General features: G+C 42.5%; 52 protein-coding genes, 1 tRNA gene and 1 riboswitch (1 of these 54 running past the window's edge). Of the genes, 7 read left to right on the forward strand and 46 right to left on the reverse strand.

Annotation, left to right across the window (positions count from 1 at the left end; translation table 11 throughout):
- Nucleotides 1-231: 231 nt before the first annotated feature.
- The 15 genes from WAA86_RS07185 to mraZ all read right to left on the reverse strand — a co-directional run bounded on the left by WAA86_RS07185 (nucleotide 232) and on the right by mraZ (nucleotide 16,356).
- A tRNA-Arg gene (locus WAA86_RS07185) sits at nucleotides 232-305 on the reverse strand.
- Between the two features lie 17 nt (nucleotides 306-322).
- Nucleotides 323-772, reverse strand: a complete 450-nt coding sequence (locus WAA86_RS07190) for a GatB/YqeY domain-containing protein (protein WP_337300321.1) — start codon at nucleotides 770-772, stop codon at nucleotides 323-325.
- A gap of 100 nt (nucleotides 773-872) precedes the next feature.
- Entirely contained in the window at nucleotides 873-2,849 is a 1,977-nt protein-coding gene (ftsZ, locus tag WAA86_RS07195; RefSeq protein ID WP_337300322.1) for a cell division protein FtsZ, read from the reverse strand.
- Between the two features lie 47 nt (nucleotides 2,850-2,896).
- Nucleotides 2,897-4,228: a cell division protein FtsA gene (ftsA, locus tag WAA86_RS07200; protein ID WP_337300323.1), complete on the reverse strand. Its 1,332-nt coding sequence runs from the start codon at nucleotides 4,226-4,228 to the stop codon at nucleotides 2,897-2,899.
- A gap of 3 nt (nucleotides 4,229-4,231) precedes the next feature.
- Complete coding sequence (locus WAA86_RS07205; RefSeq protein ID WP_337300324.1) at nucleotides 4,232-4,951, reverse strand: cell division protein FtsQ/DivIB; 720 nt, start codon at nucleotides 4,949-4,951, stop codon at nucleotides 4,232-4,234.
- On the reverse strand, nucleotides 4,941-6,293 hold the full coding sequence (murC, locus tag WAA86_RS07210) for a UDP-N-acetylmuramate--L-alanine ligase (protein ID WP_337300325.1): 1,353 nt from the start codon (nucleotides 6,291-6,293) through the stop codon (nucleotides 4,941-4,943). The genes WAA86_RS07205 and murC overlap by 11 nt, the downstream gene beginning before the upstream one ends.
- A gap of 19 nt (nucleotides 6,294-6,312) precedes the next feature.
- A complete protein-coding gene (murG, locus tag WAA86_RS07215) occupies nucleotides 6,313-7,404 on the reverse strand; it encodes an undecaprenyldiphospho-muramoylpentapeptide beta-N-acetylglucosaminyltransferase (protein ID WP_337300326.1) in 1,092 nt (363 codons plus the stop codon).
- Nucleotides 7,391-8,590, reverse strand: a complete 1,200-nt coding sequence (locus WAA86_RS07220; RefSeq protein WP_337300327.1) for an FtsW/RodA/SpoVE family cell cycle protein — start codon at nucleotides 8,588-8,590, stop codon at nucleotides 7,391-7,393. The genes murG and WAA86_RS07220 overlap by 14 nt, the downstream gene beginning before the upstream one ends.
- A 1-nt stretch (nucleotide 8,591) precedes the next feature.
- Nucleotides 8,592-9,926, reverse strand: a complete 1,335-nt coding sequence (gene murD, locus WAA86_RS07225) for a UDP-N-acetylmuramoyl-L-alanine--D-glutamate ligase (RefSeq protein WP_337300328.1) — start codon at nucleotides 9,924-9,926, stop codon at nucleotides 8,592-8,594.
- The gene (gene mraY / locus WAA86_RS07230) at nucleotides 9,926-11,146 is read right to left on the reverse strand and encodes a phospho-N-acetylmuramoyl-pentapeptide-transferase (protein ID WP_337300329.1); all 1,221 of its coding nucleotides are present in this window, start codon (nucleotides 11,144-11,146) and stop codon (nucleotides 9,926-9,928) included. The genes murD and mraY overlap by 1 nt, the downstream gene beginning before the upstream one ends.
- Before the next feature lie 43 nt (nucleotides 11,147-11,189).
- Nucleotides 11,190-12,653 (reverse strand): UDP-N-acetylmuramoyl-L-alanyl-D-glutamate--2,6-diaminopimelate ligase, encoded by a 1,464-nt coding sequence (locus WAA86_RS07235; RefSeq protein ID WP_337300330.1) that lies wholly within the window; start codon nucleotides 12,651-12,653, stop codon nucleotides 11,190-11,192.
- On the reverse strand, nucleotides 12,650-14,656 hold the full coding sequence (locus tag WAA86_RS07240) for a penicillin-binding protein (protein WP_337300331.1): 2,007 nt from the start codon (nucleotides 14,654-14,656) through the stop codon (nucleotides 12,650-12,652). The genes WAA86_RS07235 and WAA86_RS07240 overlap by 4 nt, the downstream gene beginning before the upstream one ends.
- Nucleotides 14,656-14,973, reverse strand: coding sequence for an FtsL-like putative cell division protein (locus WAA86_RS07245; protein ID WP_337300332.1), 318 nt, complete (start codon nucleotides 14,971-14,973; stop codon nucleotides 14,656-14,658). The genes WAA86_RS07240 and WAA86_RS07245 overlap by 1 nt, the downstream gene beginning before the upstream one ends.
- A 35-nt stretch (nucleotides 14,974-15,008) precedes the next feature.
- The gene (rsmH, locus tag WAA86_RS07250) at nucleotides 15,009-15,905 is read right to left on the reverse strand and encodes a 16S rRNA (cytosine(1402)-N(4))-methyltransferase RsmH (RefSeq protein WP_337300574.1); all 897 of its coding nucleotides are present in this window, start codon (nucleotides 15,903-15,905) and stop codon (nucleotides 15,009-15,011) included.
- Nucleotides 15,892-16,356, reverse strand: coding sequence for a division/cell wall cluster transcriptional repressor MraZ (mraZ, locus tag WAA86_RS07255; RefSeq protein WP_337300333.1), 465 nt, complete (start codon nucleotides 16,354-16,356; stop codon nucleotides 15,892-15,894). The genes rsmH and mraZ overlap by 14 nt, the downstream gene beginning before the upstream one ends.
- Nucleotides 16,357-16,623: 267 nt before the next feature.
- Between mraZ and WAA86_RS07260 the strand changes: the two genes are divergently transcribed.
- Nucleotides 16,624-17,388 carry an alpha/beta fold hydrolase gene (locus tag WAA86_RS07260; protein WP_337300334.1) on the forward strand — a complete coding sequence of 255 codons (765 nt, stop codon included), beginning with the start codon at nucleotides 16,624-16,626 and terminating at the stop codon, nucleotides 17,386-17,388.
- 12 nt (nucleotides 17,389-17,400) lie between these two features.
- The gene (gene yihA / locus WAA86_RS07265; protein WP_337300335.1) at nucleotides 17,401-18,027 is read left to right on the forward strand and encodes a ribosome biogenesis GTP-binding protein YihA/YsxC; all 627 of its coding nucleotides are present in this window, start codon (nucleotides 17,401-17,403) and stop codon (nucleotides 18,025-18,027) included.
- A 14-nt stretch (nucleotides 18,028-18,041) separates the two neighbouring features.
- On the opposite strand, the gene WAA86_RS07270 is transcribed toward yihA, so the two are convergent.
- From WAA86_RS07270 to gldB, 3 genes are all read right to left on the reverse strand, one after another.
- Nucleotides 18,042-18,428, reverse strand: a complete 387-nt coding sequence (locus WAA86_RS07270; protein ID WP_337300336.1) for a GTPase — start codon at nucleotides 18,426-18,428, stop codon at nucleotides 18,042-18,044.
- A gap of 45 nt (nucleotides 18,429-18,473) precedes the next feature.
- On the reverse strand, nucleotides 18,474-18,809 hold the full coding sequence (gene gldC, locus WAA86_RS07275) for a gliding motility protein GldC (RefSeq protein ID WP_337300337.1): 336 nt from the start codon (nucleotides 18,807-18,809) through the stop codon (nucleotides 18,474-18,476).
- Nucleotides 18,810-18,874: 65 nt separating this feature from the next.
- Nucleotides 18,875-19,837 (reverse strand): gliding motility lipoprotein GldB, encoded by a 963-nt coding sequence (gldB, locus tag WAA86_RS07280; RefSeq protein ID WP_337300338.1) that lies wholly within the window; start codon nucleotides 19,835-19,837, stop codon nucleotides 18,875-18,877.
- Nucleotides 19,838-19,929: 92 nt separating this feature from the next.
- Here gldB and nadE point away from each other — a divergent pair, with 92 nt between their 5' ends.
- Both nadE and WAA86_RS07290 read left to right on the forward strand, forming a co-directional pair.
- Nucleotides 19,930-20,718, forward strand: coding sequence for an NAD(+) synthase (nadE, locus tag WAA86_RS07285; RefSeq protein WP_337300339.1), 789 nt, complete (start codon nucleotides 19,930-19,932; stop codon nucleotides 20,716-20,718).
- A gap of 170 nt (nucleotides 20,719-20,888) precedes the next feature.
- A complete protein-coding gene (locus WAA86_RS07290) occupies nucleotides 20,889-21,518 on the forward strand; it encodes a response regulator transcription factor (RefSeq protein WP_337300340.1) in 630 nt (209 codons plus the stop codon).
- A 61-nt stretch (nucleotides 21,519-21,579) separates the two neighbouring features.
- Here WAA86_RS07290 and dnaG read toward each other — a convergent pair whose 3' ends face one another.
- Nucleotides 21,580-23,559 (reverse strand): DNA primase, encoded by a 1,980-nt coding sequence (gene dnaG, locus WAA86_RS07295; RefSeq protein ID WP_337300341.1) that lies wholly within the window; start codon nucleotides 23,557-23,559, stop codon nucleotides 21,580-21,582.
- A gap of 109 nt (nucleotides 23,560-23,668) precedes the next feature.
- Here dnaG and WAA86_RS07300 point away from each other — a divergent pair, with 109 nt between their 5' ends.
- A complete protein-coding gene (locus tag WAA86_RS07300) occupies nucleotides 23,669-23,914 on the forward strand; it encodes a zinc-ribbon domain-containing protein (protein ID WP_337300342.1) in 246 nt (81 codons plus the stop codon).
- Nucleotides 23,915-23,948: 34 nt separating this feature from the next.
- Here WAA86_RS07300 and WAA86_RS07305 read toward each other — a convergent pair whose 3' ends face one another.
- The 12 genes from WAA86_RS07305 to rsgA all read right to left on the reverse strand — a co-directional run bounded on the left by WAA86_RS07305 (nucleotide 23,949) and on the right by rsgA (nucleotide 37,268).
- Nucleotides 23,949-25,016, reverse strand: coding sequence for a hypothetical protein (locus WAA86_RS07305; protein WP_337300343.1), 1,068 nt, complete (start codon nucleotides 25,014-25,016; stop codon nucleotides 23,949-23,951).
- Between the two features lie 103 nt (nucleotides 25,017-25,119).
- Nucleotides 25,120-25,878 carry a hypothetical protein gene (locus tag WAA86_RS07310; protein ID WP_337300344.1) on the reverse strand — a complete coding sequence of 253 codons (759 nt, stop codon included), beginning with the start codon at nucleotides 25,876-25,878 and terminating at the stop codon, nucleotides 25,120-25,122.
- A gap of 93 nt (nucleotides 25,879-25,971) precedes the next feature.
- A complete protein-coding gene (locus WAA86_RS07315) occupies nucleotides 25,972-26,538 on the reverse strand; it encodes an RNA polymerase sigma factor (RefSeq protein ID WP_337300345.1) in 567 nt (188 codons plus the stop codon).
- Between the two features lie 209 nt (nucleotides 26,539-26,747).
- Entirely contained in the window at nucleotides 26,748-27,725 is a 978-nt protein-coding gene (locus WAA86_RS07320) for a polyprenyl synthetase family protein (RefSeq protein WP_337300346.1), read from the reverse strand.
- Between the two features lie 182 nt (nucleotides 27,726-27,907).
- Entirely contained in the window at nucleotides 27,908-28,951 is a 1,044-nt protein-coding gene (gene rlmN, locus WAA86_RS07325) for a 23S rRNA (adenine(2503)-C(2))-methyltransferase RlmN (protein ID WP_337300347.1), read from the reverse strand.
- An 89-nt stretch (nucleotides 28,952-29,040) separates the two neighbouring features.
- Complete coding sequence (gene queA, locus WAA86_RS07330; protein WP_337300348.1) at nucleotides 29,041-30,090, reverse strand: tRNA preQ1(34) S-adenosylmethionine ribosyltransferase-isomerase QueA; 1,050 nt, start codon at nucleotides 30,088-30,090, stop codon at nucleotides 29,041-29,043.
- An 87-nt stretch (nucleotides 30,091-30,177) separates the two neighbouring features.
- Entirely contained in the window at nucleotides 30,178-31,410 is a 1,233-nt protein-coding gene (locus WAA86_RS07335) for a 3-phosphoshikimate 1-carboxyvinyltransferase (RefSeq protein WP_337300349.1), read from the reverse strand.
- A gap of 100 nt (nucleotides 31,411-31,510) precedes the next feature.
- On the reverse strand, nucleotides 31,511-31,837 hold the full coding sequence (locus WAA86_RS07340) for a nucleotide pyrophosphohydrolase (RefSeq protein ID WP_337300350.1): 327 nt from the start codon (nucleotides 31,835-31,837) through the stop codon (nucleotides 31,511-31,513).
- A 4-nt stretch (nucleotides 31,838-31,841) separates the two neighbouring features.
- Entirely contained in the window at nucleotides 31,842-33,854 is a 2,013-nt protein-coding gene (locus WAA86_RS07345) for a transglutaminase domain-containing protein (RefSeq protein WP_337300351.1), read from the reverse strand.
- A 23-nt stretch (nucleotides 33,855-33,877) separates the two neighbouring features.
- Nucleotides 33,878-35,785 (reverse strand): DUF3857 domain-containing protein, encoded by a 1,908-nt coding sequence (locus tag WAA86_RS07350; RefSeq protein WP_337300352.1) that lies wholly within the window; start codon nucleotides 35,783-35,785, stop codon nucleotides 33,878-33,880.
- A gap of 79 nt (nucleotides 35,786-35,864) precedes the next feature.
- Entirely contained in the window at nucleotides 35,865-36,317 is a 453-nt protein-coding gene (gene dtd / locus WAA86_RS07355; RefSeq protein WP_337300353.1) for a D-aminoacyl-tRNA deacylase, read from the reverse strand.
- The gene (gene rsgA, locus WAA86_RS07360) at nucleotides 36,318-37,268 is read right to left on the reverse strand and encodes a ribosome small subunit-dependent GTPase A (RefSeq protein WP_337300354.1); all 951 of its coding nucleotides are present in this window, start codon (nucleotides 37,266-37,268) and stop codon (nucleotides 36,318-36,320) included. It abuts the gene before it with no gap.
- A 104-nt stretch (nucleotides 37,269-37,372) separates the two neighbouring features.
- On the opposite strand from rsgA, the gene WAA86_RS07365 reads away from it, so the two are divergent.
- A complete protein-coding gene (locus WAA86_RS07365) occupies nucleotides 37,373-37,816 on the forward strand; it encodes a hypothetical protein (RefSeq protein ID WP_337300355.1) in 444 nt (147 codons plus the stop codon).
- 60 nt (nucleotides 37,817-37,876) lie between these two features.
- Here the strand turns inward: WAA86_RS07365 and WAA86_RS07370 are convergent, their stop codons facing one another.
- Genes WAA86_RS07370 through WAA86_RS07385 form a run of 4 tightly spaced genes read right to left on the reverse strand, consistent with a single transcriptional unit; the run spans nucleotide 37,877 to nucleotide 41,808 of the window.
- Complete coding sequence (locus WAA86_RS07370; RefSeq protein WP_337300356.1) at nucleotides 37,877-38,959, reverse strand: bifunctional 3-deoxy-7-phosphoheptulonate synthase/chorismate mutase type II; 1,083 nt, start codon at nucleotides 38,957-38,959, stop codon at nucleotides 37,877-37,879.
- A gap of 11 nt (nucleotides 38,960-38,970) precedes the next feature.
- Entirely contained in the window at nucleotides 38,971-39,831 is an 861-nt protein-coding gene (locus WAA86_RS07375) for a prephenate dehydrogenase (RefSeq protein ID WP_337300357.1), read from the reverse strand.
- 4 nt (nucleotides 39,832-39,835) lie between these two features.
- Entirely contained in the window at nucleotides 39,836-40,981 is a 1,146-nt protein-coding gene (locus WAA86_RS07380; RefSeq protein WP_337300358.1) for a pyridoxal phosphate-dependent aminotransferase, read from the reverse strand.
- Nucleotides 40,978-41,808, reverse strand: a complete 831-nt coding sequence (locus WAA86_RS07385) for a prephenate dehydratase (protein WP_337300359.1) — start codon at nucleotides 41,806-41,808, stop codon at nucleotides 40,978-40,980. The genes WAA86_RS07380 and WAA86_RS07385 overlap by 4 nt, the downstream gene beginning before the upstream one ends.
- A 489-nt stretch (nucleotides 41,809-42,297) precedes the next feature.
- Here WAA86_RS07385 and gldA point away from each other — a divergent pair, with 489 nt between their 5' ends.
- On the forward strand, nucleotides 42,298-43,194 hold the full coding sequence (gldA, locus tag WAA86_RS07390) for a gliding motility-associated ABC transporter ATP-binding subunit GldA (protein WP_337300360.1): 897 nt from the start codon (nucleotides 42,298-42,300) through the stop codon (nucleotides 43,192-43,194).
- An 80-nt stretch (nucleotides 43,195-43,274) separates the two neighbouring features.
- Here the strand turns inward: gldA and WAA86_RS07395 are convergent, their stop codons facing one another.
- The 11 genes from WAA86_RS07395 to WAA86_RS07445 all read right to left on the reverse strand — a co-directional run.
- Nucleotides 43,275-46,430, reverse strand: coding sequence for a VPS10 domain-containing protein (locus WAA86_RS07395; protein ID WP_443217576.1), 3,156 nt, complete (start codon nucleotides 46,428-46,430; stop codon nucleotides 43,275-43,277).
- 156 nt (nucleotides 46,431-46,586) lie between these two features.
- Complete coding sequence (locus tag WAA86_RS07400; RefSeq protein WP_337300362.1) at nucleotides 46,587-47,666, reverse strand: serine hydrolase domain-containing protein; 1,080 nt, start codon at nucleotides 47,664-47,666, stop codon at nucleotides 46,587-46,589.
- A gap of 94 nt (nucleotides 47,667-47,760) precedes the next feature.
- Nucleotides 47,761-48,486 carry a head GIN domain-containing protein gene (locus WAA86_RS07405; protein ID WP_337300363.1) on the reverse strand — a complete coding sequence of 242 codons (726 nt, stop codon included), beginning with the start codon at nucleotides 48,484-48,486 and terminating at the stop codon, nucleotides 47,761-47,763.
- Between the two features lie 96 nt (nucleotides 48,487-48,582).
- Nucleotides 48,583-49,683: an acyloxyacyl hydrolase gene (locus WAA86_RS07410; protein ID WP_337300364.1), complete on the reverse strand. Its 1,101-nt coding sequence runs from the start codon at nucleotides 49,681-49,683 to the stop codon at nucleotides 48,583-48,585.
- A 116-nt stretch (nucleotides 49,684-49,799) separates the two neighbouring features.
- On the reverse strand, nucleotides 49,800-50,753 hold the full coding sequence (metF, locus tag WAA86_RS07415) for a methylenetetrahydrofolate reductase [NAD(P)H] (protein ID WP_337300365.1): 954 nt from the start codon (nucleotides 50,751-50,753) through the stop codon (nucleotides 49,800-49,802).
- Nucleotides 50,754-50,958: 205 nt separating this feature from the next.
- Entirely contained in the window at nucleotides 50,959-53,718 is a 2,760-nt protein-coding gene (metH, locus tag WAA86_RS07420; RefSeq protein ID WP_337300366.1) for a methionine synthase, read from the reverse strand.
- The gene (locus WAA86_RS07425; protein ID WP_337300367.1) at nucleotides 53,719-54,072 is read right to left on the reverse strand and encodes a four helix bundle protein; all 354 of its coding nucleotides are present in this window, start codon (nucleotides 54,070-54,072) and stop codon (nucleotides 53,719-53,721) included.
- Between the two features lie 41 nt (nucleotides 54,073-54,113).
- Nucleotides 54,114-55,121, reverse strand: coding sequence for a homocysteine S-methyltransferase family protein (locus tag WAA86_RS07430; RefSeq protein ID WP_337300368.1), 1,008 nt, complete (start codon nucleotides 55,119-55,121; stop codon nucleotides 54,114-54,116).
- A gap of 182 nt (nucleotides 55,122-55,303) precedes the next feature.
- A riboswitch (SAM riboswitch) is annotated at nucleotides 55,304-55,454 on the reverse strand.
- 130 nt (nucleotides 55,455-55,584) lie between these two features.
- Nucleotides 55,585-56,649: an NAD(P)/FAD-dependent oxidoreductase gene (locus WAA86_RS07435; RefSeq protein ID WP_337300369.1), complete on the reverse strand. Its 1,065-nt coding sequence runs from the start codon at nucleotides 56,647-56,649 to the stop codon at nucleotides 55,585-55,587.
- Nucleotides 56,646-57,416, reverse strand: coding sequence for a uroporphyrinogen-III C-methyltransferase (gene cobA, locus WAA86_RS07440; protein WP_337300370.1), 771 nt, complete (start codon nucleotides 57,414-57,416; stop codon nucleotides 56,646-56,648). Before cobA ends, WAA86_RS07435 begins: the two co-directional genes overlap by 4 nt.
- Nucleotides 57,409-57,671, reverse strand: the final stretch of a protein-coding gene (locus WAA86_RS07445; RefSeq protein WP_337300371.1) for a HEPN domain-containing protein. 1,828 nt of this gene lie beyond the right edge of the window; the window shows 263 of its 2,091 coding nt (coding positions 1,829-2,091); its start codon lies beyond the right edge, outside the window — the gene reads right to left on this strand; the stop codon is at nucleotides 57,409-57,411. The genes cobA and WAA86_RS07445 overlap by 8 nt, the downstream gene beginning before the upstream one ends.

The following is a 57,671-nucleotide window of genomic DNA, read 5'->3' on the forward strand; positions in this document are numbered from 1 at the left end:
CTGCGCCTTTCCTGCAAAGCTCCGCTTTGAAAACCACAAAAAGATATACTTCGCTATACTTCAAAAAAGAAGCGAGCATCCAATAAAACTAATAAATCAGGATTGGCTGCGCCTTTCCTGCAAAGCTCCGCTTTGAAAACCACAAAAAGATATACTTCGCTATACTTCAAAAAAGAAGCGAGCTTCATTTTTGAAGCTCGCTTGCATATCCACTTTTTTGTGGTTTATTCGTGACCTCGACAGGATTCAAACCTGTAACCCTCAGAGCCGAAATCTGATGCGCTATTCAGTTGCGCCACGAGGCCATTAATACATTACAAATTTACGAAAGTTTTCTTTTAACGATATTGGAAATAGTTTTACCATCTGCCTGACCGGCCAATTCCTGGGAAACGATCCCCATAACCTTCCCCATATCCTTCATTCCTGAAGCCCCAACAGCATCAATGGTCTGTACCACTACTTTCTCGATTTCCTCTTCGGTAAGCTGTTCTGGTAAAAATTTCTCAATAACAGCTGCTTGAGCCAATTCAGGATCTGCCAAATCTGCCCTACCCTGCTGCGTATAAATGGCCGCACTGTCCTTGCGCTGTTTAACCAGCTTCTGTACCAATTTCACTTCATCCTCCTCGGTAAGTCCGGCACCGGAACCTGTTTCGGTCTGTGCCAATAACAAAGCGGATTTAATGGCCCTAAGCGATTCCAAAGCAACGGAATCTTTGGCTTTCATAGCCGTTTTCATTTCTTCCATTACGCGTTGTTGCAAGCTCATATCCATATATTTTAGCGGTGCGAAGATAAAAAATAAACCCGAAAACAACTTGTATTTTCGGGTTTAAACTTATCTAAAAAGTGAAAAGAAACTGTTTTCCTTAATCTACATTATCGTGCAAAAACGAATTGTTGGATCGCATTTGAATCTCGTCATTACTGTCCTCACTTAAAGAGGTCCTGGAAACCTTGTTTTCCCTGGAAGCCTCGTTCAAGTTTACACCCTGCCTTTTATAGGCTGGCTGCTTCTCTATTTCGTCTATCCTGTTCATGCTGTTCTGGAACTTGTAGTTGAAATCTTTTAACTTCCTTCTACGCTCATCGGCCCTAGCCTTCAACAATTCTTCCAAAGGAGTATCCATAGGATCAATCTCCTTGGTTTCCTCTACGTGGGATGATTCTTCCTTTTGAACAGTTTTCTTTTCAAAAACTAACTCGTCCTCCAATATCTTGGGTTCAAACTTTTCCGCTTTGGATTTGGCACCGGTCAATTTTTGCTCAAGTTCCATATAATCATCCAAGCTGTATCTTTTCTCACCATTCTTATTGTATTCCAATACGGGTACTACTTCTATATGCTCCCTAACATCCATTTCCCTCACCTCGTCCAAATTAAAGGTAATGGTATGCTCCTTCTCTTCTTCCTCTTCCTCATTTCTTTTGGAATGGCTCAAAGGCATATCAAAACTCAAGGTGAACTGATCCTCATCTTGTTTTTTGGAAGAAACATATACAGGCTCTACAACCTCAATATCACTTAGACTGTCCTTGGATTCAATAACGATAAAATCCTCTTGCACGTTTTCTGCAATGACCTCTTCATAAAAGACATTGAAGTTCTTGATATAACTTGTCGTTGGTATCAAATCCATTTCCTTTACAGCGGCCTTGGCCACTATTTCCTCTTCCTCTTCTTCTACCAATTCATGTTTAACGACCAGCTCGGGTGTTGGAGTTACCTCTTCCTCTTCTTCCAATTCCAATTGATGCACAACATTACGGGAAGAAAGCATCAAATCCTGCTCGGCTTTTTGCTCGTCTTCCAAAGTGTGAATAATCTTTTTGGATTCCGTGTTCACAATATTATCCTGCTGGTCTAAATTAAAACCCGTGGCTATGACCGTTACAGCAATGGCCTCTCCCAAACTTTCATCCTCACCAACACCCATGATGATATTGGCTCCGTGTCCGGCTTCTATTTGGATATGGTCGTTGATTTCCCCAATCTCGTCAATAGTGATCTCTTGTGATCCAGAAACGATGAGCAACAACACATTTTTAGCACCAGTAATCTTGTTGTCGTTCAATAATGGAGAATCCAAGGCCTTCATGATGGCCTCATGGGCCCTTGATGAACCGGATGCCGCAGCAGATCCCATAATGGCGGTACCACTATTGGACAAGACCGTTTTGGCATCGCGTAAATCTATATTCTGAGTGTAGTGATGGGTAATTACTTCCGCTATTCCTCTAGCAGCAGTTGCCAACACTTCATCTGCCTTGGAGAAGCCGGCCTTAAAGCCCAAATTACCGTAAACCTCCCTTAGCTTGTTGTTGTTTATAACGATTAATGAATCTACATTTCTACGCAGTTTCTCCATTCCCACATGGGCCTGCTCACAACGCATTTTTCCTTCAAATTGGAAAGGAATGGTCACAATACCTACCGTTAAAATATCCAATTCCTTGGCTTGCTTGGCAATAACAGGGGCAGCTCCAGTACCTGTTCCCCCACCCATACCTGCAGTGATGAATACCATTTTTGTATTGGTTCCCAACATGGACTTTATATCCTCCATGCTCTCAATAGCGGCCTGCTCTCCAACTTCAGGATTTGCACCAGCGCCCAATCCTTCGGTCAGGGAAACCCCTAATTGTATTTTATTGGGAACTGGACTGTTTTCCAATGCCTGTGAATCTGTATTGCATATCACAAAATCCACTCCGTTGATCCCGGCCTGGAACATGTGATTGATGGCATTGCTACCACCCCCTCCTACACCAATGACTTTTATGACATTGCTTTGATTCTTGGGCAAATCAAAAGCTATACTTTCAAATTCAGTGTTCTTACTCATTCTTTTTGTATTACTGGTTATACGATATGTGTTCTCAATTCTATGCCCTATTCCGCATTATCCAAAAAGTCTTTCAACTTTTCGGACCATTTGTCAAATATGGATTTTCTTTCTCTTAATGTTTTTGGTTGCTCCGTGGTGGCCTGTCCATTACCTTCATCATAGATAACTTCCGTTTCCACCTCGTCATGGGACTCTTCAATGGCTTTCACCTTGGCCTTTGTATTGATGGCATTCATCAACAGTCCAACGGCCGTAGCATACAAGGGACTGGCAATTTCCTCATCAGAATCGCCTGCCAAATGCTCATTGGGATATCCAATTCTGGTATCCATCCCCGTAATATATTCTACCAATTGCTTTAAATGCTTCAACTGACTTCCTCCACCGGTCAGCACTATCCCCGCAATCAGTTTTTTCTTTTGGTCCTCATGACCGTAGTTCTGGATTTCCACATAGACCTGTTCTATGATCTCCACCACCCGGGCATGGATGATCTTGGAGAGGTTTTTAAGGGTAATTTCCTTGGGCTCCCTTCCCCTTAATCCGGGAATGGAAACGATCTCATTATCCTTGTTCTCCCCTGGCCAAGCCGATCCAAATTTTATTTTTAGAAGTTCCGCCTGTTTCTCTATGATGGAACATCCTTCCTTGATATCTTCCGTAATGACATTGCCCCCAAATGGAATTACCGCTGTATGCCTGATGATGCCATCTTTGAAAATGGCAAGATCCGTGGTTCCTCCTCCTATGTCTATAAGGGCAACTCCGGCCTCCTTTTCCTCCTGGCTCAAAACCGCGTTGGCAGATGCAAGTGGCTCCAAAGTAATACTACCCAGTTCCAAACCTGCACTTTTGATACATCTTCCAACATTCTTGATGGAAGATACTTGCCCTACCACGACATGAAAATTAGCCTCCAGTCGTCCTCCGTACATCCCTATTGGCTGTTTGATTTCCGCCTGACCATCTACCTTGTACTCCTGTGGCAGCACATGGATTATTTCTTCTCCAGGCAACATGACCAATTTGTATACTTGGTTGCACAGCTTGTCCAGATCATCATCATTGATGACCTCCTCAGAATCAACCCTGGTGATATAATCACTATGCTGCAAACTTCTAATATGCTGACCTGCTATACCTACTACAACGGACCCTATTTTCAAACCTGAATTAGCCTCAGCTTGCTCAATGGCCTGTTGAATGGACTTGATGGTTTGTGTAATGTTATTCACCACACCGCGATGTACGCCAAGACTCTTGGATCTTCCGATACCTAGAATCTCAATTTTACCGTACTCGTTCTCCTTCCCAATAATGGCCACTATCTTGGTGGTTCCAATATCCAATCCAACCGAATAACTACCTTGTTCCATACCCTAAATTTTGGTGCACACTACTTGATTATTATACTCTAAACTCACCAAATCATAATGATTCAATGTCCTGTCCTTGGTGGCCTTGTTATAAAAGGCCATGAAATTGTTGAACTTTTCCCTTAAATTTTCAACACTCCCCAAATTCACCACAAAGTTCTCCATACGGAACTTTAGCTGGTAATCGCCATCGTCACCCACGTGAATGCCGATAATATTTTTTCTTAGAAAAGTATCCGTATTGATATATTCGAGGATAACGTATATATCTTCCAAACTTTTTCCAGTGATGTTGCCCGTAATTATGGGCACCCTTGCAGAATGATTTTTGGAGAACGGCATGCGTTTTCCCTCATCATCCACATAATACTTATTAACCCCCTCAACTCTTCCGATTGGCTTACGCTGCAAGATCTTCGACGTAAGTTTCCCATCTACAGTAAGATACACTTGGGCATTTTTTACCATATCATCGGTCTCAATAACCTTCTCTATGGTATTCAAAACTAATTTTTCTTTGGGCACGTTTTTAAGGCTACCGTATTTTTGTATTAACAATTTATTAACCATCTCATGGGTGGTATAGAGGTTTTGATCCCCCAAAAACTGTATTTCGATATCATTTACGATTTTCTCCTTGCTCCTATGGTTGGAAAACGCATAAAGACCCATAACCAACAGTAGCAACAACCCTAATTTCAGATAGTTCCAATTAATTTTCATGAGTGAATTCTTTTTCAATTTTTATAACTTCCAAACCTATATCACCGGCTCCCATGGTCACTAGAACATCTGGAGCTTGTTTTTTGATCTCTGCTATCAAATCCGATTTTGCAATAAGTTTCTTGTTGGGGTTGTTTATTTTTTGCAATAACCATTCCGAGGTAACCCCTTCTATTGGTTTTTCTCTTGCCGGATAAATATCCAACAGCAGTAGGCTGCCAAATTTTTCCAGACTTTGGGCAAAATCATCTATAAAATCCCGCGTTCTCGAAAAAAGGTGGGGCTGAAATATGGCCAACACTTTTTTGTTCGGATGCATTTCTGAAACCGCTTGATATACGGCATTTATTTCCGTAGGATGATGGGCATAATCATCGATGAAAACAAAATCTTCCCTTTTTAAACGGTATGAAAAACGCCTTTGCACCCCTTTAAATGTTGCCAGAGCGGCAACCAAACGCTCTTTGGGAGCATCCGTTTGCAGTGCCATAGCAAAAGCCACCAAACCGTTGAGCAAATTATGTTTCCCTGGCTTACTGAACGTAACCCCTTTGAAGGTCTCCCCCGGCGTGACGAGGTCAAACAAATAAGCACCACGCTCTATTTTGAGGTCTTTGATACAAAAATCCGAACCATCTTCGATACCATAGGTAATTCCTTCCATTGGCAGCCCCTTGCGGACAAAGAGTTTTCCATTGGACTTTAACCGTCCCGCAAAATCATGGAACGACTGAACCAATGCCTCACTGGTACCATAAATATCCAAATGATCCGCATCCATGGAAGTTATGCAGGCAACATCCGGTGTAAGCTGCAGGAAGGACCTATCAAATTCATCGGCCTCCACAACGGACACCTCTGTGCCCTCCAGCAAAAAATTACTGTTGAAATCCTCAGAAATACCTCCCAAGAAAGCGGTAATGGGCATCCCAGCCTCATGCAGTAGATGGGCCAAAATACTTGAAGTGGTGGTTTTGCCATGGGTACCGGCAACTGCCAAACTGAAGCTGTTATTGGTGATCATCCCCAATACGGCAGATCTTTTCCTCACTTCAAACCCTTCTCTTACAAAATATTGGTATTCTTCATGATCTACTGGCACTGCCGGAGTATATACCACTAAGGTTCCCACGGGTTTCTTATAGTGTTCGGGCACAAGTTCCAGATTGTCCTCGTAATGGATTTCCATGCCAGCCTCCACCAATTCCTTGGTCAAGGGACTTTCCGTTTTATCGTATCCCCCAACATTTTTTCCAATAAATTTGAAATATCGGGCCAGAGCAGACATTCCTATGCCTCCAATTCCTATAAAATAAACGCTATGTAGATCCTTAATATTCATTAATGTCCCCTATAGGCCTTTAGTTCTTTAATAATTTTTCAATCTCGTCCACGATATGCTTGGTGGCATTCGGCATTGCCAATTTCTTAATATTGGTGCTCAACTTTGCCTGGCGTTCCTCAGAATTGAAAATCTCCTTGAAAACCACTTCAAAATGTGTATTTAAGTCTTTTTCTTTTACCATTTCGGCAGCATTCTCCGAAATCAGTGCTTGGGCATTTTTTGTTTGATGGTCTTCTGCAACATTGGGGGATGGAATAAATACCACTGGTTTTCCCACAATGCACAGTTCAGATACAGAACCTGCACCCGCCCTTGAGATTATCATATCCGCCGCCCCATAGGCAAAATTCATTTCATTCAGAAAATCGAACACTTTTACCGTATTCGAATTGTATTTTTTGTACTCGCCGTGATAGAGTTTCCCACACTGCCATATCAACTGTAAACCCAGCGACTCAAAAAAGGACAATTTCTCTTCTATCAATTGATTGATCCTACGGGCACCCAAACTACCGCCCAATATCAACAAAACAGGCTTTTCCGCATCCAATCCGAAAAAATCTACCGCCGCCTTGCCATCAACGGACACCTGCATCAAATCACTCCGAACCGGATTTCCCGTTTTTACAATTTTACCCGCAGGAAAAAATTGATCCATTCCGTCGTAGGCGACACATATCTTCGCTACTTTCTGAGCCAATAGCTTGTTGGTGACCCCAGCATAGGAATTCTGCTCCTGCAAGACACAAGGAATCCCTTTGTTGGAGGCAATCTTCAAAAGCGGACCACTGGCAAATCCCCCGGTACCAATGACCACTTGGGGTTTAAACTTCGCCACGATGCTCCTTGCCTTTACCAAACTACTGATCAATTTTATGGGAAACATTAAATTTTTAAGGGTCAGTTTCCGTTGCAACCCGCTAATCCATAATCCTTCTATCTTGTACCCCGCTTGAGGCACTTTTTCCATTTCCATCCTATCCTTGGCACCTACGAACAAAATATCGGCATCGGGATACCTTAATTTCAATTCATTGGCAATAGCTATTGCCGGATATATATGTCCGCCTGTACCACCCCCTGAAAGAATAAATCTATAACTGTCCACTTAATATTTCTAAAGGGTTAGTATCATCCAATTCCGAGGATTTCTCCTCTTCCTCCATATTCTTGTTACTTGCACTCAATACAATACCTATTGCAAGACAGGTCATCCAAATTGAGGTACCTCCACTACTGATCAATGGAAGGGTCTGTCCGGTCACAGGAAACAGTTCCACTGCAACAGCCATATTGATCAGGGCTTGGAACACGATAGGCAAACCTACCCCAACAACCAATAACTTGCCAAAAACGGTGGAACTTCCATTGGCCACCACTACGATTCTGAACAATAGCAACAGGTAAAAGAACATAATGGCAAAACCTCCAACCAGTCCGTATTCCTCTACGATAATGGCATAGATAAAATCCGAGGAACTTTGGGGCAAAAAGTTTTTCATGACACTCTTCCCGGCACCGCTCCCTACAATCCCGCCGGTAGCTATGGCAATTTTTGCTTTTTCGATCTGATAATCTGCTTCGGTATCCTCGGGATTCCAGAAACTCTCTACCCTACTGATCCATGTATCCACCCTATTGGGGAACAAATCCGGTACCGCCTTGGCCAAGAGCACAAAAAGAGTGAGGAACGCAAGTCCGCTACCAACAATGCCCATTAGGTATTTTATGGGATACCCTCCCATAAAGCAAAGCAGCAATACCATAAAAAATATTATGGCCGCCGTAGAAAAGTTGGCCGGTAAAATTAGGATCAACACCAAAAAAACTGGCAGCCACAAGGGCAGGATACTCTCCTTAAAACGAATTTCCTTGTCCTTGATCTTGGTCAGGTATCTGGCCACATAGATCATTAGCACTACAGATGCCAATGTAGAGGTTTGAAAAGTAAATCCTACCAAAGGAAGCCGTATCCACCTACTGGCATTGGCACCTTCAATGGTGGTCCCTTGAGCCAACGTATAGATCAACAACAACAAGACAATGGGCATGGCTATGAGCGACAGGCCTTTAAAAAAGTGGGTCGGTATCTTATGCACACCATAAATGACACCAAATCCCAGGATCAACAGCATGGCATGTTTCAACAAATGCCCTACCGTAGTCCCATTACCTACCACATACACCAAATTGCTACTGGCACTGTAAACAGGCAAAAAAGAAAACAAGGCCAAGAGGGCTACTACCCCCCAAATGGCCTTATCTCCTTTGATATTTTTAAAAAAGTCTATCACCCTATAAATTTTTTACGGCTTCTTTAAACTGATCCCCCCTATCCTCATAATTCTTGAACAGGTCAAAACTGGCACATGCCGGGGACAACAAAACGGTATCACCGCGTTCCGCGATCTTATATGCAACCTTAATGGCTTCTTCCATGGAAAAAGTCTCCACCATGAGGTCTACCACATTGCCAAATGCATCCAATATCTTGGAATTATCCAAGCCCAAGCAAACAATGGCCTTTACTTTTTCCCTTACCAAGGGCATCAGTGACTTATAATCATTGCCCTTATCCAAGCCACCAACAATCCAAACGGTAGGGGTCTTCATACTGTCCAAGGCGTAGTATGTGGCATTTACATTGGTAGCCTTGGAATCATTGATGTACTGTACATGATGGATCTTCAGAACTTTTTCCAAACGATGGGCAGCCCCCTGAAAATTCTGGACACTTTCCCTGATTGTTTGTTTTCTAATCTGCACTAATTTGGCCGCAGTAGATGCCGCCATCGTATTTTTAAGGTTGTGCTTGCCTTCTAAAGCCAAAGTGTCTTGCTCCATCTCCATTGTGTTATTTTGTGTTGTAATCTGTATTTTGTTGTTTTTTATATATGCGCCTTCTGCAAATTCCTTCTCTAAGGAAAAGGGGATCAACTTGGGCCGTATTTTATTTTTTTCCAAATAATCCATCAATACCTCATCATCAGCATCATAGATCAGATAGTCCTCAGCGGTCTGGTTCTGTACTATCTTAAATTTGGATTCGATATAATTTTCGAACTTGTAATCATATCGGTCCAGATGATCCGGCGAGATATTGGTTATGATGGAGATATGGGGTTTAAAGTCCACCGTACCATCCAATTGAAAACTACTTATTTCCAACACGTAGTAATCATACTGCTGTTCTGCCACCATTTTCGCAAAACTGTCACCAATATTACCGGCCATACCCACATTTAGACCACCACTTTTCAACAAATGATAGGTCAACATCGTGGTTGTGGTCTTACCATTGCTACCGGTTATTCCAATCAAGGTCGCATCGGTGTATTGGGCCGCAAACTCGATCTCGGAGATAACTGGGATACCCATCTCCTTAAGCTTTACCACCAAGGAAACTGAATCGGGGATACCGGGGCTTTTCATGACCACGTCGGCGATCAATATTTTGGTTTCGGTATGGCGCTCCTCTTCCCAATCCACCCCCAGATTTTCTAGGGCATCTTTATATTTATCCTTTATTTTGCCCCTATCGGACACAAAGACATCATATCCTTTTTGCTTGCCCAGGATAGCCGCACCTACTCCACTCTCACCACCTCCCAATATGACCAACCTTTTCATTAGCGTACTTTTAGGGTTACGATACAAACAATTGCCAACAGTATTCCTATGATCCAAAATCGGGTAACGATCTTACTTTCGTGATATCCCTTCTTCTGGTAATGGTGATGCAGGGGAGCCATTAGGAAAACACGTCTTCCCTCACCAAACTTCTTCTTCGTATACTTGAAATAGCCCACTTGTAGCATTACCGAAATTGATTCGGCAAAGAAGATTCCACAAAGCACAGGTATCAAGAGTTCTTTTCGCACGATGATGGCTATCACCGCAATCACCCCACCAATGGTAAGGCTTCCCGTATCTCCCATAAACACTTGGGCAGGAAAAGCATTGTACCATAAAAATCCTACCAAGGCCCCCAAAAAGGCCGCTATAAACACCACCAACTCCCCAGCCCGGGGTATGAACATTATATCCAAATAGTCGGAGAAAATGATATTACCCGAGACAAACGCAAATATCCCCAGGGCAAATACAATAATTGCCGAGGTACCCGCTGCCAAACCATCAATCCCGTCAGTGAGATTGGCTCCGTTTGATACTGCAGTTACAATGATTATAATAATAGGAATAAAGATCAACCAGGCATAAGAGAGCATTCCCTCCCCGGCCCAGGTTATAAAAACACTGTAATCCAACTCATTGTTCTTAAAAAATGGAACCGTAGTTTTTGTGGATTTGATCTCATCACCTGACTTGACAGCAACCGTATAATTTTCGGTAATTACGGTCCTGTTGGCTTCTTTCATGGTTACTTGGGGATGAAAATAAAGGGTAGCACCCACGATGAGGCCCAAAACCACCTGACCCATTATTTTAAACCTTCCCTTTAATCCTTCCTTGTCCTTCTTAAAAATTTTTATGTAGTCATCAACAAAGCCGATGATCCCCATCCAAATAGTGGTGATGATCAACAAAATGATATAAATGTTATCCAGCTTTGCAAACAAAAGCACCGGAATCAAGGTCGCAATAATAATGATCAACCCCCCCATGGTAGGCGTACCTGCCTTTTGCTTTTGTCCTTCAAGCCCCAAATCCCTCACGGTTTCACCAATCTGTTTGCGCCTGAGAAAAAGGATGATTCGCTTTCCATAGACGGTTGCTATGATCAATGAGAACAAAACGGCTATAGCAGCACGGAATGTGATAAACTGAAACAGTCCCGCACCCGGAATTTGGTAATGCTTTTCGAGATATTCAAAGAGGTAGTACAACATATATCTTTTCTATTTTCTTCCTTCCCAAATGAAAATGGAATTGCTACTTATTTAAAACCGTTAATAATTCCTTCACTTTCTTATAATCGTCAAACTCCACGCGTACCCCATTGGTCTCTTGATACGTTTCATGGCCTTTTCCAGCTATAAGGATGATATCATTGGCCTCCGCCAATTGACAGGCCGCTTTAATAGCCTGCTCCCTATTCTCTATGGCAAGCACCTTGCGTACATTTTGCGCCTCTACGCCTTCTTCCATTTCCTTGATGATCTGAGCTGCAGATTCTGTTCGGGGATTATCGGATGTAAAAATCACCTGATTGCTGAATTCTGTAGCGATATGACCCATAACCGGACGTTTAGACTTATCTCTGTCACCACCGCACCCCACTACGGTAATGACTTTTTCATTTCCAGTCCTCAATGCATTTATCGTAATAAGTACATTTTTTAATGCGTCCGGCGTATGGGCATAATCGACTATTGCTGTAATTTTTTCTTTTGATATAAAGTATTGAAACCTTCCGTCAACATTTTCCAGTTCGCTCAGCAACCTCAAGATCTCCAACTTTTCCAACCCCAGAAGATCAGCAGTGGCATAAATCGCCAACATATTGTAAGCATTGAAATCCCCTATTAATCTGGACCAAATTTCATCTCCATCGATCTTCAACAACTGGCCGTGAAATTGGTTTTCCAAGATCTGCGCCTTGTAATCCGCATAGGATTTTAGTGCATATGTAAACTTTCTGGCCTTCGTATTCTGTAGCATCACCAACCCGTTTTTATCGTCGATATTGGTCAGGGCAAAAGCAGATTTCGGCAACTTATCGAACAATATTTTTTTAGTATCCCTGTATTCTGCAAAAGTTTTATGGTAATCCAAATGGTCATGGGACAGATTGGTGAAAATGGCACCTGCAAATACAAGGCCCTCTGTTCTTTTTTGATGAATTCCATGGGAGCTCACCTCCATAAAACAGTATTCTACCCCCACCTCGTTCATCAAATGCATGTGATAATTGATGGTCAACGCATCTGGAGTGGTATGGCTTGTGGCAAATACCTCGTCATCGACCATTATTTTAATGGTAGAAATCAATCCCACTTTAAATCCGGCCTTTTTGAACAATTGGTACAACAGACTACTAATGGTAGTTTTTCCATTGGTACCGGTGACGCCAACCAATTTCAAGTTCTTGGAAGGGTTCCCGTAGAAATTGGAAGCCATGATGGCCAAGGCCTTATTGCCATTGTCCACTTCTATATAGACCACCCCATTGACCATATCAGTGGGCAACTCCTCGCAAATAATCGCTTTAGCTCCGGCCGCAACAACCTGTTCTATAAATTTATGGCCATCCGTAAGGGTTCCTTTAATAGCTACAAAAACATCATCCAATCCCACTTTTCTGGAATCGAAAACAATGGAATTGACCATAACATTGGTGCTCCCGCTTACCGCGGAAAGACTAACCCCATATAATATGTCCTTTAACAATATCATGAAAGTTCCAATATTATTTTTTTGACTTTGCTCAATTCCGTTCCTTGGGAGATGGACTGTCTTCTTACCTTTCCATTTCCTTTGACCTCTACCTCAATACCCAAATTTTCCAAAAGGGCTACGGCATCCATGCCACTCATCCCTTTCACATTGGGCACCATATTATACTCCTGTTGTGCCTTGGTATAATATTGCTGATAGTTCTTATCCAACTGCGCCTGCTTTGGCCTCAAATCTTCGATCTTATCGGTCAGAGGATTGGTAGCATAAATTTTTTGGGCGATGGACTTGAATACCGGACCGGAAACGTCCGCTCCATAATATCCCACACTTTTATCCGGTTCGTGGATTACCACTATACAGGAGTATTTTGGATTATCTGCTGGAAAATATCCGGCAAAAGTAGAGATGTACTTTAATTTATTGGGATCTTTGGATACGTAGTCCTTTTGACATGTTCCTGTCTTTCCGGCCATGGAGAAATTGGGCGAATACAAACTATGGGCCGTACCGTAATCCTTTTCCACAACATCCTTTAGGAGTTGCTGTACCTTGCTCACTGTTTCCTTCGAACAAATAGAAGGATTGATCACTTCCTTGTCAAATTTCAGAATGGTCTTATCCCACTCCCTCACCTCTTTGATCAATCGCGGCTTTACCATTTCCCCATCATTGGCAATGGCATTGTAAAAGGAAAGTGTCTGCAATGGCGTAAGGGCCACCTCGTATCCGTGCGACATCCATGCCAATGAGATTCCGGACCAGCCCTTATCCCCGGGATATCGAATAACAGGTTTACCTTCTCCATTGATGGGGAGACCCAACTCCTTGTGAAGGTCCATATTCATCAATCTATTGACGAATTTTCCAGGATTATCCTTGTAATTGTTATGGATGATCTTAGCAAAGGCCGTATTGGAAGAAAGTTCAAAGGCCTTGGAAACGGAAATTTTTCCATAACCACCCCATTTAGAATCCCTCACGGTCCTATCATAAACACGCCATTGTCCTTTTTCTGTATCAATAACAGTACTGGTATCTACCACCTTATCTTCCAATGCCGCAACCAAGGACATCAATTTAAAAGTGGATCCAGGCTCATGGGATTCGCCAACAGCATAGTTTAAACGCTCGTAATAATTGCCGTCATTGGTAATACCCAAATTGGAGATAGCCTTCACTTCTCCGGTCTTGGTCTCCATTACAATAACACAACCGTGATCTGCCTTGTACTTCTCCAACTGCCCCAACAGGGCATGATGTGCTATATCCTGAATATTGATATCAATGGTGGAAATAACATCATAACCATCTTTAGGCTCCACGATATTATCGAACCCGATAGGCTTCCACTGGCCCTTGGCAATCTTCTGTTTCAATCGCTTGCCTTCCACACCCCTTAAATACTCCCCAAAGGCTCCTTCCAGACCAACTCGGGTGTAATAGCCGTTTTCATCTACCCTTTCATACCCAACGCTTCGTTCCGCCATTTTCCCAAGCGGGTGCTCCCTAACCGTTTTTTGCTCTACAATTAGACCCCCCTTGTAAGGACCCTTGTTGAACAAAGGAAACTCCTTAACTTTCATATAGTCCGAATAATCCAGATTTCGGGCTATCAATTTATACCTGTTCTTATTGGCCTTGGCCTTACGAAATAGTTGTTGGTAGTAGGAAGAAGGCTTATTGAATGTTTTGGACAACGCATCCGATAGCGGTTTTACATGCTCTTCAAAATCCTTGTCACTTACCGTTTCCGCATCAAAACGAATGGAATACCTAGAAACCGAGGTCGCCAACAAACTCCCGTCATCAGAATACAAATTGCCCCGATTCGGGGCAATGGTAAACATCTTTTCAGTACGATCCATGGCCAGCTTTCGGTACTTGTCACCATCCACCATTTGGATGCTGACCAGCTTCACCAACACCGCAATAGCGAAGAGAAAGAGAAATCCCACCACTATATACAACCGGGTCAATATGTTTTTTTCCGTTGTAGCCACTATTCTTTCGACTTTACTATTATTTTGTTTGGGGGCGTTTCCGAAGGAAACAATCCATCTTCTTCCAGAGTCCCCATAATGGCCGACTCCAGCTTTAATCCCTGTAGGTCTGAGCGCACATCCACAAACTCACTCCTCAGCTCCCTAACTTGCTCATTTAAACTTGCAATGCGGTGCACCTTACTATCTGCGCTATGGGAGCTGGCAATCATTACCGTGGCCAAAAAAGAGGCGAAAATGATAAAAAGCCAATTTTTGGGAGCATCCCCGCTCACCAAAAACTTACCTTTTAAAATGTCCAAAATTCCTTTTCTCATACCTTATTATATATGTAGGCCAAAACCCATCCCGATTATATCTTTTCCGCTATCCTCAATTTGGCACTACGCGCCCTATTGTTCAATTTTATCTCCTCTCGGGTTGGAACAATTAACCCTCCAACCTTTTTCAAGGGAACATTTATATTCCCATAGAAATCTTTTTCCGGCTCCCCATCAAACTGGCCCGCCCTGATAAAGCGTTTTACCAAGCGGTCTTCCAATGAGTGGTAACTGATCATACTGAGCCTTCCACCCTTTTCCAAAAGCCCAGGCGCCTGCATCAAAAATTCTTTGATCACCTCGATCTCCTGGTTCACCTCAATACGGATGGCCTGATATATCTGCGCCAAGATCTTATGCTCCTTGGAGGCCGGCAAAAATTGCTTCAACACCCCCTTCAACTGATCTGTTGTCTGTATCGGAGACTCTTCTCTTGCCACCTCGATCACCTTGGCCATGGCATTGGCATTTCTCAGGTCCCCGTACTCAAACAAAACCCTTCTTAGATTATCGTAAGAGTACTTGTTGACCACATCGTGGGCAGAGATGGTGTTTTTCTTGCTCATCCTCATATCCAAGTCGGCATCAAACCTAGTTGAAAAACCACGTTCGGCCTTATCGAACTGGTGAGAGGAAACACCAAAATCGGCCAAAATTCCATCAACCTTTCTTACGCCATAGAATTTCAAAAATTGGGTCATGTACCTGAAATTCTCATGGATCAACTGAAAACGCTCGTCATCCAAAGCATTCTCCAATGCATCCTCATCCTGATCAAAGGCGAACAATTTGCCTTTTTCTCCCAATCTGCTCAGTATTTCACGGGAATGCCCTCCACCACCAAAGGTGACATCAACATACACCCCATCCTCTTTAATATTGAGCCCATCCACAGACTCCTTCAACAATACCGGATTATGATAACTCATCTCCATCATCTCCCATTACTTCTTCTGCCAAATCCGCAAAATCCTCAGCGGTTTCGTCTATTACTTTTTCATAACTATCCTTGTCCCAAATCTCAATAATGTTGATAGCCGAACTCAACACCACATCCTTGGTAATTCCCGCTATGGACACCAAATTCCTAGGAATCAGCAACCTACCCGTAGCATCGACCTCCACCACCTTTACCCCAGCAGAAAATCGCCTGATAAAATCATTGTTCTTCTTTTTGAAACGGTTTTTTTTGTTCATCTTCTCCATCAAAAGATTCCACTCTTCCATGGGATACAATTCCAAACAAGGCTGAAAAACGGAGCGCTTCAAAACAAAACCATTGGAAAGCATAGGGGCCATCTGATTCTTAAGGGCAACAGGCATCATTATCCTGCCCTTAACATCGGCTTTACACTCGTATGTCCCTATGAAACTTATCACAAAAGCGGTCGGTTTGTTTATATAACTCAAATATATAGAAATTATTACCACTATTTACCACAAATTACCACATTGTTGATAAATTTCTTATTTTTAGAATCGAAATAGCGTATAACACCTTGATAAATAGCTCAAAAAAAAGTGGTAGACTTTTCGAAACACCCTTTAAAACAGCGAGTTATTACAGCCCGTACATTTTATCCAAATGCATTGCTATTAGGTGGAATTGTCTATATTTGTCAACATAAGACCAGAAGCCATCCTTAAATGGAAGAACAAATACTTAAAGAAGGAAAATTTAGATATATCGAGACAGGTGAGGGAAAACCCATAATCATCCTGCATGGTCTCATGGGCGGTCTAAGCAATTTTCACGGAGTGATGGATTACTTTCCCGAAAAGGGCTATAAAGTGCTCGTTCCTGAACTTCCAATCTATGACATGCCCCTACTCAAGACAAACGTCAAAAGTTTTGCTAAATTCCTGGAACAGTTTATCGAATTTAAGGGACTTGAGGATGTGATTCTCTTAGGGAATTCACTCGGTGGCCACATTGGGCTATTACACACCAAACTATACCCCAAGATGGTCAAAGCCCTCGTTATTACCGGAAGCTCAGGATTGTATGAGAGCGCTATGGGTGACGGCTATCCAAAACGCGGGGATTATGAATTCATAAAAAAGAAGGCACAGGACGTTTTTTACGATCCCGAAGTAGCCACCAAAGAAATTGTTGACGAGGTATTCGCCACAGTCAACAATAGAATAAAACTGGTCAAAACATTGGCCATAGCCAAGAGCGCCATACGCCATAACATGTCCAAGGACCTTCCCAACATGAAGACCCCGGTATGTATTATCTGGGGTAAAAATGACAATGTTACACCTCCCAATGTTGCCAATGAATTCCATGCATTATTGCCGGACTCCGAGCTTTATTGGATAGATAAATGTGGGCACGCCCCCATGATGGAGCACCCTAAAGAATTTAATGCACTCCTGGAGGCCTGGCTCAACAAGCGCAATTTCTAAAGCAAGATTGACATGAAAATTAAGTCGGCCGACTTTGTAATGAGCAATTCCAAGGTGACCCATTGTCCGAAGGAACCATTACCGGAATACGCTTTTATCGGTAGGTCCAATGTGGGGAAATCTTCCCTGATCAACATGTTGACCCAAAAGAAGAGCTTGGCCAAAACATCGGGCAGGCCAGGAAAAACACAGCTGATCAACCACTTTAAAATCAATGAAAATTGGTTCTTGGTAGATTTACCGGGCTACGGTTATGCCCGTGTATCCAAAAAAGACAAAAAAACCTTCCAAAAATACATTACCGATTACTTTATGGAACGCCAGCAATTGGTGTGCGCATTTGTTTTGGTAGATATTAGACATGAACCCCAAAAGATTGACCTGGAATTTATGGAGTGGATGGGTGAAAACGGCATACCCTTCTGTATCATCTTTACCAAAGCGGACAAACTCAGACCCAAGGCCATAGAAAACCATATTGCCGCTTACATCAAAGATTTATTGGCCGGTATTTGGGAAGAAGCTCCACAGTATTTTGTAACCTCTTCCACCAATGACACGGGAAGGGAAGAACTATTGCTCTTTATTGACGACCTAAACGAGCAGTTCTTTAAGGAAATCCAAAATTCAGTTTTCTGAATTTAACAGAGACCTTACCCCCTATTCTTAAGAATTGCGATCAAATCTTCTGCTTTCTCAAGGGCATTCAACTCTTCGGTTCCAACATACACTTCCAAGCCGTTACCGGTATCAGCAAGAATAATGGGGAAGGTAAATTTGTGCCCAAATTTGGACGCATACGCCTTGGAAAACTCATCTTTATGCAAGAATTCCATTTCCACGGAAGACTGCAGCCTAAAGTTTTTCCAAAGGCTGTTTTCCGAAAACACCCCAAAAGTAATGTCGCACAGATTGCACTCATAGGTTTTGGGGCTCAGTATCTTGTGCGCCATATCCATTACCGCATTTCTCTTCCCAGAATTGGCATTGTAAATGAAAAGTAATTTTTCTTTGGTTACTGCTGTCCTACTGTTGTCCATATCAACCATTAAGTCACATCAAAACCAAAATACTTACAGATGTGCCTATTTCTTGAGCTCCAACTTCTCCGCGAAATAATCACAGAAATCCTTCATGGTCGCAGTCATTTTCTCATCTTGTGTAGCTTTCATAAAGGTATCGGACAAGGAAACCAGAGTCTGATGAAAGAATACTTTCATTTCATCCACCGGCATATCCTTGGTCCATAAATCTATTTTAAGGGATTCCTGATTTTTGCTGTCCCAAACAGAAAGCAACATGGCCTTGGCTTCCTCATTGTTGATACCACCATCCTGTGCGGACCAGCTCAATTTTTCCGGAACCCTATTTTCATCTACAGCTACCCTTAACGTTATCTCTGAAGTTACTAGTTTTGACATTTCAATATTTTTTATTTTAATCGATTGATTTCCTTGAAAACCTTAGATACTTTACCCCTTATGCCCTATTTACTGGGCTTGTATTTAGACCTTCTGAACACCTCTTCGGCAGGAAGACCCAACATCTGCTGCAGGGTCACATTGTTCTTTTCCATAAACGACCTTACAATTTCCCACCCAATATACCTTCCGATACGTCCGGGCGACTCATTGTCCAATTCCAACTGAAATTTTGAGAAAGGTGCCTGGTCCAAGAACCGCATTCCAAGTTTGGCGTCCGTGCTGTACAGGAGTTCGCGCTCAATAAAATAACGCCAGATCATTTCTTCATTGACCTTGGCCCATTCCAATTCCTCTGGAGTGTATCCAATTTTTTTCGCATCCAATTCCAATGGCAAAAGCTTATCCTTCAGGTAAAGCTCCTTACCATAATAGATCAGTTGTGCCAGGAAGGTACGCTCCCCTGGATACGGATTTACCATTTTTGCAAATGCTGCAGCCACATCGCTCACCATATACTCCGCATCCAGACCAAAGGAAATATATTTCTGTATACCGCCATAAAACTTATGTTCCGGTCCCAGATAGTTGTCCAGTCCAATGATCAACAATGAATCGGCCAATATGACCCGATTGTTATAATCCACATCGGAAGTAATCGTCACAACCGTTGGTACGCTAAAGTTTGGGAAGTAGTATTTGGCATGTTTAAAAAACAATTCCAGATCCCTGGTCTGCTTGTCAAAATTTGGAAAAGCAGTTCCCACTTCCTCCAAAAGCTCCCTTTGCAGGGTATCCTTTAATTTTGTTTCCCAAATACTATCGGGATATTGGGCAGGAAACAGATACGGGTACGTCTTTTTAAGCACAGGGATATCCAAAGGCCCGGCTTTGGCAAAATCCCTATCAAAACGTAAAACCTTTACATCAACATCTATATTCTGAACCTCTTCCTTGACTTTTTGATCCTCACCACAGGCCATAAGTACAAAACACAGCCCCAAAATCAGTACAATTGGATTTTTCATCTAAAGTAATTACTGCTACACTTTAATATTAAGCGCTTACGCTTTATTTTTACGGAGCAAAGTTAATTGTTTTCAACTTAAAAAGGACTTCTATGCAAACGGAAAAAGTTATAGATCATATCGTAAAATGGCTAAAAGATTATGCAACCAATGCCAAAAGCAAGGGATTTGTAATTGGTATTTCCGGGGGCATTGATTCCGCCGTAACCTCAACACTCTGTGCCAAAACAGGGCTGGACCTTTTGTGCTTGGAAATGCCCATCCACCAAGCCGAAAATCAGGTGGACAGAGCCAGTAGACATATAAACTGGTTGGAGAAGAATTTCCCAAGGGCAAAAAGACAAGAAGTGAACCTAACGCCCGTATTCGATCAATTGGTTGCCTCCCTCCCTCCGGTAGAGACAGAAGAGGAACGTTTTATGTCCTTGGCCAATACCCGTGCAAGATTGCGCATGACCACGCTTTACTACTTTGCCGCACTGGAAGGGTACCTGGTTGCCGGAACCGGAAACAAGGTTGAGGATTTTGGGGTCGGATTCTATACCAAATACGGAGATGGGGGTGTAGACCTTAGTCCTATTGCTGATCTCTTGAAGACAGAAGTGTATGCCATCGCCGAAGTACTTGGAATAAACCAGGAGATCATCAAGGCAGCACCTACAGATGGACTTTGGGGTGATGACAGAACGGATGAGGACCAAATAGGAGCATCCTATCCCGAATTGGAATGGGCCATGAAAATGAAGGAAGAAGGTAAAGCTGAAAGTGATTTCACAGGAAGGGAAAAAGAAGTTTTTCGTATCTTTATGAGATACAACACTGCCAACCAACATAAGATGATTCCGATACCGGTTTGTGAGATACCCATTGCTTTAAAATAACCACTTAGCAGAAAATAGCGTAAATAAGACGAATAAAATGCCAAAAAATGGGTGATTTGTCAAAAAAAACCAACATTTGTTTCAGGAATTAAAGATTTTAACCTTACATTACCTGTCAGTATTTTTTTATGATGAAGTAAGTGACGTTGGGATCTACAAAACAAAGCATAATGATAAAAGTTTTAATTGCAGACAATCATCCTATTGTCCGAATGGGCATCAAACACGTATTGGAAGCTGCTTCTGATTTTGAGGTCATTGATGACGTTTCGAATACTGACGAGCTGTTTAAAAAATTGGAAAGAGTAACTCCAGATGTGGTCATTTTAGAAATGGATATTCCTGAAATCAATGGGATTGCCGCTTTGAGAAAAATGAAACAGGATTTTCCCGATGTCAAGGTTCTAATTTATAGCGGACAATCAGAGGATGTTTATGCACTTAGTACCATTAGAGCTGGCGCCTATGGATATTTGTCTAAAGTAGCCGATATAGATTACATCATAACGGCCACACGAAAAGTTAGCGAAGGCAATATGTTCATAACCAATGAATTGGCCCAGCGACTGGCATTTGATGAAGGCACCCAAAAACCAAGAAGATTTTTCAGAAAACTCTCTTCCAGGGAGGTTGAAGTCTTGAAATTATTGGCCAGCGGAAAAAGAAATAAAGAAGTAGCACTAGGGCTGAACCTCAATGAAAAAACGGTCAGCACCTATAAGGCCAGATTGATGAAAAAATTAAATGTGGACAATCTCGTAGATCTATTGCAACAAGCAAAGGCATTGGAACTTTATTAGATCTTCACTAAAGTTATATCAAAAGCCATGGTAAAAACCGTGGCTTTTTTGTTTATAAAAATTAGGACAGCACCCTATTCAATTTCTTGTTGAGCAATTTGTTCAACTGCAGGTAGTTCATGATTTCCTCGAGCGTTTCCCTATGGTCTTCCTCCATATTCTGGGTATTCTGCTGTAGAACGTCTATTCTCCTTTTGATCAGAAAACAACGAAGCGTAAGGATGGTCTCACTGACCAATTGTGCCACTCCTACCTTTTTCTCTTTTGGATAAATATCCTTCCGTTCCCAATCGTGAAGCACATACTTATCCTCCTCCATCAAAATGGAAGAAATTTCGGATACCAGTTCCTGGTCCAACTCCGACAAAAAACTGTTGATAGCAAAGTCTTCTTTCTCGTTGAGGCCTTCGATCAGCTTATAGTAGATATTCTTAAATTGCTCATGGGTAAGCTCTATCTCATCTTCTTGAAGGTCCAAATATATTTTCTCATATACCTTGGCCTCCAGAACCTCGGGTTCCAAAACCAAATCCCCAGATTCGTTCTCTTTAAGGATCAGATCTTCAAATTCCTGTTTCTGATTGCCGTACAATAGCAAGAGCTCAATGAGTTTTCGTTCCAATTCATATTGGACATCTACCTTTTCAACCGCCTTCTTATCGTTCTTTACCACTTCAAATGCCCTTTGCTCCTGAGGGGCCTTTTTAGCAGCCTCGGCCATATCCTTTTTACCGATCTGAGCCAAAGTATTGAACAGGACCGCTTCGGAAATGTTCATGATACTGGCACATTCTTGGACATAGATCTCCCTTTGGATCCTATCGGGGATCTTGGAAATACTATGTACGATATCCCTCACGGTATCGGCCCGTTTGATGGGATCGTTCGCAGCCTCCTCAACCAAAAGTGAAGCCTTGAACTGTATGAAATCCTTGGAATTGTCTTGCAAATAGGCAATCACATCCTCATAGGTATTATTCTTTGAAAAGCTGTCGGGATCCTCTCCTTCCGGAAAGGTACATATCTTAACATTCATGCCCTGTTCCAAAATAAGGTCGATCCCCCGCAACGATGCCCTTAACCCTGCAGCATCCCCGTCAAACAACACCGTAATATTTTTGGTAAGCCTATTGATCAACCTGATCTGATCTGGCGTAAGGGCGGTACCACTGGAAGCGACAACGTTATGTATCCCCCTTTGGTAAAACTGTATCACGTCTGTATACCCTTCTACCAAATAGCAATTGTCCTCCTTGGCAATAGCTTGTTTGGCGTGAAAGATCCCATAGAGGACCTTACTTTTGTGGTAGATATCACTTTCCGGAGAATTGAGGTACTTGGCCGCCTTTTTGTCGTTGGTGAGAATTCTACCCCCAAATCCCAAAACCCTCCCACTCATGGAATGAATGGGAAACATGACCCTGCCCTTGAACCTATCAAATTTTTTGGTTTCTCCGCCACCTGGATTTTCCTTGATAATGGTCAGACCCGTTTTTTCGAGGTATTTTAATTGATACCCTTTGTCCAAAGCGGTATTGGTAAAAGCATCCCATTGATCCAAACAATACCCAAGACCCCATTTCTCAATAGTTTCGTCAGTAAAACCACGTTCTTTGAAATAGCTAAGCCCTATGGCCTTGCCCAGCTCTGTTTCCCTGAGGGTTTCCGTGAAATATTGTTGCGCATATTCGGAGACGAGGTACATACTCTCCCTTTCATTGGCCTCTTCCTTTTGTTCGCTGCTCTGCTCGGTCTCTTCAATTTCAATATTGTACTTTTTTGCCAAATATTTAATGGCCTCCGGATAGGTGAAATGTTCGTGTTCCATTAAAAAAGCAACAACATTCCCTCCCTTCCCACTGGAAAAATCTTTCCAGATCTGTTTTACCGGGGAAACCATAAAACTAGGGGAGCGCTCATCGGTAAATGGACTGAGGCCCTTGAAGTTGGATCCCGACTTTTTGAGCTGTACAAAATCCCCAATCACCTCTTCCAATCTGGCGGTTTCGTATACTTGGTCTATGGTAGATTTTGAAATCAAAGCAGTAGTTTAGAGTGGGCTTAAAAGTAACAAAATAGGAGCGCTTTTGAAAGAGAAATCTATTGCATAACTTTACACCAGTAAGGACGAAAGAAAAAGCCATTAAAACATGATCTTATTTTTGGGCACAAAATCGGGCAAGGAAGAAACCAAATTATTGGCCGGTATTTCCTGTCCCTATTGCAAGCAAACCAATACCCTGAGCGCAATCACCTCCCCTACCTATTTCCATCTTTTCTGGATCTCCCTTTTCAAAGTATCCACCAACCATTTTGTGGAATGCTCCCACTGTAAAAGGGCCTACTACAAAAATGAATTTACACCGGAAATGAGGCAAGCCTTGGGTATTGACTAAGTTACATCCTCACCCTAACCACCCTGTTCACAGACTACATATCAAACCTAAGACCCAGTGATATGTTCCGCTGTTCAACTACCGCATCCTTGAACAAAGGATTAAGATCGTATTTGAAATATAACAGGGTCCCGCCAAATCCGGTATAGGCGCTAATTCCATAAATGAAGTTACTTGAATTGTAGTCTCTTTTAATTTTGTCCTTAATATCGTCCCCATCAATTTCATATTTTAATTTTTGACGTGTACCCATATTAACACCACCATAGACTCCTACTCCAATTCTGAATTGTTTATCCACAGCGTAGCGAATAGCATTCTCCGATGTGGTAACTTTGGAAGGCCCGAATTCTAAATGTACGGGAAAAACCAAATTATCCATTCTTAGTTTCGCTTTTTCCAAGTCGTTCGGAAATTCCTCTAGGACGGTCTGGTCCCCATCTGTTGCAAAATATTGATTATCAGTAGGCTTCAAACCGTTGAATTGAAATGAAACACCGTAATGCAACCTCATAAAATTGGAATTTTCAAAAACCCTGGTTCTCCATGCCCAACCAATTTCAAAAAATCTACTTCCCCCGATTTTATAGGGAGAATCCTCCAATGTCTGACCCTCTATTAAAGAATTGTTCAAACCAAACGCCATGACCAAATCCGAATAGGTACGGCGGTCATAAGCCTGTTCTGCCTTCTTTTTATTCGAATTGACGGCCAAAAGCGGCCTATTATCCTTATCAATTCCCAATCTAAGTTTCCATTGCAAAGTATCTGACGCAATACCTAAATACTCTTCATTGGGGTTACGTTCCAACAACAATATTTTATTATCAATGATTGCCAACCTGTTCTCTATGTTCAGCGCCCGTTTCTTTGCCGCCTCCTGCTTAAGGTTTTGAGCCTCCTCCTCCGTTATCTTTTTGACTTCCAACAATTTGTTGATCTCCAAAATTTCCAATTTCAACGCTTCCTTTTCCTGGTCCGTTACTTTATTTCTAGAATTTTTCAATTCTTCCACCCTATTTCTACTGGCTTCCTGGGCATACCCATTTCCGCTGAAGACCAAGATTGCCACTAACACTAATAACACATTTAAAGTTCTCATAACTGTTCCGATTTTTTTCAGTCCCTTCCCGCCCCCATTCTTAATTGAATGGGGCGCTAGAGGACTTTTGATTAATGATTGATGAATTTTTTACTTATTTTTTTTATTCATTCCGGGATGCAACAGCTGTTCGCACTTTTAGAAAACCGTCCCGCAGGGCTTCAAAAATCTGATCCCTAAAAGTCCGGTCCATTTCACCTTCTACCTGTACCAACAAAGCCATGGCATCTACCGTATTATTCTTGAGAAACAATTGTTCCTTAATTATTTCCTGTTGCGCACCTCTCATCAAGGAATCTATTTCCACATCGGTGACTTTCACTTGGTTTTGCTCCAGCAAACCAATCTGTTCCATCATTTGGGAGATTTTGGAATCAATGACCTCCTGGGTCTGTAGAGGCAAATCTCCGTTGGATTCGCCTGTAATTTGGCCGGCAACAGCTCTAGTTCCGGTCTTTGATCGGTCTGAAATGTTGCTTTCGTTATCCTTTTTCTCATTGGCTACCGAATTTTCAGCAATACTTCCCAAAATATTTTTCTCTCTAATATTTTTGTCCTGTTTTTCCCCTTGTTGCTCGGTACTACGGTTACTAAGCTGCTGTTTTTCACTGGAAGTTTGTACATTTTCCGTGTCCACCACTTGATCCACCTCAGTAGCAGTTTTGCCCCGACCCATGATATAAATGGAAGAGACCAAAACAACGCCTATAAATCCGGCTGCTATACCATACCAAAAGATGCTATTGGGGCGACCAGGTCTTTTGGTCGTATTGATCTGGGAAGCTATGGCTTCCCATGCGTTTTCGGATGGCTCTATTTTCCTCCGATCCAACTTATCCTTCATCTGTTCTTCAAACTTCATGGGTGCCATAATAACTCTAATTAATGTTCAACTGTAATCAAAACTCCTACCTACCCCTGCGAAATCAAATGGCAGCAAGGCTATTCACAATCACTAAGGGGTATGTATTTGTCCGTAGGCCGCCAAAGACCTTAATTCTTCCTGTAATCGTTTCCTCGCCTTGTACAATTGCGACTTGGAGGTACTTTCAGAAATCTGCAGCATTTCGGCGATCTCACTATGCTTGTAACCCTCCAAAGCATAGAGTCCAAATACCAACTTATACCCCTCTGGCAAGGCGTCAATTAAGGTTTGAATTTCATTTACCTCCAGTTCAGAACCTATGGAAACATAATCTTGTGATTGATTATCGAGCATTTCCCCATCAAATACAATGGGCTGCTGTTTTCTGAGATAGGTGATGCATTCCCTCACCATTATTTTCCGGATCCATCCCTCAAAACTACCCTCATGCTTAAAAGAGTTCAAGTGGGTAAATACCTTTAAAAAACCTTGAACCATAACATCCTCAGCAAACTGCAAATCCTTGATATATTGCCTGCAGACACTCAGCATTTTAGGAGAATGCCTCTCATACAGCCATTGCTGAGCCTCGCGCTTCCCAGAAGCTGCCTTTTTGATCAGGAGCTTTTCATTGGTATAAAAAGTAATTATTTTCAAAGCGGGTTGGTGTTGAGTTCTATTTTTATAGACGCTCTAAAATTAAAAAAGGTTGCTTGGAAGAGTAAAAAAAGTCCAATTATTTTCAAAAGCCCTTATTATTTACAACTTAGCGAAGATCAAAGTTGTTTTAGTTATAGGTCCAATGCTAGCACACCAGCATTTAGCATGATAGCTGGCCACGATACTACAATAGTATTGCTTGAATTTTATTTTTTACGCTCCACCACGTAGTTCACCATAAGAATCAGGGAACTTTTGTATGGGGAGTCAGGATAGGATTCCAAGAGTGTTAGGGCCTCTGTTTTAAAAGCCAGCATTTTATCTACGGCATAATCCAAACCACCATGGCTCTTAACAAAACCGATGACTTCCTTGACCCGTTTTTTATCCTTATTGTGGTTTTTAATGGAATTGATCAGCCACTTTCTATCCCTTTCCCCTACCTTATTGAGCACATGGATCAAGGGCAGGGTCATTTTTTGTTCCTTGATATCAATTCCGGTAGGTTTTCCAATTTGCTCTGAGCCGTAGTCGAAGAGATCATCTTTGATCTGAAAGGCCATACCTATCAATTCCCCAAATTTCCTAAAGGTTTCTACCTCTTCAGAATCCGGTTTTACAGAACAGGCTCCCAGACTGCAACAAGCGGCAATCAGCGTTGCCGTTTTCTGACGGATAATTTCATAATACACTTCTTCGGTAATATCGAGTCTCCTTGCTTTTTCTATCTGTAGCAATTCTCCTTCGCTCATCTCACGAACGGCGACGGAAATAATCTTAAGAAGGTCGAAATCTCCATTATCTATAGATAGCAAAAGGCCCTTTGATAGGAGATAATCCCCTACCAGTACGGCAATTTTATTCTTCCATAAGGCATTGATGGAGAAAAACCCTCTGCGTTTGTTGCTGTCATCAACAACATCGTCATGAACCAAGGTGGCGGTATGTATCAGTTCAATAACAGACGCTCCACGATAGGTCCGTTCATTGATCTCCCCTTCGGAGAGCATTTTGGCGGTCAGAAAAACGAACATCGGTCGCATTTGTTTTCCTTTCCTATTGACTATGTAATAGGTGATCCTATTGAGCAGCGCTACCTTGGAGGACATGGATTCATAGAACTTTTTTTCAAAAAGTTCCATTTCCTGGTTAATGGGTTCTCTAATCTGATTTACAACTTTCACAAAGTATGTTTTTCCAATTTGTTTGGAATAGATTTGATTCTGTAAAATTAAGTAAAAATAAAAGGCTTACACCACAACTTGGTCAATCGGTTTGAAAAAATAGAAGCCTGCCGTTATGATGGCCCATCAATTCAAAAACAAACCAGATTGGAAGGTCGAGTTACCTACCTTGGTTATCCTATCTATTGCTTATTGGCGAGTTGGCCACAGGCGGCATCGATATCCTTCCCCCGAGACCTTCGTACGGTTACCGTAATGCCATTACGCTCCAAGGTATGCACATACCGGTCTATAGCGCTGTTGGAGGCTTGTCTAAATTCTCCATCATCAATAGGATTGTACTCTATTAGATTCACCTTGGAAGGTGCAAATTTGCAGAAATCCACTAGGGCATCCACATCTTTCTGTTGATCATTGATCCCTTCCCAAACCACGTATTCATAGGTAATCCTGCTTTTGGTCTTGTTGTACCAGTATTGTAGGGACTCTCTAAGATCGGCTAGGGTAAAAGTGGCATTAAAGGGCATAATGGACGTTCTAATATCATCTATGGCCGAATGCAGGGAAACAGCCAGTTTAAATTTCACTTCCTCATCAGCCATTTTCCGTATCATCTTGGGAACCCCGGAGGTGGATACAGTGATTCGCTTGGGAGACATCCCCAATCCTTCTGGAGAGGTAATTTTTTCTATGGCCTTTAGTACATTGTTATAGTTCATCAATGGCTCTCCCATACCCATAAAGACAATATTGCTCAAGGGCCTATCAAAATACAATCTACTCTCATTGTCGATCACCACAACTTGATCATAAATCTCGTCGGGGTTCAGATTGCGCATCCGTTTTAAACGGGCCGTTGCGCAGAATTTACAATCCAAGCTACAACCCACCTGACTGGATACACAGGCTGTGGTCCTAGTTTTGGTTGGAATCAGCACCGATTCTACCACCAAATCATCATGGAGGCGTACGGCGTTTTTAATGGTCCCATCACTACTGCGCTGCATTTGGTCTACCTTGATATGATTGATCACAAAATTGGCTTCCATCATTTGTCGGGTCTCCTTGGAAATATTGGTCATCGCCTCAAAGGAATGGGCAGACTTTTGCCACAACCATTCATATACCTGGTTCCCCCTGAACGCTTTGTCCCCTTCACTAACGAAAAAGTCCCTTAGCTGTTCCTTGGTAAGTGCCCGTATGTCTTTCTTTTTTACCGTTTCCATTTGTATGCAGCAATATTATCTTATAAAAAATCCCGCCTATCCTTCCATAATGCAAGGATAAAGACGGGACTTTATGAGTATTGAATTAATTATATGATCAACATGGCATCCCCGTAGGAATAGAACTTATAACCCTCCAATATGGCTTCTTTATAAGCCTTTTTCATCAGGTCATGGCCCATAAAAGCCGATACCATCATCAACAAGGTCGACTTTGGCAAGTGAAAGTTGGTTACCATGGCTGTGGCAATACTGAATTCATAAGGGGGAAATATAAATTTATTGGTCCACCCGTCAAACGTATTCAATGTCTGGTTGGAGGACACTGCACTTTCCAATCCACGCATGGCAGTAGTCCCGATAGCACATACCCTACGTTTATTTTTCTTGGCGCTGTTTACCACTTCCGTGCACTTCTCATCTATGATGAGCTCTTCGCTATCCATCTTGTGTTTGGACAGATCTTCAACCTCAACAGGATTGAAGGTTCCCAATCCAACGTGCAAGGTTATCTCGGCAAAATCTACTCCCTTTATTTCCAAACGCTTCAACAAGTGCTTGGAGAAATGAAGTCCGGCCGTTGGCGCGGCAACCGCTCCTTCATGCTTTGCATAAATGGTCTGGTATCGTTGCTCATCTTCCGGTTCAACATCCCTTTTTATGTATTTTGGAAGTGGAGTCTCTCCCAATTCCCTCAATTTCCTTCTAAAATCGGTATAGGAACCGTCGTAAAGGAAACGCAAGGTTCTACCCCTTGAGGTGGTATTGTCAATAACCTCAGCCACTAAACTCTCATCATCCCCAAAATAAAGTTTGTTTCCAATTCTTATTTTACGGGCAGGATCAACCAAAACATCCCAAAGACGTTGCTCTTCGTTCAATTCACGAAGTAGAAATACTTCAATCCTAGCACCGGTCTTTTCTTTGTTACCATATAAACGGGCCGGAAAAACTTTGGTATTGTTAAGCACCATGACATCCCCCTCATCAAAATAATTGATCAGGTCCTTGAACATTTTGTGCTCTATTTTTCCAGTCTCCCTATGAACTACCATTAACTTGGACTCATCCCTATTTTCCGAAGGATATTCAGCCAATAATTCATTTGGAAGCTCAAAATTAAAATGTGATAATTTCATTGATATTTTTTTAGTGAAGCTTTTAGCGGCTGCAAATATACAACCCTAGAAGGGGGGTTGTCAAGTAAATACCTCTTTAAATGCAAATTAAGATTCTTTGATGTAGAACCCGAGCTTTTTTAGATCGTTCCAAAAGTCTGGATACGACTTTGAAACTACTCCTGCATCGTTGACCCATAAACTTTGTTTTAGGGCCAAAGGTGCAAAAGCCATAGCCATTCTATGATCGTTATAGGTATCTATGGCCACATCCTTCTTGATGTCCTTGGACGACTCCAAGGTGAGGGATTTATCGGTGACACCAATAGAGGCACCCAGCTTGGTCAGTTCAGCCTTTAAGGCTTCCAACCTGTCCGTTTCCTTTATTTTTAGGGTATGCAGCCCTTCCAAGTGACATGCCATCCCCAGTCCAAAACAGGTTACAGCTATGGTTTGGGCGATATCAGGTGCGTTGGCCAAATCCAGGGATATGGATGATCCCGAGGGTATTTCCCTATTTTTTTTGAGACAAACCGAATGGCCCTCAAAAGTAGTTTCTACACCAAATTGGGTATAGATTTCGGCCAAGACGCTGTCTCCCTGCAGGCTGTTCTTCTTATAGGAAGACAAGGTTATCTCCGTGCCCAGGTCACAAAGGGCTACTATGCTGTAAAAATAAGAGGCGGAACTCCAGTCAGACTCCACTACCATTTTCATAGCAGGCACTTCCTTTTTTGCTTGAACCCTGATGGTATTCCCCTCAAAAGAATTCGCTATCCCGGCTTGGGTCAACAGGGACAAGGTCATTTTTATATAAGGGACAGAAGTTATTTTCCCTATTAATTCCAACTCCAAACCATTTTCCAGACTTGGTGCAATCAGCAAAAGGGCAGAAATATATTGGCTACTGATATCTGCCGGAAGGCTAACGTTGGATTTTTGAATGGTTTTACCCTTGATCCTTATGGGTGGGTATCCTTCGTTGTCAACATAGGAGATATCGGCACCCAAATGCTGTAGTGCCTCTACCAAGACCTTTATGGGCCTTTCTGTCATGCGTTGTGATCCGGTGAGCACCACCTCCTTGCCCGCTTGGGTTGCAAAATAGGCGGTCAAAAAACGCATTGCCGTACCGGCATGGTGAATATCTACCTCACCTTCAGAGATTTTCAGGCCTTTTTGCATGACCTGTGCATCGTCCGAATTGGAGATGTTGGCAATATCTATGTTCGGGAACAGTGCCTGTAACAACAACAAGCGATTCGACTCACTTTTGGAGCCTGTTATTTTGATGTCTGCCTTTATGCTCTTCGATGCAGGTGTTGAAAGATGTATCCTCAAGGGTCCTAAAATTTTAGAATATCGAATAAACTAAGCCCGATGGCCAATTTCTTACCAGCGATCTTCTATTTTTCCGAAAAAGTGAAACGTAAATATAGGACTATTTCAGCTTTTCATTGCCATGATGTCGGTCATGATCCCGCTTGGTTTTGAGATCTAACTTTTTATCAAAAGATTGTTGTAAATCTATCCCGGTTTGGTTGGCCAGGCAAAGGACCACGAAGAGAACATCGGCCAATTCCTCCCCGAGGTCTTTGTTCTTGTCTGATTCCTTTTCGCTCTGCTCCCCATAACGCCGGGCAATGATACGGGCCACCTCCCCAACCTCTTCTGTCAGTTGGGCCATATTGGTCAGTTCATTAAAATAACGCACCCCATGAGCCTTGATCCAATCATCTACCGCTTTTTGGGCATTTTGTATGTCCATGGTATTATATTTTGGACAAAACTACCCTTTCATTCATTTTTTCTATCATTTGTTTGTAATAATTTTTTAAAAAATCGTAATTGGCCGCAGAAATAATGGATTTATTAATGTCCGTACTCACCAGTAACTGAAGGCCATTTGCATTCACGGATACGTTATACCTGAATGCACCCAATCCCTCCGGTAACATGACCGAAATTGGTTCTGGAGCGGTTTCTATCTTATATCCCTCCGGGAGGTTGACATTGACGATAAATTTGGTGGTAGAGGCAAATCCAAAGTCAATCGGGAATTCACGCTTTTCCAATTTAAAGGGATTTTCGGTAGTCTTCAAAAAGAACAAAGGAGAAAAATAAAGTCGATCTCCAATGACCTCCACCTGTTTATCCTTTATAAAACTGTAGGTTTCTGAAATAGGGGCCATAAGATCTGAGGCGTTCACTACCTCGAACTCGCTAATTTCCATTCCTCCATACTTGTTCTCAAGTTCCTCGATATATTCCTCTTTTTTGTTGGCCATATATCCATCCCTGTAAAACATGGCCGTGTGACCTTTGTTGGTACTCCTCATTTTTCCTTGGATCCCGCCATCTTCCGCAATATTGACATTCAAGGAGATCGCTTTAAGGGCCGCATCATTGGGCAGAAGATCCACCAAAGTAGAATTGCCATCCTTCTCAATCATTCTTCCATTCCAATTCAACACCCTAAAAGGCAATACATTGGGGACACTGTTTTTTGCAGTAGCATCCAGCAAGAGCGTATTTCCTTGAAAAACCAAGCCACAGATCACATAATCATAACCCTCCCTGGTTGGAAATAAGGGAATACCGTTGTCCCTAGTACTTACCAAAACGGGATTTGCCTCGAGCCCCGCATATCGCAACATGGAGGTTAGCATTAAATTTATTTCTGCTACGTTACCCACGTTCTCATTGTAGGCCTTTTTGACGCCATCATTGGTATATTTTCCATAATTACCGTTCCAGGTTACAGTAGATTTCACAAAGTCAAAAATGGCCATCGCCTTCTCCATGGGATCTGAGATCGACTCTAACAGTTCATCCAAATCCTTATCATAATAACCCGTTCTATTCAGTTCCGATCCAAAACTAGAGCTCTTATAAATGGTCTTCACCACATCTTCCCAAGTGGTGGAATAATGTTCAAGTGGACTATTTGGAAATTTTGTAAATGCCAGTTCATAGCTAACGGCGGCCCTGTAATTGTTGATATTATTTACATGGGGCTCTTCCTTTAAAGCAGGAATATTGGCCATTTCATAGGTTGAAATATTTTTGGTATATTCAATAGTCGATGAATTATAGGATGTTGTGGTATTTGTGTATCCTGTCCTGGATTTCGAATTAAAAATAATCCTATCCGGTTGCGATTCCACTTTGGGAGCCACCATTAAATAACCTTTGGTGTTTACCCTAAAATTAAAATATTCTGGAGCCTCAAAAACCCCCAACAACTGTTTGATCGGTATATCGTGCTGTAATTTAAAATCTTCCACATTGGATATAAATGGGGAAACTACCGTGTACTTGTATTCAATGACGGAACCTTCCTTAATATTTGGCATGGTAAAACTGGTCTGATCAAAATAGCTGGACATCTCCACATCGAAAATACCGTCATTTCTAAGTTTGTCCTCTTCAATACTATTTCCAGTTAGATTAAACGTGTAGGCTTTCAGATTGGATACCTGTTCCTTTGAATTGCCATCCTTATAAAGGTTTATTTTTTTTGTTGCATAATCGAATCCCTCCTTGGTATAGATCTTGATTCTTTCATGCACATCTGTAATCATCTCAAAACCTGTATTTTGATTATAATTGAAGTAGGTTATTCTGTATTTGTACAAGTACGAAGCTACCGCAGCTGAGTCTGCTGGATTAAATTGCTCCTTAAGTTCCTCCTCGGAAACTTTACCAAACTTAAAATCTTGGCTTTGTACGGTGAATACCAATAAAAAAAGTATTACCAGTAATTTTGTTTGTCTGTACATCATGGTTGGTTGGTTTATGGTCGTATCTATATTTTAATTAAAACTATCTGGGCATTGTCATAACTCGCGGTTTCTTTCCTAAAATCCCTGTATGCATTATATTTCTCTTTTGGAAAAAGTCCTTCTTTTATCAATAAGCTTCTTTTGTATACCAGCTGCCTTTTTTCTTTATCAAGCTCAAAAACTACCTTGTAAGAGCCAAATTCATTCTCTATATTCTTTCCATCAGGCATTGCTTCCACCGCATAACCTTCTGGTAATGCAATGGTAAATTCATCTATATCATAGAATCCTCTCTGAATCTCCAACGGAAACTTTCGATCTCTATACCTAACAGGAACAAATCCATTTTTATTAAAAGCATTGGCCCTAAAAAATATCCTGTCCCCACTTTTGGAAGCATAATTTGAGGCCGCCACTACCACATTTTCAGAAAAGACAATGTCCTTTCTATTGTTCTGGAACTGATAACTTTCTATCATCAAATTATTGATATTGCTCCAATACTTTTTATAGTGTTTCTCAATATCTTCTTTGGGCCTATTTTCTAGGTAAAAACGTTGATCGTACTGTATCCCATAGGTTTCTATATTAATATTGCCATCAATACTCCCGTCTCCATACAAACTATATTTTGCGTTGGTTTTTTGTAAGTTATCCTCATCGGCATACTTGGTTGTAGTGGCCAACTCCCCGCCTTCGGGCTTAATGATCAATACCCGTCTGTCATCCGTAAAGTCTCCGATAAATCCAAAGGGATGCACTTGGGAGGTACAATCAATCCAATAATACTCGCCCTTATAGGGAATAGCCAATATCACATGGTTCCCCTGTCCTAGATCAGAAAAGTCTTCTTCAAAATCTACCTTATAGGTACCGGCTTCCACGTGGGTGTAATAAGCTTTGACGCCAACCGCCTCCAATAGCGCCATGGTATAGTTGGAAAGGCCCTTGCAATCCCCATATTTCACCTTGTCTACTTCAATGGCACTAATAGGCTGTAAACCTCCGATGCCAACTTGGACACTTATATATCTGGTATTCTTCTGCACATAATCATAGACCAATCTCGCTTTTTCAAGATCATCCTCCACACCTGATACAACCTTCCGTATTTTCTCCTTGGCCATTTCGGTCAACGCATCTTGGCCGGTTAAAAGATTGTTGTACATCCAAAGTCCCACATCGTTCCAGTTATTAAAAGTACCCTCATAACCGCCATAGGAAAAGTTAACCGATCTGGTCATTAATTTTGGGGTAATTTTATCAAAAGAAGGGCTCATTTCCTCTTCCTTGATCGCTTTAATGTCCGAAGCCTCATAAACTATGCTACCTGGATTTTCTGTCAGGACCACAGTAACCCCCTCTAGATTGCATCCCTTAATTTCTGGTTTCAGTTCAGGGGAGGCATAGGCAAGCCGATACCTGCTTTTTTCGGTACTTACATTGTATCCATTTAAAAAATACCAAGATGGAATTCCTCCCGTATCTTCCGTGGTAAGCTCATAACTGAACTCTATGGTATATGGGTATTGAACAGGGGTATAATCCAAATAAAGGACCCTGGAATCCGAGTAAAGTGTTCCCCCATCTACGGCACTAACATCTTTAAAATCCTTTTGTTTTATTTTATCCACTTCTTTGCCCAAAGGATTATAGATAACAGCCTGAATGTTTTTTATTTTACTGTGGTTGTTATATCCTACAGAGGCACCAACATGGCTATTTCCCAATTTATTGAGCACGGTTACCCTTCTCCTTAAAGAAACGTTCATTTCTTTTTTGGAGGCCAATGTCACGTCCATCTCGTCCAAACGGACAATGGCATTGGCATTGGCTGTTAAATCTTCTTTTAGTAAAAGGGATTGGTGGTCTAGTTGTGCGGTCAAAAAGTTGGTGGCCGTAAGCAAAAAACAGAAAAGTATAGGTCGCATTTAGTAGGTTGAGTAAAAATTCAGATTCTAAAATCGTAATTTTTTACTCAATTAACGAATATAATCGATGAAATATTGTTTATTCTCTATTTTTTGTGTCGATGGCAATGGTCACAGGACCATCATTGATGAGTTCCACCTGCATATCGGCGCCGAAAATTCCCGTACCTACTTCCTTCCCCAAATCCTGCTCCATTTGGGTGACAAATTTTTCATACAAGGGCACAGCCACAGGCGGCTTTGCTGCCTTTATATATGAAGGTCTATTCCCTTTTTTGGTAGAGGCGTGTAAGGTAAACTGACTCACCACAATGGCGTTGCCACCAATGTCAAGTAGGGATTGGTTCATGACCCCTTCCGAATCATTAAAAATCCTCAGGTTGACAATTTTTTTGGACAGCCATTCCAGATCTTCTTGTGTATCCGCATCCTCAATGCCCAATAAAACGAGCAGGCCATTATCTATTTTAGAAGTAATTTTCTCCTCCACGGCAACACTTGCCTTAGAAACCCTTTGTATTATTGCCCTCATCTATTTCTTGTGGTGAATGTCAATCCTATAGTTCTCCTCTTCCCCGGTTACCATCTGCACATAACTCCTGTACCTGCTCCATGAAACCTCATCTTTTTCCAAGGCCTCTTTTACAGCGCATTGGGGCTCATCCAAATGCAGGCAATTATTGAATTTACAGTCGCGTTTTAATTTGAAGAATTCCGGAAAATAGTCCCCTATTTCATTTTTTTCCATATCCACGATACCAAAACCTTTTATTCCGGGGGTATCAATGATCCTAGCCCCAAAATCCATATCGAACATTTCGGCAAAGGTTGTGGTATGCTGCCCCTGGAGGTGTTGCTGGGAGATTTCTGCAGTTTTAAGATCCAAATTCTGGTCTATGGCATTGATCAAGGTTGACTTTCCAACTCCGGAATGACCAGAAAACATACTGGTTTTTCCCTTCATCATCTCTTTGACCTCTTCCACATTTTTTCCTGTGATTGCGGAAATTCCCAAACAGGTATATCCTATTTCACGGTAAAGGGCTGCCATATATTTTACCTCTACCAGCTCGTCCTCGGTATACGTATCAATTTTATTGAACAGTAAAATAGCCGGAATGTGGTACGCCTCTGAAGTGACCAAAAAGCGGTCTATAAAACTCGTTGAAGTAGGTGGGTTGTTCAAGGTTACCATAAGAAAAACCTGATCCAAATTAGCCGCAATGATATGGGTCTGTTTGGACAGGTTGACCGATTTACGGACGATATAATTCTTCCTATCCGCTATTTCCGAGATAATACCTACGGTCTCATCACCAATATGCTCCACCTCAAACACTACATTGTCCCCAACCGCAATGGGATTGGTGCTTTTAATCCCCTGTATCCTGAATTTTCCTTTTATCTTACATTCATAAAACTTCCCATCAGTGGCCTTTACTGTGTACCAACTTCCTGTAGATTTATAAACGACTCCTAACATTAATTATGACGGTTTTATTTTTTACAAAGAAACAACATTCCTTTTTAATACCTTTGATATAGAAGCGTTTCATAGCCTATAATTAACCTCTAACCCATTATCCAATGAAGAAACTTTTTTTAGTCTCATGTTTGGTCCTATTGGCGAACATGGAAGCAAGCGCACAACAGTACAAAGTTATTACCAGTGTGGAATCTATTGTTCCGAACGGCCTGGGCAGATCCCGCCTCATCAATGCCACGGAAGATAAGGACTACAAAGAATTCACCAGTGTACAAACGGAAGACGACAATACCAGGAACAAGTCGGACCGTAGCGAAATTCGCGTTAAGAATTTTGAGGAAACAAAGTTGTTGAACTTCTACAATATTGGTGGCATCCGCTTCCAAAATATTGCTGCCAATGACGCCGTGATCACTTCAAAAATAAATGCCATGGTCGCCGAGGGCTGGGACCTTGCTTTTGTTACCAGTGCCGTAGAAAGTGAAAGTGGCAAAGATGACGGACAGGGTATTTTTATTACCCGCTACATCTTCAAAAAACAATAATCCTTTAACAAAAAAAGCCCCTCATCTGCTGAGGGGCTTTTTGTTTTATAACATCCAGAACTATCCGTTGATAATCTTTTCCTGATGGTTGATCGATTCCTGGTGGATGGCCTTGAACATTTTAAGGATAAATTCCTCGCTCAAGCCCCTGGTTTCCCCTTCCAAAATCATTTTGCCCAATATTTCGTTCCATCTGGTGGATTGAAGTACGGCAACGTTTCTTTTCTTTTTCAGGGCACCTATACTATCCGAAGTTTTCATCCTTTTGCCCAGAATATCCAACAACTGGTTGTCAATAACATCTATTTGGGCCCTTAGGTTACTTAAATCCTTGGTGTAATCCTCTTCGGAATCTGTTTCCTTTCTAATTTTTAGATCCCTCATGATTTGCTTCAAAACTGTTGGTGTTACTTGTTGTGCGGCATCACTCCATGCATTTTCAGGATCAAAATGTGTTTCTATCATCAAACCGTCAAAATTTAGATCCAATGCTGTTTGTGATACATCAAAAATCATATCCCTTTTTCCTGTAATATGCGAAGGATCGTTGATCAATGGCAGGTCCGGGAACCTGTTCTGAAATTCAATGGCCAGCTGCCACTCGGGAATATTTCTATATTTGGTCTTTTCATAGGTTGAAAAACCTCTATGGATTGCCCCCAAGTTTTTAATGTTGGCGGTGTACAACCTTTCAATGCCACCCAACCAAAGTGACAGATCCGGATTGATGGGATTTTTCACCAATACGATCTTATCCGTACCTTCCAGGGCATCCGCTATTTCCTGCATGATAAATGGACTCACCGTTGAGCGTGCCCCGATCCAAAGTAGGTCCACATCGTGTTCCAACGCCAGATCCACATGGGCCTTGTTGGCCACTTCCGTCGCCGTTTTCATACCTGTCTCCGCTTTTACTTTTTGCAACCACTTTAATCCAATGGCCCCAACACCTTCGAACATACCGGGACGGGTCCTTGGCTTCCATATCCCTGCGCGGTAGTAGTTTACATCGCTATCCTTTAACTCATGTGCAATTTTTAATACTTGTTCCTCTGTCTCCGCACTGCAAGGTCCTGCGATTACCAATGGATGGTCCAATTGCATATCGTCCAACCATGTTCTCATTTGTTTTGAATTTTCCATTTTATCGTATTCTAATTTTTATTAAGTGGTATTCCGTTCAATATTTCTTTTATTCTATTGGTACTGCTCATTTCGTTGTAAATCCCTTCATAATCCCCTTCTATGATCATCTTTTTGAATGCCTCCAAATTTTGGATGTATTCTTCCAAGGTCTCTATTACATTTTCCCTGTTCTGTTTGAAAATAGGCGTCCACATTGCTGGAGAACTTTTTGCCAAACGAACGGTACTTTCAAATCCACTCCCAGCCATATCAAAAATATCGCGTTCGTTTTTTTCCTTTTCAATCACCGTCTTGCCCAACATAAAAGAGCTTATATGGGAGAGGTGGGATACATAGGCAATATGCTTGTCGTGCGCCTCAGGATTCATATACCGGATGCGCATCCCCAGTTTGTGAAACAATTCCAACGCTCTTTCCTGTAATTTAAAAGCGGTTTTTTCTACCTCACAAATAATATTGGTCTTCCCTTTGTACAAGCCATTGATGGCTGCCGACGGTCCCGAAAATTCGGTTCCAGCAATTGGATGGCATGCCAGGAAATTCCTTCTTTTGGGATGTTGCTCCAACGTACTACAAATTAACGCTTTTGTGGACCCTGCGTCCAACACCACTGCGTTGTCATTTACGACATCCAAAACTTTGGGAAGCTCCGAAACCATTACATCTACAGGGATGGAAACAATGACCACATCCGCTATCGACAAATCTTCATAAGTAGCACCGTCATCAATCAAGCCCAGTGACAATGCCTCTTCCAAGTGCTTTTCATTGGTGTCAATTCCATAAATTTTGGCCCCTGGATCAAAATTTTTGATATCCTTGGCCATGGAGCCCCCAATTAATCCAACACCTATTATAAATACGTTCATCTCTTTAAAATCTACTTATTGCTTCCTTTATCTTGTCTTCTGTTACGCAGAGTGAAAACCGAATATACCCCTCCCCATTGCTCCCGAAAATGGTTCCCGGAGTGATAAATATATTCTTGTCATAGAGCACCTCATCAATAAATGCTTCCGCCGAACTAATACCGGCGGGCAATTTTGCCCAGACAAACATCCCCACCGCATTTTGTTCATCATAGACGCAGTTCAACTTATCGGCCAATTGAAACACCAAATTCCGCCTGGAAGTATATATCTGGGTCAGTTTATCAAACCAGACATCACTACTTTGAAGGGCTGCGATGGCCCCTTTTTGAATGCCGTAGAACATCCCTGAATCCATATTGCTCTTTACCTTTAAAATATCATCGATGTGGGATTTGCTCCCCAACACCATACCAACGCGCCAACCGGCCATGTTGAAGGTCTTACTGAGGGAATTGAGTTCCAGGGCCACCTCCATGGCGCCCTCCACCCCCAAAATACTGATAGGCTTCTGGTTGAGGACAAAACTGTAGGGGTTATCATTGACCAAAAGTATGTTGTTGCGTTTGGCAAAGGCCACCAAGTTCTTTAACTGTTCTTCCGAAGCCGTTGCCCCTGTAGGCATATGTGGGTAACTGGTCCACATAATTTTCACCTTGGATAGATCTTCTCTTTCCATGGCCTCCAAGTCGGGAAACCATCCGTTCTTGGCCACCAGATCATAATATTTGGGAACTGCTCCAACCAGATTGGTTACGGAGGAATAGGTAGGATATCCAGGATTGGGAATCAATACCTCATCCCCAGGATTTAAGAAGGCCATACTGATGTGCATGATCCCTTCCTTGGATCCCATCAAAGGCAACACCTCGCTAGCAGGATTCACAGAAACCCCAAATTTGGCATTGTAGAAATCAGCAAATGCCTCCCGTAATTCGGGTAGGCCCTGATAACTCTGGTACTGATGCGCACTCGCACCATTTACGGATTCCTGTAAAGCCTCAATCACCTCTTTGGAGGGGGCCAGATCCGGGCTACCAATACCCATATTGATAATGGGCCTACCTTCGGCCATCAACCCCCTAACTTCCCTCAATTTTTTGGAGAAGTAGTACTCTTCAACCGTTTTTAATCTATCTGCGGCAATCATAAGTTTCTTCCATTTTTATATTCACCCAATACCCGAAATTCTTCGGACATGATCTCTAAAAGTGATTTTGCTTTGGCGTAATGTGCGTACGTCTCAAAAGTGACATCCACGAAAAATGAATATTTCCATGGGCGCTCAATAACCGGTAAGGATTGGATTTTTGTCAGGTTCAGGTTACAATCGCTCATCACGTTCAATACCGCAGCGAGACTCCCCCTTTTGTGATCCGTTAAAAATCTGAGGGACGCTTTGTTAATCTCCTCCTCGGGAAGCACTTTATTCTGCGTCTTCACGATGATAAACCTTGTGGAATTGTTTTTAATGGTCTGGATTTCCGATGCTATGATTTCCAGATCATACAACTCGGCCGCCACCTTTGGTGCTATGGCCGCAATATGCTTCAACTGTCCATCCTGAATTCTCTTGGCGGTTTCCGCCGTATCCACGTCCTCTACCAATTTGATATTTGGATAATCCTTAAAATATTCCTTGCACTGCAATAAGGCCATGGGATGTGAATGCACCTCTTTGATATCTGCCATCTCCTGACCTTGGAGTACCATTAAATGATGATGTATATTTAAATAATGCTCCCCAATAATATGTAGTTCGTTCTTGTACACCAAAGCGTAATTGGGAATGATGGATCCAGCAATTGAGTTTTCAATGGCCATCACGCCTTTGTCTGCCTTTTTGGTGAGCAACTGATCTACAAGTGCATCAAAAGACATACACTCCACCAGGTCTATCCCTTCACCAAAGAAGTCTTTGGCCACTTGATGGTGGTTGGATCCTTTTATACCCTGTATTGCTATTTTTAATGCCATTTTTCTTATCAACCCCTGTTTTACTAGGGAATATTAGTTATTACCAGTACGTTGGTCTTTTGGATTTGGACCAAAAAAAAAGTCCCTGTTCTCACGGGACTTTTTTACTATCTATATTTTTTAAAATATGCTAGAACAGTCCCGTACCTCTCTTAAAAAAGAAGTAGAAATAAAAACCGTTCCAGATATATTGCTTTGTCATTTTCGAATACAATGTTGCGCTAAGTTAAATATTATATTCAAAAATCAAGTTTTACGGGATTCTTTTTTCAAATATTTCAAGTAATTACACAATTGTCATGCATAAGGAACTAAAAAATAACATTTATTGCGAATAATGGAATTTCTAAATGATTCCAAAGCATCAAATAGCGCTCATCCAAAATATGCCATGGCCCAAGACGGCCTGCCCAGATTCAATTGCCATCTCCAAATAATTATGAATCCCCGTTTCGTTATTTTACTTTATTTTTGGGAAAAAATATCTTTATGTCCATAGCGGTCAAAAACATCTCCAAAAGTTTTGGTTCCCAAAAAGCACTGTCAAATATCTCCTTTTCCATCGAAAAAGGGGAAATAGTAGGATTCTTGGGACCCAATGGTGCTGGAAAATCTACCCTGATGAAAATCCTTACCACCTACAGTTCCGCTGATCTTGGGGATGCCGCCGTAAATTCATTTGATGTACGGGGCCATAAAAAAGAAGTCCAAAAAAGTATTGGATACCTACCAGAACACAACCCTCTCTATTTGGACATGTACGTAAAGGAATATTTGGAATTCAACGCTAATGTATATAAGGTAGAAAAAGCACGTATAGAAACGGTCATAGCGCAAACAGGATTGACTCCTGAGGCGCACAAAAAAATTGGACAACTCTCCAAAGGATACCGCCAAAGGGTTGGGTTGGCCGCCGCCTTGTTGCACGATCCAGAAGTACTTATTTTGGATGAACCTACAACTGGACTGGATCCCAACCAACTTTTGGAGATTCGAAAACTGATCAAAGAGATCGGCAAACAAAAAACCATTTTGCTCTCCACCCATATCATGAAAGAGGTAGAAGCCGTTTGTGACCGGGTCATCATTATCAACAAAGGGGTGGTCGTGGCCGATAAAAAATTGGAAGAATTAAGGTCCGAAGAGGAGCAAATCATAGAAGTTGAGTTTGACTACCGTGTAGAGGAAGCTTTTCTACAAAAATTGCCTAATGTGGTCACCGTAAAAAATGTGGGTGGATTCATTTATGACATCACCTTTAATACTACCATAGATATGCGACCCGTTGTATTTGATTTTGCCCATGACAACAAACTCAAAACCCTTCAATTAAGCAGAAAGAACAAGAATTTGGAAAGTCTGTTCACAGAATTGACCAACATGTAAACAATACTATTGTCACAAAAAAAAAGAGCCCCCACTGGAGGCTCTTTTTTATTAGGACTGGACCGTCTACCTTAAACGTGTTATTGGCCCATGATCAAAGCTGGAATTTCCAAGCTTTTGTACATATCGTTATACGCCTTCATTTCGGTTACCACAATGGTATCGTGCTCATTTTTAAACGCATCCCATTGGCCCAACAAATCGGTCAATCGGGTTTTGGCACCTTGGGTCACCTTGGGATAGGCTTCATCCATAAACCCTTTCAAATACAGCAATTGGGCACTTAGCTTATTGTTGAAATTGATGACATCCTGAAAGGTCTCCTGTTTGGGTTGTATCAGATTCTCCTCCCAAGTTTCTATCCTATCTACCAGGGAGTCCCCCAACACTACCAATGCTTGGACGCCACTGATATTGGTATTTTTATCGAGTAACTTTTTATAGGTCTGAATCTGGCTTTTGGCAGAGCGCATTTGATTTACGGCCTCGTGCATATCATTGATGGTCTGGTCTATTTTGGCCAACATGGATTGTTGCTCCTCATAATCACCACTACCGGCTTCAATATTTGGATTTGCCTTGATAGTCACCGTGGTCTCCGAAACTGTTCCTTCCGAACTCAATTTTAAGGTATAATCCCCTGGCCCTACCCTGTAACCGCTGTTGCCGCCCATAGAGAACACCTTGTCTACCACCGGTAGGTCCCCGGTTCTAAAATCCCAGGTGAAGCGATTGTACCCCTTTTTTGATGAAAGCACCTCTGGCTTGGCAGGACCTCCCGGCCATGATTTAAAATCCTCAGGTTTTTTGTTGATATAAGTCCTGATCAGTTTATCCCCTTTGAACACTTCCAATTTTAAATCCAGACTATCCATGGCCTTGGGCAAATAATAATCCATGGTAACCCCTTCCTTAGGGTTTTGTCCAATTCCGGGCATAGGCTCATTACTACTGCCTCCAAATAGCAGATAGGTATCCTTGGGCTTGAAAAGGGAAATACTTTCTTTATTGAAACCCGTATTTTGAATGGCCGACAAATCATCCAAGATCCAAAAAGACCTGCCTGCCGTGGCAACAATAAGGTCATTGTCATGAATGGCCAAATCATTGATGGCCACTACGGGCAGATTCAATTGAAAAGGTTGCCAGTTGGCCCCAGCATCCAAAGAAATATAAAGACCGGTCTCCGTACCTGCGTAGAGCAACCCCGGTTTCACAGGATCTTCCTTTACCACCCTGACAAAAGTGTGGGGGTCTGTAATACCATTGACCACCTTGGACCAGGTGGCACCATAGTCTGCGGTCTTAAAGACGTAAGGGGCAAGGTCCATAAATTTGTATTTCATAACGGTCACATAAGCCATGGCAGGATTATGGGGGGATACTTCTATATGATTTACGATCCCCTCTCCCAATCCGGCTGGACTCACATTTTGCCATGATTTTCCTCCATCTTTGGTAATATGAACAAGTCCATCATCAGATCCTGCCCAGAGCACCCCTTTTTCATGGGGCGACTCCACCAAATACATAATCGTATTATAATTTTCACCCCCTGCTCCCTCATTGGTGAACGGACCACCGCCGGGCCCCTGCTTACTTTTGTCATTTCTGGTGAGATCACCTGAAATGATATCCCAGGTGGTACCTCCATCCGTAGTTTTAAAAACAACATTCCCCGCATGATAGATGGTATTGACATCGTGGGGAGAGGCTATGATGGGTGCGTTCCAGTTATAGCGAAACTTAAATTCACTTGGAATAACCCCCAAGCCCAATTCGGGATATGCTTTAATGGATTTTGATTGTTGGGAGGCCTTGTAAAATTTATCAATGATCCCTTGGTAGCAACCGCCATAGATAACATCTGGATTGTTCGGATCAAAAGCCAAATAAGCACTTTCACAACCCGAGGCCGGATGCCAGTCCTTCCAATCTATTCCGTTGTCCGTTGTTCTGCTCACTATGGAAACCGAGGAATTGTCCTGTTGCCCCCCATAAATATTATAGGGCACCAAATTATCCGTGATCACCCTATAAAATTGGGCGGTAGGTTGATTTTCTTGAGTACTCCAACTTTTTCCCCCATTATTGGAAACGTTGGCACCACCATCATTGGAATTGATCATGATGTCATGGTTCTCCGGGTGTATCCACAAATGATGGTTGTCTCCATGGGGTGTAGCCATGGGACTAAAATTCACTCCTCCGTCAATGGATTTGGTTACCGGGGCGTTCAGTACGTACACCCAATCTTCATTCTGAGGATCCGCAAAAATTTCCATATAGTACCAAGATCTGGCTATATTGATCCTATCCTTACTGGTCTGTTTCCATTTTTTTCCCCCGTCATCAGATCGGTATACCCCTCCTTGTTTGCCTTCCGCCTCTAATACCGCATAAACCCTATCGGAATTGGCGCGGGATACGGAAATTCCAGATTTCCCCATTACCTTTGGCAAACCTTCCTTTAGCTGTTCCCAAGTGGTTCCGCCGTCAGTGGTTTTGTATAGTCCGGAACCTTTGCCACCAGAGACCATCGTCCAAGGAAACCGTTGGTGGTCCCACATGCTGGCATACATGATCATTGGGTTGTTCATGTCCATGCTCAACGAAGATGCTCCTGTAGTATCATCCACATAAAGGACTTTTTCCCAAGTGGTTCCCCCATCTTTGGAACGGTAAACTCCACGCTCCTTTGAAGGCCCATATTGTGCCCCTTGGGCCGAAATAAATATAATATTGGAATCGTTTGGATCAATGACCACATCCGAAATATGTCTTGTAAACTCGAGCCCTATGTGCTTCCATGTTTTGCCAGCATCCGTAGATTTATAGACCCCGTTCCCCATGGAGGTCATTACCCCCCGGGCAGCATGCTCACCCATACCAACGATCACGATATTTGAATTACTTTCGGCCACGGCAATGGCGCCAACAGTACCGGTTTTAAAAAATCCGTCAGAAATATTCTTCCAGGTAATTCCGTCATCCAATGTTTTCCAAACCCCACCTCCGGTAGAGCCCATATAATAGGTCATGGGCTGGTCCAGCACTCCTGTACTGGTAACACTTCTACCTCCCCTGAACGGTCCAATGTTTCGGAACTTCAATTGGTGAAAATCCTTATCCACCAATACGGTTTCCGGTCCTGAATTTTTCTTTTTGCTGCGCTGTGGATATAAAAATAAAGGTGCCAAGAGGCAAGTAAACAAGAGTAAACGAACAATGCTCATCATTTTGGTTTAGTTGGGTTATTTATATTTTAATCCCGACCCATCATCAAAGAATCGTTTCAATGTTGGTCGGTTCGCATAAATATAAAGAATCTTTTCGCAAGAATTTAAAAAAGAAATCCACCCCTGAGGTAAAATCTTCCAAAACTAAGATACCTATCCCATCAGATTTTCCAATATCACATCAACTATATGATCCAACTCTTTCTGGATTTCAGGATTGGTACAGTTCACCAGAATTGAAAAGACAACCCCCTGTTTTGGATATACAAATAAATTGGAATACCCCCCTACCCCGTTGCCCACATGACCATAAAAAGGTCTTCCTTTATGATCTTGGCTTACTTGCCATCCCAACCCATAATAGGTAGGGTTCCCGTTTATCGTTTGGGAAGTTATAAATTGGCACCAAGTATTTTCATCCGTCACCTTTTTTTCGAGCTGGGCCTTCCCAAAAATGGCAATATCCTCGGAGGTGGAAAGGAATCCGCCTCCTGCAAGTTTATACCAATTATTGACCGGAATAGCCTTTCTAAAGCCAATTCTGTTCTTGGAATAAAAGGTCGCTGCCCTGGGATAGCTCTTATTGGCATCTTCGGCTGTGGTGTGCCCCATTTTCAAAGGCTTTAATACTTTTTCCCTTACATACACATCAAAAGGCACTCCGCTGGCCTCCTGCATGGCAAGAGAGACCAGGACCCAATCAAAACTATTGTAGTGATAGCTGGTTCCCGGTTCGAAGAGCAGGTCTGAGTCCTTGAATATTTCTATGCTGTCCTTAATGGAATAAGGCTTGTTCAATCCGTGCTCCTTTCCCTGATAACCCCTGATTCCAGCGGTGTGACCTGCCAATTGCCTTAAGGTAAAATCGTATTGTTTTTTCGGGTAGTAGGGGACATAATCATAAAAAGAGGCATCCAGATCTACCAGGCCTTCCTCTACCATTTGTGCCAGGGCCACAGCGGCTATAGGCTTGGAAACACTGGCTACCCGAAACATCGTATGCCGAGGGTCTATTCTCCTTTTGGTTTCCAGATCCGCATGGCCATACCCTTTTTGCAGAACAGTATCCCCATCTTTTATTACGGTAACTGCCAGGCCAGGAATCTTCCTATCACGGATAAGTTCTTGAAACAAAAGATCTGCTTGCACCAAATCTTTGGCAACAATACCCGCACCAAATAACCTTTGGGAAACGAAAAAATCCTTGAGATATGTAAAAAGAGGAATTTTCATATACGGTAAAATATAAGGTTAAGTATTCCATCACAAGCTGATCCAACTGCGCTGAGGCCAACACCCTTGGTAAAATACCTACAAAACAGAACCACTAATCCCGAAAAATGAGTCGGCCTTTATAAATTTCTTCTACCTCTACTACGGAAGGACGTTGGTAACTAATGACATCACCAGTACCCCTTAAGGTCCCTTTTAATGATTGCGTAGGGTACAAGAGCATATCATTGGTTCCCCTGTGGTTCAAGGTAATATTTTCCACTATCAAATTATTGGCCTCCAAGCGGGAATCGCCTGCAGCGAACACAATGTTGAAATTTACCGTATTCCCTTGTAGTTTAAAATAGGATATCCCATTGGAAACAATCCGTACCGTTTCGGAATTTAATTGCAGGTCAAATGAGCCGCTAGTATTTTCAGCATCGGGCACATTAAAAGACTCTGATAGTAAGGTCAGGTTCTGATAACCTAGCACCCCGTCACTGGATATTGGGAACCCTGTACTGCTTCTGATCTCCACAATATCCGGAGCGGTTACATAGATCTTGGTGAGGTTGTATTTACGGGTAAAATTACAATTGTTATCGTCCCGTAATAACAATCTACCTTCCACAACCTCTGCGGTAACCTCATTACGCAAAAATTCCCCAGTCTCTATTTCCACCTTCGTGTCATCCCCTTGTTTCAAGATCAATTCCACATTGTCGTAGACCGTAATCTTGTTGAAGGCGGAAACCTCAACCTCCTCCACGACCAACCTCCCTGCATTTTGGAAACAATCGGAGGCATTTTCACTGTTGCAGGAAATTAGGAGTACCATCCACAAAAAGGATAATACCTTGAAAGTCCTGAACCATATTTTAGCACGGTGCATCATCAATCTTATTATATTTCTATTTCTTATGATAGGCTTTCATTATAACCTTATCCCAATTCCAAATTCAACTGCCTCCGCCTTTGCCCCATGGGATTTTAGGGTAATGGCCGCGAATAAATTATCCCCAAAATAGCGTTTCAGCCCAATTCTGTTATAGACCCTGCCTTCAAAATCGAAGGGGTAATACACATAATAGCCCAATTGGGAAATGACCGACATGCGGTTAATGAACAACTCGTGACCAACAAAAACCCCTACCCTTTTGTAATCATCATCTGCTGCAACATCCAATTCCGGAAAGGCAATGGCCTGGAACCTGATCAATTCCTTTAAAAATTTAGAAAAAAATACTTCCCCTCCCAACTGGAGAGCGCTTTTTCTTCCCAATCTTTTGTCGGCATAGGCCGAAAGAATATAAAATGGATACTGTCCGGAATTGACAACATCGCTTTCATTGATCCCCGTCCTAAAGGCGAAATTGTAACGAATGGGTTCCGTGACCTTTTCCCGCTCACCAGCAGGGATGTACTCTATGATTTCCCCTCCATCCAAATCATATACCAGTCCGGCATTAAAGGCCATAGTATTGGTAGAGGTGTTGGGGGCCCTAAAATTGGCGTTCGAATAATGTATCAGGGATAGGCCCGCTTTAAACCCCAGTCCTCTGATGATATTTTCCTTATGGTAGTTCAACATCAAATAGGTGGAACTTAAAAAATCGGACCCATAGGCGTTGTTTCTAAAGTTTTCGGCCTTTTCATAGGGATCGGTATTGTAGGCAATTCCCTGCCCTATTCTAAATTGTAGGTTTCTCTGCAATAAATAAAAGTTATAATGGGCGTACAATCCGTAATTCTCTCCAAGAGTCCCATTGTTCATATCCTGGTAGATGAAGGAATAGCCCACATCCGGATAGTTGTACTCCGCCTCCCATTTCTCATGACCATAGGTCTTCCTGTTCACCCCAAGGATCAGACCTCCAGGGTGGTCAGTTATCAAATGGGAGATATCCGGATTGTGCAAAATAACGGACCCATAAAACTGATTGGCATCCACTGTATATTTCTCTGGAGTGGCATCCGTCTGTGAAAAGCCTAGGGCACCTACAAAAATGAAGGCGATAGATAAGATTCTAGTCATGGGGCGTAAAAATAGGAAATACATTTAAGTCGGTATGCTCTGAAAAAGCCAATTGTTATAAATACAATCGACTTTAACACTACCTACGGCGTATGGTTTCGAAAAAGTAGAACTCTTTAGAATACTCCTTGCGCTATTGCCTTGATATTATCCGATTTTCCCATGGAATAGTAATGCAGTACGGGCACTCCTGCCGCTTTGAGCTCGTTCGACTGTTGTATGGCCCATTCTATCCCGATTTGTCTTACCGCAGCATTGTTTTTACAATCATCCACGGCATCAATCAAATCTTGAGGGATATCGATCCTAAATACCTGTGGCAATAATTGTAGGTGCCTTTTTACGGCAATGGGCTTAATCCCGGGAATAATAGGTACATTGATACCTATGGCCTTGGCGGCGTCCACAAATTCAAAGTATTTCTGGTTGTCAAAAAACATCTGGGTCACCACATAGTCTGCACCGGCATCCACTTTTTCCTTCAACCTTTTCAGATCCGATTGCAATGAAGGGGCTTCCAGGTGTTTTTCTGGGTATCCGGCCACACCAATACAGAAATCGGCACATTCATCGGTCTCGATTACTTCGTGCAAGTATTTTCCTTGGTTCAGATTTTGGATCTGTTTTACCAATCCAAGGGCATAGGCATGACCTCCATGAACTGGGTTAAAATATTTCTCCTCCTTCATGGCATCACCCCTGAGGGCCATCACATTTTGGATGCCCAGATAATGGCAATCAACCAAAAGGTATTCCGTTTCTTCCTTGGTAAATCCTCCACAGAGCACATGGGGAACCGTATCCACATCGTATTTGTGTTTAATGGAAGCACAGATCCCTACCGTTCCCGGACGCATGCGGGTCAGTTTTTTGTCCAATAGGCCGGCCCTATCTATATAGACATATTCTTCGCGGGACGTGGTCACATCAATAAAGGGCGGTTTAAATTCCATCAAAGGGTCTATGTTGTCGTAGAGCTCCTGAATGTTCTTGCCCTTTACGGGAGGTATGATCTCAAAGGAGAACAATGTTTTCCCTTTGGCGCTTTGTATGTGGTCTGTTACTTTCATCTTCTTTTCCCTGCCGTTACGTTCCTACTTTACGGCTTCTTCAGGTATTTTTCCTTGTTACTAATTCTCTTTGGGCGTTTTAACGCGCTATCCGCTTTATATTTTTATGTCATACTACGTTCTTCGTTTCCATATCCTGGGAGCTGCCATAAAAAGGATATCGCTCCTATCCCTAACGCATAATTGTAGCTGACCAATGGCTTTGTCAATCATCGGCAATATTTGGGGCCAACCATTTTTCGGCCATCTCTTCTGAGATTCCCTTGCGCCTGGCAAAATCGTACACTTGATCATCCTTTATTTTCCCAACCCCAAAATACCGTGCTTTCGGATGGGCAAAATAGTAGCCACTGACACTGGCTGCGGGCCACATGGCCAAACTATCGGTAAGTTTTACGCCAATGCGCTCCTTTACCCGCAACAGTTCCCATAAGGTCAGTTTTTCCAAATGGTCCGGACAGGCAGGATATCCCGGTGCCGGACGTATTCCTTTATAGGCCTCTGATATAAGTTCCTCATTGGTCAGGGTCTCATCCGGGGCATAGCCCCAGTGTTCTGCCCTGACCTGTTTGTGCAGATATTCCGCGAAAGCTTCTGCCAAACGGTCTGCCAAAGCTTTGATCATGATGGAATTGTAATCGTCCAGATCCTTTTCATAGGAAGCAGCCAATTCGGCAGTTCCAAAACCTGTAGAAACACAGAACAAGCCCAAATGATCTTGGATCCCAGTTTCCTTTGGGGCAATATAATCCGCGAGGGCAAAATTTGGCTTGCCCTCATATTTTTTTAGCTGTTGGCGAAGAGTCCTGAAAACAAACTTCTTGTCTTCCTGATGTTTCTTGGCATGGTGGTCTTGGGGCACGGTCACCTCAATATCATCATCATCAATGGTGTTCGCAGGAAACAGCCCAAACACCGCCTTGGCGGTGAGCAATTTCTCCTCAAAGATCTTTTCCAAAAGTTCTTGGGCGTCATTGAACAGATCCGTCGCTTCTTTTCCCACCACCTTGTCGGTAAGGATCTCCGGAAATTTGCCGTGCAGCTCCCAGCTTCTAAAAAATGGGGTCCAATCGATAAAATCCTTTAATTTTCGTAATTCCAAATCCTGAATAACCTGTATCCCCAGTTCTTTGGGGGTTACAATATCCTTTGGGTCCCAATCGATCTTATATTTGTTCCTTCTTGCTTCGGTCAAGGGCAGATACTCTTTTCTTTTACCGCGTTTTGCAAATTGCTGCCTAAATTCCTCATAATCAGTTTTTATAGCATCCCTATACGATTTTGAGGTCTCTTTTTGCAACAGGTCCCCAACAACGGTAACCGCCCTTGAGGCATCATTGACATGGACCACGGCATTCCTGTACTGTGGGTCTATCTTAACCGCAGTATGGGCCTTGCTTGTTGTTGCGCCCCCGATCAGGAGGGGAACGGAAAAATTCTGGCGCTCCATTTCCTTGGCCAAAAAAACCATCTCATCCAAGGACGGAGTGATCAATCCACTGAGGCCAATAATGTCTACCTGGTGTTCCTTGGCGGCATTGATGATCTTTTCCGGGGGAACCATCACCCCAAGGTCCACAATCTCATAATTGTTACAGGCCAGAACCACACTTACGATGTTCTTTCCGATATCGTGCACATCGCCCTTTACGGTGGCCATCAATATTTTTCCTGCCGAGGAACTGCTCCCTTCAGGCAAAGGATTCTTCAATTTTTCCTCTTCTATGTAGGGCAGCAGATAGGCCACGGCCTTTTTCATGACTCTGGCAGATTTCACCACTTGGGGCAAAAACATTTTACCGCTGCCAAAAAGGTCGCCAACCACATTCATCCCGGTCATCAGATGGCCTTCGATCACTTTGATGGGTTTGTCCACACTCTGCCTGGCTTCTTCCACATCCTCCAAGATGTATTGGTCTATTCCCTTCACCAAGGCCCTCGTAATCCTGTTCTGTAGGCCTTCCGTTCTCCAGGTAAGGTCCACCTTACTTTCTTTGGCCGTTCCCACAACGGTTTCTGCAAAATCCAGCAATCGTTCCGTAGCATCGTCCCTTCTGTTCAAGATCACATCTTCTACGCGCTCCAGTAGATCTTTGGGAATATCATCGTAAACCTCCAACATGGTAGGATTTACAATTCCGATATTCATCCCTGCCTTGATGGCATGGTAAAGAAATACAGAATGCATGGCCTCCCTCACCGGGTTGTTGCCCCTAAAGGAGAAGGACACATTGCTTACTCCCCCACTGACACTACAATGTGGAAGGTTCTTTTTTACCCAAGCCGTAGCCTCAATAAAATCGATTGCATTGCGCTTATGTTCATCCATTCCTGTGGCAACGGGAAATACGTTGAGATCAAAAATGATATTCTCGGGGGAGAATTTCACCTTGTTCACCAAGATATCATAGGAACGCTTGCATATTTCAAGCCTCCGCTCATAATTATCTGCCTGTCCTACCTCATCAAAGGCCATGACGATGACCGCGGCCCCATATCTTTTGACCAATTTGGCATGGCGGATAAATTCTTCCTCCCCTTCCTTTAGACTGATTGAATTCACCACACATTTCCCCTGGACCACTTGGAGTCCGGCCTCTATAATTTCCCATTTGGAACTATCTATCATGATAGGTACTCGGGAAATATCAGGTTCTGCCACAATTAGGTTCAAGAATTTCACCATGGCTTCTTTGCCATCTATGAGTCCGTCATCCATATTCACATCGATGATCTGTGCACCTCCTTCCACTTGTTCGCGTGCTATATCCAGGGCCTCCTCAAATTTCTCCTCTTTGATCAGGCGAAGGAATTTTTTGGACCCTGCCACATTGGTACGCTCCCCCACATTCACGAAATTACTCTCCGGAGTGATGACCAAGGGTTCAAGACCCGATAATTTTAAGTACCTCACGGTTGATAGTTGTTTGTTAATTGTTGCTTGAAAAGTTTCATCTTCTTTCAATTATCTATTTTTAAAATAATTGATAAATCCGTTCAATAATTTCTTGTTTGTTTCAATTTGCGTTAAAATTGAAGCAGTTCCTTCTTCATCCATATATTCTTGATCCAAAGCCAAATATATTTGTGTTTCCAATTCATACAAAGATCCACGGGAAATATGTAAAAAATGAACGGTGTCTGCAGAGGTTTTTCTTCCACATCCCTCCGCAATATTGGAAGGTATAGAAACTGCACTTCTTCTCATTTGAGCCGTTAAACCATACACCTCCATTTGAGGAAATGAGCTGGTAATTTGATAAAGGGTTTTTACCAATTTCCTTGACTCCTTCCAAACCTCTAATTCTATATATTCCATAACCTTCAACTATAAACTATCAACCATCAACTATAAACCAACTACGAAACACCTTCAACCAACAATTTCCGTGGCTTATAACTTTCTACTACTTCTACAATGGCTTTGATATGTGCCGGGGTGGTCCCGCAGCATCCCCCTACAATATTCACCAATCCTTTTTCCAAATATTCCTTGATCTGGTTGGCCATCTGTGCCGGTGTCTCGTCATATTCCCCAAATGCATTGGGCAATCCCGCATTGGGGTGGGCCGATACAAAAAAATCCGTTTTTCCCGACAATACTTCCAAATGGGGCACCAATTGACTGGCACCTAGGGCACAGTTAAAACCTACGGAAAGGATGGGAATATGACTTATGGAGATAAGAAAAGCTTCGGCCGTTTGTCCAGAAAGGGTACGCCCAGATGCATCCGCAATAGTCCCACTTACCATAATGGGAACATCTATATCCCTTTCCTCTTTTACCTCTTCTATGGCAAAAAGGGCGGCTTTGGCGTTGAGGGTATCAAAAATGGTTTCTACCAATAATAAATCGGCGCCCCCATCCAACAAAGCCTCCACCTGTTGTTTGTAGGCTATTCTCAATTCATCAAAAGAAATGGCCCTGAAGCCAGGATCGTTCACATCCGGGGACATGCTGGCCGTTTTATTGGTAGGTCCTATACTACCCGCTACAAATCTTGGTTTATCCGGATTCTTGGCGGTGAATTCATCGGCAACCTTTTTGGCGATTCGTGCCGATTCGTAATTCAATTCATAAACCAAGGGTTCCATATTATAATCGGCCATGGCAATGGTGGTCCCTGAAAAGGTATTGGTTTCCACTATATCGGCCCCCGCTTCAAAATACTTACGGTGTACCTCGGCAATGGCCTCGGGCTGAGTCAGGGAAAGTAGGTCGTTGTTCCCTTGCAACGGATGGCCCCAATCCTTAAAACGTTCCCCACGGAAATCCTCCTCGGTAAATTTATAGCGTTGGAGCATGGTACCCATGGCACCGTCCAAAACCAAGACACGCTCTTTCAACAAATCCTCAATATGCTTCATAATCTAAATATTTTGTTCTTCCAATCACTGGACGTGTACCCAAGGGGACTTCAAATGCAATTATGGTCCATTGCATGAAACAAAAGACAATGACAAACCTGTGATCCTATTCGAAACAACGAATGGACCAAGAAAATTAAAGTATCAAGTAAGGAAAGTTGTAGACAATGATGTCTTTCTTTAGGTTATCTACTCCCGTACCGAACTTCCTTTGAGGAATAGTACTTGGATTAGAATGTAGCACCTTCTTTGTTCATCCCTATGGTATAGGTATTGAAAAAAGGGTTGCTAAGGCTTCATTGGGTCTAATCCCTCCGCCTTTCTTGATAACGTCTTCAGTTTTGGTAATGAACTAAGTGCAAAGTAACACCACAGTATGTTTAAAAACAAGGAAAGTAGGTTTTTTTTAAACCTTCCAGAAATATTAGCTTCTGGAAGGTTTTTAGACTAATTCAAATTTAATCTAAGCTAATATACTCTGTACCACTTCCTTTTTGGCTTCTTTTTTGGTGCCGTCAAATCCTTCCACACCACCAACGGTTGTGTATTTCATCACATATCTCTTTCCTGGATTTATGCGCTGATAGGCACTTTGGCACATAACGGCCGCTTCATGGAAGCCCGAGAGGATCAATTTAAGCTTGCCGGGATAGGTGTTTACATCACCAATGGCGTATACCCCGGGAATATTGGTTTGGTAATCATAGGAATTATCAACCTTAATGGCATTTTTCTCGATTTCCAAGCCCCAGTTGCCAATGGGTCCCAATTTTGGTGATAAGCCGAACAAGGGTATAAAATCGTTCACTTCCAAAAAAGTCTCCCCTTTTGCGGCGTCATTATGTTTGATTACTACCGACTCTAAGTTGTCTTTACCCTGAACAGCAACCACTTCGGCCTCGGTAAACAATCTGATCTTGCCCAATTTTGCCAATTCCGCTGCCTTTTCTACGGAATCCAAAGCTCCCCTAAACTCATTTCTGCGGTGCACCAAAGAAACTTCTGAGGCCACGTCTGCCAAGAATATGGCCCAATCCAGTGCGGAATCACCACCTCCGGCAATCACCACTTTTTTATCGCGGTAGACCTCTGGGTCCTTGATCATATAGGAGACCCCTTTATCTTCATAATTGGCAATGTTGGGGATCAATGGTTTTCTAGGCTCAAAAGATCCCAGACCTCCTGCAATAACCACTACTGGGGCATGGTGTTTTGTTCCTTTATTGGTGGTAACGATAAAAGATCCGTCGTCCAACTTTTCCAAGGTTTCTGCCCTTTCCCCCAATGTAAAGCCAGCGTCAAAAGGCTTTATTTGTTCCATAAGGTTGTTGACAAGGTCACCAGCCAAGATTTCCGGAAATGCCGGAATATCGTAGATGGGCTTTTTGGGATAGATTTCCGAACATTGGCCACCTGGTTGTGGCAATGCATCTATCAAATGTGTTTTTAATTTTAATAATCCTGCCTCAAATACAGTGAACAACCCTGTAGGTCCCGCTCCAATGATCAGTATATCTGTCTTTATCATAACTTCTGACTTTCTACTTGTTTATATTCTTGGGCAACCTCTAAAATGGCGGCCCTGTGTTTAACTACTTCTCCAATGATTATTATGGCCGGATTTGCCAGTTCTTGTCTGGCCACCTCAGCTTCTATGGTTGCTATTTTTGCAACGCCTACTTTTTCATCTTCCCTAGTCCCATTTTGGATTATGGCAATTGGCAATTCTGATTTACCTTCTTGCTTGAACAGCTCTACAATGGCCGGCAACTTGGACATGCCCATCAATATCACCACGGTGGCATTGCTCTTGGCTGCCAAGGCAACATCGGTAGACAATTGATGGTCTTTTGTGGTTCCGGTAATCACCCAAAAACTTTCTGCCGCCCCCCTTTTGGTCACGGGTATGTTCTGTGAGGCCGGTACGGCCACAGAAGAGGATATTCCCGGAACCATGGCTACCGCTAAACCTGCTGCAGCGGCATATTCCATTTCCTCCGCTCCCCTGCCAAAAACAAAGGGATCTCCCCCTTTGAGGCGTACCACATGCCCATGGGTATGTGCCCTGCTCACAATCAGTTCATTGATCTGGTCCTGTTGATAAGCATAACAACCTTTGCGCTTGCCCACAAAAATATGCTCCGATTTTTTGGCATAGGCCAAGAGTTCCGGATCTACAAGGGCATCATAAAGTACCACATCGGCAGCTTCCAAAGCTTTGATCGCCTTCAAGGTGATCAACTCCACATCCCCTGGGCCTGCGCCCACTACGGTTAATTTAGGTTCTTTAAACATGTTCCAATTCTAATTTTCTGTAGGCCGCTACCTTTTTCAAAAAGGCATTCGCATCATTCACGTATGCTTTGGCAAAGGCTTCAGAAGGTTCGTTTTTGTTCAATTGCAAAGCCAATACTTCGAAAGAAGTATCCAAGCTTATTTTTCCCGATTCTACAAAAACCGTATCAAAATCCTTGATGATCCCTGCATGGGTATTGGTCTTATGGTTTTCCGATGTCAACAATGCCTTGGCAGAATTGACCATAGAGGTAT

Source organism: Sediminicola sp. 1XM1-17, assembly GCF_037203765.1.
In the GTDB taxonomy this organism is placed as follows: domain Bacteria; phylum Bacteroidota; class Bacteroidia; order Flavobacteriales; family Flavobacteriaceae; genus Sediminicola.

Excerpts from the sequence above, each read along its gene's own strand:
- WAA86_RS07190 (WP_337300321.1), bottom strand. The coding sequence starts at position 772 with ATGAGCTTGCAACAACGCGTAATGGAAGAAATGAAAACGGCTATGAAA.
- ftsZ (WP_337300322.1), bottom strand. The coding sequence starts at position 2,849 with ATGAGTAAGAACACTGAATTTGAAAGTATAGCTTTTGATTTGCCCAAG.
- ftsA (WP_337300323.1), bottom strand. The coding sequence starts at position 4,228 with ATGGAACAAGGTAGTTATTCGGTTGGATTGGATATTGGAACCACCAAG.
- WAA86_RS07205 (WP_337300324.1), bottom strand. The coding sequence starts at position 4,951 with ATGAAAATTAATTGGAACTATCTGAAATTAGGGTTGTTGCTACTGTTG.
- murC (WP_337300325.1), bottom strand. The coding sequence starts at position 6,293 with ATGAATATTAAGGATCTACATAGCGTTTATTTTATAGGAATTGGAGGC.
- murD (WP_337300328.1), bottom strand. The coding sequence starts at position 9,926 with ATGAAAAGGTTGGTCATATTGGGAGGTGGTGAGAGTGGAGTAGGTGCG.
- mraY (WP_337300329.1), bottom strand. The coding sequence starts at position 11,146 with ATGTTGTACTACCTCTTTGAATATCTCGAAAAGCATTACCAAATTCCG.
- WAA86_RS07235 (WP_337300330.1), bottom strand. The coding sequence starts at position 12,653 with ATGATATTGTTAAAGGACATATTATATGGGGTTAGTCTTTCCGCGGTA.
- WAA86_RS07245 (WP_337300332.1), bottom strand. The coding sequence starts at position 14,973 with ATGAGAAAAGGAATTTTGGACATTTTAAAAGGTAAGTTTTTGGTGAGC.
- rsmH (WP_337300574.1), bottom strand. The coding sequence starts at position 15,905 with ATGAGTTATCATAATCCGGTATTGTTGAAGGAGTCTGTGGATGGGCTC.
- WAA86_RS07260 (WP_337300334.1), top strand. The coding sequence starts at position 16,624 with ATGGAAGAACAAATACTTAAAGAAGGAAAATTTAGATATATCGAGACA.
- yihA (WP_337300335.1), top strand. The coding sequence starts at position 17,401 with ATGAAAATTAAGTCGGCCGACTTTGTAATGAGCAATTCCAAGGTGACC.
- WAA86_RS07270 (WP_337300336.1), bottom strand. The coding sequence starts at position 18,428 with ATGGACAACAGTAGGACAGCAGTAACCAAAGAAAAATTACTTTTCATT.
- gldC (WP_337300337.1), bottom strand. The coding sequence starts at position 18,809 with ATGTCAAAACTAGTAACTTCAGAGATAACGTTAAGGGTAGCTGTAGAT.
- gldB (WP_337300338.1), bottom strand. The coding sequence starts at position 19,837 with ATGAAAAATCCAATTGTACTGATTTTGGGGCTGTGTTTTGTACTTATG.
- nadE (WP_337300339.1), top strand. The coding sequence starts at position 19,930 with ATGCAAACGGAAAAAGTTATAGATCATATCGTAAAATGGCTAAAAGAT.
- WAA86_RS07290 (WP_337300340.1), top strand. The coding sequence starts at position 20,889 with ATGATAAAAGTTTTAATTGCAGACAATCATCCTATTGTCCGAATGGGC.
- WAA86_RS07300 (WP_337300342.1), top strand. The coding sequence starts at position 23,669 with ATGATCTTATTTTTGGGCACAAAATCGGGCAAGGAAGAAACCAAATTA.
- WAA86_RS07305 (WP_337300343.1), bottom strand. The coding sequence starts at position 25,016 with ATGAGAACTTTAAATGTGTTATTAGTGTTAGTGGCAATCTTGGTCTTC.
- WAA86_RS07310 (WP_337300344.1), bottom strand. The coding sequence starts at position 25,878 with ATGAAGTTTGAAGAACAGATGAAGGATAAGTTGGATCGGAGGAAAATA.
- rlmN (WP_337300347.1), bottom strand. The coding sequence starts at position 28,951 with ATGGAAACGGTAAAAAAGAAAGACATACGGGCACTTACCAAGGAACAG.
- queA (WP_337300348.1), bottom strand. The coding sequence starts at position 30,090 with ATGAAATTATCACATTTTAATTTTGAGCTTCCAAATGAATTATTGGCT.
- WAA86_RS07340 (WP_337300350.1), bottom strand. The coding sequence starts at position 31,837 with ATGGACATACAAAATGCCCAAAAAGCGGTAGATGATTGGATCAAGGCT.
- WAA86_RS07345 (WP_337300351.1), bottom strand. The coding sequence starts at position 33,854 with ATGATGTACAGACAAACAAAATTACTGGTAATACTTTTTTTATTGGTA.
- WAA86_RS07350 (WP_337300352.1), bottom strand. The coding sequence starts at position 35,785 with ATGCGACCTATACTTTTCTGTTTTTTGCTTACGGCCACCAACTTTTTG.
- dtd (WP_337300353.1), bottom strand. The coding sequence starts at position 36,317 with ATGAGGGCAATAATACAAAGGGTTTCTAAGGCAAGTGTTGCCGTGGAG.
- rsgA (WP_337300354.1), bottom strand. The coding sequence starts at position 37,268 with ATGTTAGGAGTCGTTTATAAATCTACAGGAAGTTGGTACACAGTAAAG.
- WAA86_RS07365 (WP_337300355.1), top strand. The coding sequence starts at position 37,373 with ATGAAGAAACTTTTTTTAGTCTCATGTTTGGTCCTATTGGCGAACATG.
- WAA86_RS07370 (WP_337300356.1), bottom strand. The coding sequence starts at position 38,959 with ATGGAAAATTCAAAACAAATGAGAACATGGTTGGACGATATGCAATTG.
- WAA86_RS07375 (WP_337300357.1), bottom strand. The coding sequence starts at position 39,831 with ATGAACGTATTTATAATAGGTGTTGGATTAATTGGGGGCTCCATGGCC.
- WAA86_RS07380 (WP_337300358.1), bottom strand. The coding sequence starts at position 40,981 with ATGATTGCCGCAGATAGATTAAAAACGGTTGAAGAGTACTACTTCTCC.
- WAA86_RS07385 (WP_337300359.1), bottom strand. The coding sequence starts at position 41,808 with ATGGCATTAAAAATAGCAATACAGGGTATAAAAGGATCCAACCACCAT.
- gldA (WP_337300360.1), top strand. The coding sequence starts at position 42,298 with ATGTCCATAGCGGTCAAAAACATCTCCAAAAGTTTTGGTTCCCAAAAA.
- WAA86_RS07395 (WP_443217576.1), bottom strand. The coding sequence starts at position 46,430 with ATGAGCATTGTTCGTTTACTCTTGTTTACTTGCCTCTTGGCACCTTTA.
- WAA86_RS07400 (WP_337300362.1), bottom strand. The coding sequence starts at position 47,666 with ATGAAAATTCCTCTTTTTACATATCTCAAGGATTTTTTCGTTTCCCAA.
- WAA86_RS07405 (WP_337300363.1), bottom strand. The coding sequence starts at position 48,486 with ATGGTACTCCTAATTTCCTGCAACAGTGAAAATGCCTCCGATTGTTTC.
- WAA86_RS07410 (WP_337300364.1), bottom strand. The coding sequence starts at position 49,683 with ATGACTAGAATCTTATCTATCGCCTTCATTTTTGTAGGTGCCCTAGGC.
- metF (WP_337300365.1), bottom strand. The coding sequence starts at position 50,753 with ATGAAAGTAACAGACCACATACAAAGCGCCAAAGGGAAAACATTGTTC.
- WAA86_RS07425 (WP_337300367.1), bottom strand. The coding sequence starts at position 54,072 with ATGGAATATATAGAATTAGAGGTTTGGAAGGAGTCAAGGAAATTGGTA.
- WAA86_RS07430 (WP_337300368.1), bottom strand. The coding sequence starts at position 55,121 with ATGAAGCATATTGAGGATTTGTTGAAAGAGCGTGTCTTGGTTTTGGAC.
- WAA86_RS07435 (WP_337300369.1), bottom strand. The coding sequence starts at position 56,649 with ATGATAAAGACAGATATACTGATCATTGGAGCGGGACCTACAGGGTTG.
- cobA (WP_337300370.1), bottom strand. The coding sequence starts at position 57,416 with ATGTTTAAAGAACCTAAATTAACCGTAGTGGGCGCAGGCCCAGGGGAT.